Annotated in this window: 48 protein-coding genes and 4 pseudogenes (1 of these 52 only partly in view); 28 read left to right on the top strand and 24 right to left on the bottom strand. The window is 62.8% G+C overall.

Annotated elements, in window-relative coordinates; translation table 11 throughout:
- Window positions 1–636 precede the first annotated feature (636 nt).
- The 4 genes and pseudogenes from AC0L18_RS24495 to AC0L18_RS24510 form a co-directional block, all read right to left on the bottom strand.
- Window positions 637–1499 (bottom strand): annotated as a pseudogene (locus AC0L18_RS24495) (ferritin-like domain-containing protein).
- 158 nt (window positions 1500–1657) lie between these two features.
- Complete coding sequence (locus tag AC0L18_RS24500; protein ID WP_287177181.1) at window positions 1658–2380, bottom strand: RNA polymerase sigma factor; 723 nt, start codon at window positions 2378–2380, stop codon at window positions 1658–1660.
- Window positions 2381–2450: 70 nt separating this feature from the next.
- Window positions 2451–3530, bottom strand: a complete 1080-nt coding sequence (locus AC0L18_RS24505) for a mechanosensitive ion channel family protein (protein WP_473494534.1) — start codon at window positions 3528–3530, stop codon at window positions 2451–2453.
- 657 nt (window positions 3531–4187) lie between these two features.
- Window positions 4188–4736 (bottom strand): histidine phosphatase family protein, encoded by a 549-nt coding sequence (locus AC0L18_RS24510; RefSeq protein ID WP_473494535.1) that lies wholly within the window; start codon window positions 4734–4736, stop codon window positions 4188–4190.
- A gap of 167 nt (window positions 4737–4903) precedes the next feature.
- Between AC0L18_RS24510 and AC0L18_RS24515 the strand changes: the two genes are divergently transcribed.
- The 8 genes and pseudogenes from AC0L18_RS24515 to AC0L18_RS24550 all read left to right on the top strand — a co-directional run bounded on the left by AC0L18_RS24515 (window position 4904) and on the right by AC0L18_RS24550 (window position 14522).
- Window positions 4904–5851 carry an AEC family transporter gene (locus AC0L18_RS24515; RefSeq protein ID WP_473494536.1) on the top strand — a complete coding sequence of 316 codons (948 nt, stop codon included), beginning with the start codon at window positions 4904–4906 and terminating at the stop codon, window positions 5849–5851.
- Window positions 5852–6169: 318 nt separating this feature from the next.
- Entirely contained in the window at window positions 6170–7627 is a 1458-nt protein-coding gene (locus AC0L18_RS24520; RefSeq protein WP_473494537.1) for an NAD-dependent succinate-semialdehyde dehydrogenase, read from the top strand.
- A gap of 86 nt (window positions 7628–7713) precedes the next feature.
- Complete coding sequence (locus tag AC0L18_RS24525) at window positions 7714–8745, top strand: aldose epimerase family protein (RefSeq protein ID WP_473494538.1); 1032 nt, start codon at window positions 7714–7716, stop codon at window positions 8743–8745.
- Window positions 8746–8935: 190 nt separating this feature from the next.
- Window positions 8936–10036 (top strand): branched-chain amino acid ABC transporter substrate-binding protein, encoded by a 1101-nt coding sequence (locus AC0L18_RS24530; RefSeq protein WP_473494539.1) that lies wholly within the window; start codon window positions 8936–8938, stop codon window positions 10034–10036.
- A gap of 83 nt (window positions 10037–10119) precedes the next feature.
- On the top strand, window positions 10120–12588 hold the full coding sequence (locus tag AC0L18_RS24535) for an adenylate/guanylate cyclase domain-containing protein (protein WP_473494540.1): 2469 nt from the start codon (window positions 10120–10122) through the stop codon (window positions 12586–12588).
- Window positions 12589–12668: 80 nt separating this feature from the next.
- Window positions 12669–12953: pseudogene (locus AC0L18_RS24540) on the top strand (aldose epimerase family protein); the annotation flags it as partial.
- 116 nt (window positions 12954–13069) lie between these two features.
- A complete protein-coding gene (locus tag AC0L18_RS24545; RefSeq protein WP_473494541.1) occupies window positions 13070–13642 on the top strand; it encodes a histidine phosphatase family protein in 573 nt (190 codons plus the stop codon).
- A gap of 109 nt (window positions 13643–13751) precedes the next feature.
- Window positions 13752–14522 (top strand): inositol monophosphatase family protein, encoded by a 771-nt coding sequence (locus AC0L18_RS24550; RefSeq protein ID WP_473494590.1) that lies wholly within the window; start codon window positions 13752–13754, stop codon window positions 14520–14522.
- On the opposite strand, the gene AC0L18_RS24555 is transcribed toward AC0L18_RS24550, so the two are convergent.
- From AC0L18_RS24555 to AC0L18_RS24570, 4 genes are all read right to left on the bottom strand, one after another.
- The gene (locus tag AC0L18_RS24555; RefSeq protein ID WP_473494542.1) at window positions 14512–15588 is read right to left on the bottom strand and encodes an ABC transporter ATP-binding protein; all 1077 of its coding nucleotides are present in this window, start codon (window positions 15586–15588) and stop codon (window positions 14512–14514) included. The genes AC0L18_RS24550 and AC0L18_RS24555 overlap by 11 nt on opposite strands.
- On the bottom strand, window positions 15588–17870 hold the full coding sequence (locus AC0L18_RS24560; RefSeq protein WP_473494543.1) for an ABC transporter permease: 2283 nt from the start codon (window positions 17868–17870) through the stop codon (window positions 15588–15590). The genes AC0L18_RS24555 and AC0L18_RS24560 overlap by 1 nt, the downstream gene beginning before the upstream one ends.
- A gap of 2 nt (window positions 17871–17872) precedes the next feature.
- The gene (locus AC0L18_RS24565) at window positions 17873–18898 is read right to left on the bottom strand and encodes an ABC transporter substrate-binding protein (RefSeq protein WP_473494544.1); all 1026 of its coding nucleotides are present in this window, start codon (window positions 18896–18898) and stop codon (window positions 17873–17875) included.
- 228 nt (window positions 18899–19126) lie between these two features.
- On the bottom strand, window positions 19127–20839 hold the full coding sequence (locus AC0L18_RS24570) for a winged helix-turn-helix domain-containing tetratricopeptide repeat protein (RefSeq protein WP_473494545.1): 1713 nt from the start codon (window positions 20837–20839) through the stop codon (window positions 19127–19129).
- Window positions 20840–21093: 254 nt separating this feature from the next.
- Between AC0L18_RS24570 and AC0L18_RS24575 the strand changes: the two genes are divergently transcribed.
- From AC0L18_RS24575 to AC0L18_RS24625, 11 genes are all read left to right on the top strand, one after another.
- On the top strand, window positions 21094–21474 hold the full coding sequence (locus AC0L18_RS24575) for a hypothetical protein (RefSeq protein ID WP_473494546.1): 381 nt from the start codon (window positions 21094–21096) through the stop codon (window positions 21472–21474).
- A 191-nt stretch (window positions 21475–21665) separates the two neighbouring features.
- Entirely contained in the window at window positions 21666–22373 is a 708-nt protein-coding gene (gene nanR / locus AC0L18_RS24580) for a transcriptional regulator NanR (RefSeq protein WP_473494547.1), read from the top strand.
- A complete protein-coding gene (locus AC0L18_RS24585) occupies window positions 22373–22678 on the top strand; it encodes a putative quinol monooxygenase (protein ID WP_473494548.1) in 306 nt (101 codons plus the stop codon). The genes nanR and AC0L18_RS24585 overlap by 1 nt, the downstream gene beginning before the upstream one ends.
- Window positions 22679–22725: 47 nt before the next feature.
- Window positions 22726–23502: an HpcH/HpaI aldolase family protein gene (locus AC0L18_RS24590; RefSeq protein WP_473494549.1), complete on the top strand. Its 777-nt coding sequence runs from the start codon at window positions 22726–22728 to the stop codon at window positions 23500–23502.
- Window positions 23503–23515: 13 nt separating this feature from the next.
- Window positions 23516–24568, top strand: a complete 1053-nt coding sequence (locus AC0L18_RS24595) for an NAD(P)-dependent oxidoreductase (protein WP_473494550.1) — start codon at window positions 23516–23518, stop codon at window positions 24566–24568.
- Window positions 24569–24682: 114 nt separating this feature from the next.
- A complete protein-coding gene (locus tag AC0L18_RS24600) occupies window positions 24683–26338 on the top strand; it encodes an extracellular solute-binding protein (RefSeq protein WP_473494551.1) in 1656 nt (551 codons plus the stop codon).
- 112 nt (window positions 26339–26450) lie between these two features.
- Window positions 26451–27392 (top strand): carbohydrate ABC transporter permease, encoded by a 942-nt coding sequence (locus AC0L18_RS24605; protein ID WP_254026370.1) that lies wholly within the window; start codon window positions 26451–26453, stop codon window positions 27390–27392.
- Window positions 27392–28240, top strand: coding sequence for a carbohydrate ABC transporter permease (locus AC0L18_RS24610; protein WP_128246859.1), 849 nt, complete (start codon window positions 27392–27394; stop codon window positions 28238–28240). Before AC0L18_RS24605 ends, AC0L18_RS24610 begins: the two co-directional genes overlap by 1 nt.
- Before the next feature lie 11 nt (window positions 28241–28251).
- Window positions 28252–29346, top strand: coding sequence for an ABC transporter ATP-binding protein (locus tag AC0L18_RS24615; protein WP_473494552.1), 1095 nt, complete (start codon window positions 28252–28254; stop codon window positions 29344–29346).
- Window positions 29343–31337: a D-apionate lactonase family protein gene (locus tag AC0L18_RS24620; protein ID WP_473494553.1), complete on the top strand. Its 1995-nt coding sequence runs from the start codon at window positions 29343–29345 to the stop codon at window positions 31335–31337. Before AC0L18_RS24615 ends, AC0L18_RS24620 begins: the two co-directional genes overlap by 4 nt.
- Window positions 31338–31728: 391 nt before the next feature.
- Window positions 31729–32517: a DUF899 domain-containing protein gene (locus AC0L18_RS24625; protein WP_473494554.1), complete on the top strand. Its 789-nt coding sequence runs from the start codon at window positions 31729–31731 to the stop codon at window positions 32515–32517.
- Between the two features lie 172 nt (window positions 32518–32689).
- On the opposite strand, the gene AC0L18_RS24630 is transcribed toward AC0L18_RS24625, so the two are convergent.
- The 9 genes from AC0L18_RS24630 to AC0L18_RS24670 all read right to left on the bottom strand — a co-directional run bounded on the left by AC0L18_RS24630 (window position 32690) and on the right by AC0L18_RS24670 (window position 39519).
- The gene (locus AC0L18_RS24630; protein WP_473494555.1) at window positions 32690–32965 is read right to left on the bottom strand and encodes a thioredoxin domain-containing protein; all 276 of its coding nucleotides are present in this window, start codon (window positions 32963–32965) and stop codon (window positions 32690–32692) included.
- Entirely contained in the window at window positions 32962–33207 is a 246-nt protein-coding gene (locus tag AC0L18_RS24635; RefSeq protein ID WP_473494591.1) for an SCO family protein, read from the bottom strand. Before AC0L18_RS24635 ends, AC0L18_RS24630 begins: the two co-directional genes overlap by 4 nt.
- A 121-nt stretch (window positions 33208–33328) precedes the next feature.
- On the bottom strand, window positions 33329–33874 hold the full coding sequence (locus AC0L18_RS24640; protein WP_473494556.1) for a TlpA family protein disulfide reductase: 546 nt from the start codon (window positions 33872–33874) through the stop codon (window positions 33329–33331).
- Complete coding sequence (locus AC0L18_RS24645) at window positions 33871–34320, bottom strand: c-type cytochrome (RefSeq protein ID WP_023803570.1); 450 nt, start codon at window positions 34318–34320, stop codon at window positions 33871–33873. Before AC0L18_RS24645 ends, AC0L18_RS24640 begins: the two co-directional genes overlap by 4 nt.
- Complete coding sequence (locus tag AC0L18_RS24650) at window positions 34317–34454, bottom strand: hypothetical protein (RefSeq protein WP_473494557.1); 138 nt, start codon at window positions 34452–34454, stop codon at window positions 34317–34319. Before AC0L18_RS24650 ends, AC0L18_RS24645 begins: the two co-directional genes overlap by 4 nt.
- A gap of 32 nt (window positions 34455–34486) precedes the next feature.
- Window positions 34487–34927 carry a DUF411 domain-containing protein gene (locus AC0L18_RS24655; protein ID WP_473494558.1) on the bottom strand — a complete coding sequence of 147 codons (441 nt, stop codon included), beginning with the start codon at window positions 34925–34927 and terminating at the stop codon, window positions 34487–34489.
- 26 nt (window positions 34928–34953) lie between these two features.
- Complete coding sequence (locus tag AC0L18_RS24660) at window positions 34954–36438, bottom strand: multicopper oxidase family protein (RefSeq protein WP_473494559.1); 1485 nt, start codon at window positions 36436–36438, stop codon at window positions 34954–34956.
- Between the two features lie 89 nt (window positions 36439–36527).
- Entirely contained in the window at window positions 36528–36863 is a 336-nt protein-coding gene (locus AC0L18_RS24665) for a hypothetical protein (RefSeq protein ID WP_473494560.1), read from the bottom strand.
- A 682-nt stretch (window positions 36864–37545) separates the two neighbouring features.
- Window positions 37546–39519 carry a putative bifunctional diguanylate cyclase/phosphodiesterase gene (locus tag AC0L18_RS24670; RefSeq protein WP_473494592.1) on the bottom strand — a complete coding sequence of 658 codons (1974 nt, stop codon included), beginning with the start codon at window positions 39517–39519 and terminating at the stop codon, window positions 37546–37548.
- A gap of 335 nt (window positions 39520–39854) precedes the next feature.
- Here AC0L18_RS24670 and AC0L18_RS24675 point away from each other — a divergent pair, with 335 nt between their 5' ends.
- A complete protein-coding gene (locus tag AC0L18_RS24675) occupies window positions 39855–40889 on the top strand; it encodes a class I SAM-dependent methyltransferase (RefSeq protein ID WP_473494561.1) in 1035 nt (344 codons plus the stop codon).
- 54 nt (window positions 40890–40943) lie between these two features.
- Here the strand turns inward: AC0L18_RS24675 and AC0L18_RS24680 are convergent, their stop codons facing one another.
- Window positions 40944–41864 (bottom strand): sugar kinase, encoded by a 921-nt coding sequence (locus tag AC0L18_RS24680; RefSeq protein WP_473494562.1) that lies wholly within the window; start codon window positions 41862–41864, stop codon window positions 40944–40946.
- 206 nt (window positions 41865–42070) lie between these two features.
- Between AC0L18_RS24680 and AC0L18_RS24685 the strand changes: the two genes are divergently transcribed.
- A complete protein-coding gene (locus tag AC0L18_RS24685) occupies window positions 42071–42520 on the top strand; it encodes a FixH family protein (RefSeq protein WP_473494563.1) in 450 nt (149 codons plus the stop codon).
- A 13-nt stretch (window positions 42521–42533) separates the two neighbouring features.
- The gene (locus tag AC0L18_RS24690) at window positions 42534–43736 is read left to right on the top strand and encodes a cytochrome-c peroxidase (RefSeq protein ID WP_473494564.1); all 1203 of its coding nucleotides are present in this window, start codon (window positions 42534–42536) and stop codon (window positions 43734–43736) included.
- Between the two features lie 231 nt (window positions 43737–43967).
- On the opposite strand, the gene AC0L18_RS24695 is transcribed toward AC0L18_RS24690, so the two are convergent.
- Window positions 43968–44420, bottom strand: coding sequence for an Lrp/AsnC family transcriptional regulator (locus AC0L18_RS24695; RefSeq protein ID WP_023803583.1), 453 nt, complete (start codon window positions 44418–44420; stop codon window positions 43968–43970).
- 162 nt (window positions 44421–44582) lie between these two features.
- Between AC0L18_RS24695 and putA the strand changes: the two genes are divergently transcribed.
- Entirely contained in the window at window positions 44583–48194 is a 3612-nt protein-coding gene (gene putA / locus AC0L18_RS24700) for a bifunctional proline dehydrogenase/L-glutamate gamma-semialdehyde dehydrogenase PutA (RefSeq protein ID WP_473494565.1), read from the top strand.
- Between the two features lie 333 nt (window positions 48195–48527).
- Here the strand turns inward: putA and hmuQ are convergent, their stop codons facing one another.
- From hmuQ to AC0L18_RS24720, 4 genes and pseudogenes are all read right to left on the bottom strand, one after another.
- On the bottom strand, window positions 48528–48842 hold the full coding sequence (gene hmuQ, locus AC0L18_RS24705) for a heme-degrading protein HmuQ (protein ID WP_027156145.1): 315 nt from the start codon (window positions 48840–48842) through the stop codon (window positions 48528–48530).
- A gap of 68 nt (window positions 48843–48910) precedes the next feature.
- Window positions 48911–49756: an energy transducer TonB family protein gene (locus tag AC0L18_RS24710; protein ID WP_473494566.1), complete on the bottom strand. Its 846-nt coding sequence runs from the start codon at window positions 49754–49756 to the stop codon at window positions 48911–48913.
- Between the two features lie 244 nt (window positions 49757–50000).
- The gene (locus AC0L18_RS24715; protein WP_473494567.1) at window positions 50001–50444 is read right to left on the bottom strand and encodes a hypothetical protein; all 444 of its coding nucleotides are present in this window, start codon (window positions 50442–50444) and stop codon (window positions 50001–50003) included.
- Window positions 50445–50449: 5 nt separating this feature from the next.
- Window positions 50450–52704 (bottom strand): annotated as a pseudogene (locus AC0L18_RS24720) (TonB-dependent hemoglobin/transferrin/lactoferrin family receptor).
- A gap of 206 nt (window positions 52705–52910) precedes the next feature.
- On the opposite strand from AC0L18_RS24720, the gene hemP reads away from it, so the two are divergent.
- The 5 genes and pseudogenes from hemP to AC0L18_RS24745 form a co-directional block, all read left to right on the top strand.
- Entirely contained in the window at window positions 52911–53147 is a 237-nt protein-coding gene (gene hemP, locus AC0L18_RS24725; RefSeq protein WP_287139719.1) for a hemin uptake protein HemP, read from the top strand.
- A gap of 11 nt (window positions 53148–53158) precedes the next feature.
- Window positions 53159–54238, top strand: a complete 1080-nt coding sequence (locus tag AC0L18_RS24730) for a hemin-degrading factor (protein WP_473494568.1) — start codon at window positions 53159–53161, stop codon at window positions 54236–54238.
- Between the two features lie 47 nt (window positions 54239–54285).
- Window positions 54286–55152, top strand: a complete 867-nt coding sequence (locus AC0L18_RS24735; RefSeq protein WP_473494593.1) for a heme/hemin ABC transporter substrate-binding protein — start codon at window positions 54286–54288, stop codon at window positions 55150–55152.
- Window positions 55153–55163: 11 nt separating this feature from the next.
- Entirely contained in the window at window positions 55164–56264 is a 1101-nt protein-coding gene (locus tag AC0L18_RS24740) for a FecCD family ABC transporter permease (protein WP_473494569.1), read from the top strand.
- Window positions 56265–56308: 44 nt separating this feature from the next.
- A pseudogene (locus tag AC0L18_RS24745) lies at window positions 56309–56664 on the top strand (ATP-binding cassette domain-containing protein); the annotation flags it as partial.
- Between the two features lie 257 nt (window positions 56665–56921).
- On the opposite strand, the gene rirA reads toward AC0L18_RS24745, so the two are convergent.
- On the bottom strand, window positions 56922–57303 hold the 3' portion of the coding sequence (rirA, locus tag AC0L18_RS24750) for an iron-responsive transcriptional regulator RirA (protein ID WP_292549274.1). The gene runs 80 nt beyond the window's last position; 382 of the gene's 462 nt are visible here — the last part of the coding sequence; its start codon lies beyond the right edge, outside the window; the stop codon is at window positions 56922–56924.

A 57303-nucleotide genomic window follows, 5' to 3' on the forward strand; every position in this document is an offset into this window, starting at 1 on the left:
CATAGCCATCGCCCGTGGCCCGCGGGTTCCTTCCTCGGGGACTTTCGTACGCCTGCCGGCGCCCGAAACTCTTCACGAAACCTGCCCTTCCGCTTTCGGGACGAGGTTACAGACAAGCGGCCATTCCGCTGATCGACCCAATGCGGACGTTCGCTCTCCGAGAACGAATTCACGCCCATGACCCTAGGCAGACGCCTTACCGCCGGCCGGCCAACGTCCGCTCTGGACGTGGAAGCTGACGTCGCGTTGCTCCCGCCCGAGACATAAGGCGGGAGACGGCAATTTGTTGCATCAAGCCGGCAGCGGCTCGTGGAAACGGCACCAGCCATTTGGGCTGATTGCACCGGCAACGATCTCGCACCCGTTTGGCTCTCGGAAGTGAGTACACCCACCGCAGCGTCGGCCACGATTTGGGGTGTCCTGGTACAGCGCCAGCGCCTTGGTTGTCTTTCCGGCCGCCATCGGTCCAGTCATACAGGCTGAAAGGCCGCCGGCGCTGGCAATCGCCGCACCGGTCACAGAGACTTTCAGGAAATTGCTGCGAGACAGCGCTCGGCTTGAAGCTGCCGATCCGTGGTTCACATCATCATCTTTACTCATGGTCTTTCTCCAAGAGCAGCCCTCGTCGCAGTTGGCTCAGGTGCTCTTGAGCGTGCCGTTCATCCCTTCCGGATAAAAGCCGCCCTTGCTCACTCCGTCCTTGTCGCTGAGATAGACGATCCGGAGCACCTCCTGTGGCGTTCTGGTGAAGCGATCGCATCGGGCGTCGACGGAACGATGTTGGCTTTTCCGTCCACCTGGATTCCCTGGTCCTTGTCTTCCGATCCGTCGATTTTGTCGCGGGCATCGGAGACGGCGTTGGCGGCCTTCCAGGCTTCCTCTCCCTTCCGGTATAGCGTCGATCGCGCCATTCCCATGTGGTAGGCCTCGACCGCCAGGATGCCTGCGGCGGCGGCGAGGAAGTCCTTATTTTTCAGAACTGTCGCAGCACCGGCATAGGCGGTGACGCCGACATCCTCGAACAACATCCCGCCGAGAACGAAGTTCGTTTCGTTGCCGAAGGGGTCGAAGTCCGCACCGAGACCAGCTGCCTCCGCAACCGCCTTGAACCCCGCATCGAAATCGATCGCTGGCCGGTCGACGGCGTTGGCTCCAAGCGTCTTGCGGTAGAAGCGAACGTGCGCGAGTTCGTTTTCGGCGACTTCCTGCATGAATTCGCCGATGGCGGGCGTCTCGAAGGAGACTTGCTTGCCGCCAACGACGTCACCTGGTTTCGAACCGGCATCGGCTGCGTCGATGCCTTTTCCGGTGGTGCCGCGGAGGTAGTATTCAGCCTCCATATATTCGAGGTTGAGCGCAAAGCGGAAAATGTCCTCGTCCGATATGTCCTGTGCCAATACCGGAGAAGACCGTGCGATTCCGCCGAGTGCCGCTCCGGCACCGAGTACGACAAGTCCCTGAAGCGACTGACGCCGGGATAGGTGAAGTGCGCCCTGCATGGCGGTCTCCTATGTTTGTTGATTCAACGCCGCTGTCAGCACCGCGGCGCCGAGTGCATTTGCCTGATGATTAGATGGTCCGGGCCGCCAAAATATTCCCGCGTCCCGCTACAACATCCCCGCGAAAGGAGCCGGCGTAATCTCGGCATGGACGGCGTCTACGTGCGCTCAGTCGCCGTGTTCAACGGATGAGTATCCTTTCGAACCAGGCGGATTGCGAGCCGGTCTAAGACTGATTGCGCGAGGCGGTCACAACGGGCGCCAGCGAAGAGAAACGTATCCGTGAACACGGTGGCGAGCTTGTCCCGCAGCGCCTCGCGGAGCAGCCGCCGTGCGCGATAAAGACGGGTGCTCACCGTCTGAGGTCGCAATGCCAAGAGAAAAGCCGTTTCCTCAATGCTCATTTCCTCGACGTCTCGCATGACAAAGACGATGCGAAAGGGCTCTGGCAAGCCACCGACGGCTCGCTCCAGGAGGTTGCGGATTTCAGCGAGAGCGGCCGCCTCTTCGGGATCAGGCTTGTGGGCGCTGAACGGAGCGACCATGCCCTCGATGGCTTTCACGTCGACGGTGGGCCGCCTTTTCCGGCGGCGTCCCAGCGCCTCATTCAGCGCGATCCGGGTGAGCCAGGTCGACAGCTGCGCCTCCGCGCGGAATTCGGCCAGATGGGTGAAGGCGTGGATATAGGTCTCCTGAAGTACGTCCTCGGCCTCGGTGTCGTCGTTCAGGACGGCGCGGGCGACCCGGTGAAGCCGCTGATTGTGACGCTTGATGATTAACCAGAATGCGGCGGGGTCACGCTGTCGCGCGTGTTCAACCAGCCCCGCGTCGTCAAGGTCCTCGATCCTCACTGCCTCGGTGGATCCGGTCGGCTTCATCATAGGCGCTCCAGATGCATCAGCCTGCCGCGATGCGGGCGGGGTGGCTCCGCGCGGCGTGGCCTGAGGAAGTTCACCTCAAATTGCTCTTCGGAAACAGCACGCGATCGGGTTTTGCATTCATTCGCGCCAGCATTTCCTTGATCAAGCGTGTTTTGGTGCGCCCCGCTTCCTTCGGCGGCACGAGGTAACGCACGATGGCCTCGAGCCAGGTGTTTTCACTGACGCGAAAATGAACCACGGGATGCTCCTTCACTTCGAGTTCGTCCACCGGCGTTTGCGACAGGATGTGCTTATAGACCTTCACCTTCTGGCTCATGATGTCGCCGATCTGCTCGTCGACGACCTCTCTCATGGTTTTCGCTACGAATTCCAGATCGCTTTCATAAGCGAGCTGGAACTTGATTTCGTTCCAGACATAGGGAAACAGCGGCCAGGAATAGTTGAAGACCGGCGTGTCAAACACGGTGGAGTTCGGAAACTTGATGACGCGTCCGCTCGGATGATCGGTCCAAAGATGTTCGCCGCCGAATTCCCATAATGTCGTGTCGAGATAGCTGACATCAATGACATCGCCATGGGCATCGCCGATGCGAATGCGGTCGCCAACGCGATAAGGCGCCCTGGCCAAAATATAAATCCACGCGATGAAACTGGAGATCGGCATTTGCAGGGCAAAGCCGAGAATCAGTGAAATCAGGCCGAGTGAAACAACCGCAGTGTACCAGTTCACAAATAAGACTGAAATGGCCACGAAGAAGATGGCGACGACGACGACTAATCGAAAAATGCGTTGCAAGTTGAAGCGCGAAACACGATTGGGAATTCGGCCAATGAGAAAGACTTCGATAACATTCGCAACGGTCAGCATAACGAAAATGAGAAGGCCGCCCCTGACGTAGTTCAGCACGCGAACGCGCAAAGGCGCGTCAAGCCATTCTAAGCGCCAATTGATCAGGACTTGGACGCCAAAAAGCAGCAAGGCAGCGGCAGCGAAACCAACCGTCCACCAGACGTCTTCCTTGCGTAGGCTGAAGCGGAATTTTTCCTCGGGCTTTTTCGCCTTCTGTTCCATAGTTTTTGGGTCAGCAGTCTGTTGCGCGGCCCGTTCGAGTCGGGAAAGGTTCTCCTGTTTCTTGGCGCGCGGTCCCAAGGGTTCACCTCCCGATGTGGCCATCAACACCCAGCAGTGCCTTCTCGTTCCTCGACGGCGGCATTCCGGCAAACGACCCAACGTCAGTCGCTGACTGGCTCCCTGCCGGTCCCCGACAGCTGGCCTTCATTCCGGCGGGCCCGTCTTTGGTGAAATAGGGCGGCAAGCACGTCGCCACCATATTCGGCAAGTGCCTTATAGCCCCATCCGAAATTAAGTTGAGTTTGGTATCAGCAGCTCCCCGATAGCTCACCGGTAGAGATCTCGACTGTTCATCAAGCGGCCGTTGGTTCGAATCCAACTCAGCCTTCATCGGCCGGCGCGTTTCTTGCGTGAGGCGGACTTCGCTCCTGCGGCGGGATCATGCCGGCGGATAGCCGCCAATCCATTGGATTGCACGTATTGACTCGGGCCCATCACAACGACTGAGCGAAAGGCGGGATTCGGGATCGAGCTGAGCGTCGACGAACGGCCGATATCGGCGCTAAGCCGACATCTCTGATGGGTGTCGCAAACGTCCGCATTGGGTCATCTGCATAGATTCGGCCGAGGCCGAACGAACAAGCTACCGCTAGGGGGGTCGGAACCGGTATTCCGTTTAGGGACCAAGCGTTAGATTTCACCACTGGCGAACGCTTCAACTGGCTCCAGCGCAGATTAGAAAGTGACGCGGCCGAGCACGCGCAGGCCGTCGCCTTGCGGCTCGACGATCACGGCTTCGCCTTCGCGCGGCGAGATGCCGGTGAGCGCCATGATGTTCTCCAGATGGGTGACCATGACGACATTGTCGGAGCCGGAATAGGCGCTGATCTCGTTCACGATCGCCTCGAGCTGGGCGGCTTTCTCGCTGGCGTCGGTCTTCAGCAGGTCAAGCGGAGCGAAGGGTTCGGGCTCTTCTCTGAAAGCGGTGCGAGCCGTGTCGAGGGCGCGGCAATAGCGGCTGGACAGCACGCGCTCGACCGGCGCCGCGCGGGCGTCGAAAAGCGCGCCGATCTTGCGTGCCTGCTGCTTGCCGCGCACCGAGAGATTGACCTGGGTGGCGCATTTCTCGATGTCGAAATTCGCCGGATCGGTAGTGCCGGTGACCATGGCATGGCGAAGCAGCACGACATGTCCGCCGTCGCGCAACAGCGCCCAGCCGGCTTCGGTCGCGTGGGCCGCGGCGGGAATGACGAGCAGCAATAGAGCCAGCATAGATCGAAGCATCAGGCGTCCTTTTCCAGTCACCGGAGGTGGGTTCCGGTGACCGCATATAGGGACGGCAAAGCCGGCTGAAAAACAAGGCATCACCTATCCCGGCTGTTTGCGAGAACCGACCGCTTTGCCAAGCGGGGCGGTTGCGCTCAAATCCCGGCTCGCCTATCAGGGGAAAAATGTCCCCACTCATCGAAACCGTCCTTTTTGTCTTCGGCCTTGTCGCGCTCGGCTATCTGGCCGGGCTCACCGGCTATCTGAAGGCCGAGGCGGGTGGGGCCATCGCCGAATTCGCCGTCGGGGTGGCGATGCCACTGCTTCTGTTCCGCACCATGGTCAACGCCGATTTCCATGGCACCGCGCCCTGGTTGTTCTGGGGAGCCTATTTTACGGCTGCCGCAGTGACGTGGGCCGCAGGCCACCTGGTCATCACCCGGGTGTTCGGGCGCGACGCGCGTGCCGGGGTCGTCGGCGGCGTGTCGTCGGCTTTTTCCAACCTCGTCCTGCTCGGCATCCCGTTCTTCCTCGGCACATTCGGGCCAAGTGGATTCGAAGTGCTGTCGCTGCTGATTTCCGTGCATCTGCCGACGATGATCATGGCATCGATCATCCTGTTTGAGATCTTTGGCCGCGGCGACGAGCATGTGCATCCGCTGCGCATCATCCGGCGCTTCTTTCGAAAGTTGCTCTCCAATCCGCTGATCATCGGCATCCTGGCCGGATGGGTGTGGCGTATCACCGGCCTGCCATTGCCGGCGCTGGCGGTCCGGCTGGTCGACGCGCTGGCCAACATCGCCGGACCGGTCGCGCTGTTTGCCATGGGGCTGGGCCTGTGCCGTTTCGGCATCTCCGGCAATGTGCGGCCGGCGCTGGCGCTGTCGGCGCTGAAGCTGATGCTGATGCCGGCCGTCGCGCTCGCCCTGGTCTGGCTGCTTGGCCTGCCGCCGCTGTCGGCGAAAGTCGCGGTCGTGGCGGCCGCGCTGCCATCCGGGGTGAATTCCTACCTGATTGCGACGCAGTTCAACACCGGCCAGGCGCTGGCATCGAACCAGATGACCATCGCCACCGCCTGCGCGGTCGTCACCACGGCGTTTTGGCTGACGGTGGTGGTCCAGGTGTTTGGATAGGTATGATCGATATTGATGCCTGCGAAGGGCGGTTTCCTGGTGCTTCAGGTACTCATATACCCAACGTTACGCTCCGTTCCGGTTCTCGGGAGCCGCCGGTCCGGTCGTTTCCTCACGCACCCTCAAGCAACAACGGGAGCGCAAATCGGCCTCGCCTTGTGCTGGCCCAAACCCTATATGCCATCTTGCGATTGATTGCGGGGCTTGCCCTAGGTAAAGAGCAGTGGCTCCAGGCGTGTCGGCATCGATGCCAGTGCGCACGCCCGTCAAGGAAAATCCAGATAGCGGCCCGTCAGTGCGCCGAACGGAGGCTAGACCATGCTTCAGAAAACCAGCCATTTCATGCGCCAGGCCAATCTCATCAACGGCGAGTGGGTGCAGGCCGACAGCGGCCAGACGGTCGACGTCAACAATCCGGCCACCGGCCTCAAGATCGGCACCGTGCCGAAGTCGGGCAAGGTCGAGACGCGCCGCGCCATCGAAGCTGCCGACGCCGCCTTCCAGACATGGCGCAAGACGACCGCGCTCGAGCGCTCGAAGCTGTTGCGCAAGCTGCATGACGCCATGATGGACAACCAGGATGTACTGGCCGAGCTGCTGACCATCGAGCAGGGCAAGTCGCTGTTCGAATCGAAGGGTGAGATCGGTTCGGCGGCCTCGTACATATTGTGGTTCGCCGAAGAAGGCCGCCGCACCTATGGCGATGTCGTGCCGTCGCCATGGGCGGACCGCCGCATCCTGGTGACCAAGGAGCCGGTCGGCGTCATCGCCGCCATCACGCCGTGGAATTTCCCGTCCTCGATGCTGGCCCGCAAGCTCGGCCCAGCACTTGCCGCTGGCTGCACCGCGGTCGTCAAACCGGCGTCGCAGACGCCTTATTCCGGCCTCGCCTGGGGCGCGCTCGCCGAGGAGGTCGGCTTCCCCAAGGGCGTCATCAACATCCTGACCGGCGCCGCCGGCGAGATCGGCGACGAGATCTGCGCCAACCCGCTGGTCAAGAAGATCACCTTCACCGGCTCGACCGAGGTCGGCAAGATCCTGATCCAGAAGTCGTCCGTCACCGTCAAGAAGGTGTCGATGGAACTCGGCGGCAACGCGCCGTTCCTGGTCTTCGACGACGCCGATATCGAGCGCGCCGTCGCCGGCGCGATCACCGCCAAATACCGCAATTCCGGCCAGACCTGCGTCTGCACCAACCGCTTCCTGGTCCAGGCTGGTGTCTACGACAAGTTCGTCGAAAAGCTCGCCGTCGCCAGCGACGGGCTGAAGGTCGGTTCCGGTCTCGATGACGGCGTGCAGCAGGGGCCGCTGATCGACGAGAAGGCGGTCGAGAAGGTCGAGGAACTGATCGCCGACGCCACCGCCAAGGGCGGCAAGATCGTCGCCGGCGGCAAGCGCCATGCGCTCGGCGGTTCGTTCTTCCAGCCGACGGTGATCGCCAATGCCACACCGAAGATGCGCTTCATGAAGGAAGAGATCTTTGGCCCGGTAGCGCCCGTGTTCAAGTTCGAAACCGAAGAGGAGGCGATCGCGCTCGCCAACGATACCGAGTTCGGCCTCGCCTGCTATTTCTACACCGGCGATCTCGGCCGCGCCTTCCGGGTCATGGAAGGGCTGAAATACGGCATGGTCGGCGTCAATGAAGGCCTCATCACCACGCCCGAGGCGCCGTTCGGCGGCGTCAAGGAATCGGGCCTCGGCAAGGAAGGCGGACATCAGGGCATCGAGGATTATCTCGACACCAAATATGTCTGCATCGGCGGCCTCGGCCTCTGATCGGGCAGGGGTCTGTTGACTGCCAATGGACCCAAACCGGCCCGAGAGGCCAGGCGGGGATCGATCAACCAACTGACGTTTCGGGCATGGCGATGAAGGACGGCGAGGTTTTTGGCACGACGCAGGCGGGCGAGGCCATCCGCCGCTTCAGCATCCGCGGCGGCGGCCTCACCGCCAACATCATCGGGCTTGGCGCCATCATTCAGGATTTGCGGCTGGCCGGCCACGATGCGCCGCTGGTGCTCGGCTATGACAGTTTTGAGCCCTATGAAACGGATACGGCCTTCTTCGGCGCCGTCGTCGGACGCTATGCCAACCGTATCCGCGATGGCCGCTTCACCATCGCCGGCCAGCGCTACCAGACCGAGCGCAACTTCCTCGACAAGCACACGCTGCATGGCGGCTCGCAAGGTTTTTCGCACCGGCCATGGGAGGTTTCGCTGCATGGCAGGGATTTTGTCACCCTGACGCTGCATGATCCCGACGGCACGATGGGCTTTCCCGGCGCGCTCGACGTGAGCTGCACCTACAGGTTGAAGATCCCGGGCACGCTCAGCGTCGAGCTGACCGCCACCTGCGAGGAGCCGACGCTGTGCAATCTCACCCAGCATTCCTATTTCAACCTGGATGACGGCGGCGCCGGCGATGTCCTCGATCACCGGCTGATGCTGAACGCCGGCGCGTATCTTCCGGTCGATGGCGACCTGATCCCGACCGGCGTCGTGAAGCCGGTCGACGGCACGCCGTTCGATTTCCGTCAGGCGCGGCCGCTGCGCATGGAGAGCGAGGGCAGGCAGCTCCCCTACGACCAGAATTTCTGTCTTGCCTCGACGCGCGGGTCGCTCAAGCTGGCATCATGGGCGCAAGGCGCGAATTCCGGCGTCGAGATGGAGCTGTGGACCACGGAACCGGGCGTGCAGCTCTATACCGGCCAGTATCTGGCGCCAGCTTCGCCGGGGCTCGGGGGAGTTCATTACAAGGCCTATTCGGGCTTCTGCCTGGAGCCGCAGGTCTGGCCGGACGCACCGAACCGGCCGTATTTCCCACAGGCCACGCTATGGCCGGGCCAGATCTACCATCATGTGACGGAATACCGGTTCCGACTGCCTGACGCCTGACGCCCGGAGGTACCGGCCTTTGCTGCGCTAGCCTTCGGTCCGGAAAGAATCATGCGCAAAGTTCAAAGAGCGTTCTTTGCGCTTCCATTGGACGCGCGACGCTCTCGGATCGGAACCCAATCCACGCTCGCGGAAAAGGACTGTCGGCACTGACGGGATTGGCGTAAGCTACTGCCTTTGAGGTGCATCCATGCACCGTATCACCACCGTAGCTATTGTCGCGCTCGCCGCCGCCGCGCTTAGCTGTCCTGCGCGGGCGGAGGTGCTGATCGGGGTCGCAGGCCCGATGACCGGAAAGCTCGAATGGACTGGCACGCAATTGAAGCGCGGCGCAGAGGTGGCTGTGGCCGACATCAATACGGCGGGCGGCGTCCTCGGCGAGCCGGTGCGGCTCATCACGGTCGACGACTTCTGCGATCCCAAGCAAGCGGTGGCTGCTGCCCAAAAGCTGGTGGCTGACGGTGTAGTGTTCGTCGTCGGGCACTACTGCTCTGGAGCCTCGATTCCGGCATCGGAGGTGTACGAGGCGGCGGGAATTCTGCAGATTTCGCCGTCCTCGACCAATCCGATGTTGACCGAACAAGGCCGCGCCAACGTTTTCCGCGTCTGCAGTCGCGACGATGCGCAGGGCTTCGAGGCCGGCAACTACTTGGCCGATCATTGGAGCGACAAGAAGATCGCGATCCTTCACGACAATACGACCTATGGGAAGGGTCTCGCCGATGAGACAAGAAAGCAGTTGAACAAGCGGGGCGTGACCGAATCAATTTATGAAGGCTACACTCCCGGGAAAGACGACTACTCGGCCGAGATCAGCACGTTACAGGGGGCGGATATCGCCGTGCTGTACATGGGCGGGTATCATACCGAGGCTGCGCTTATGGTCCGTGCGGCGCGCGACCGGGGCTACTCGGTTCAGCTGATCTCGGGTGACGATACAGCGACCGAGGCATTTGGGCTGATTGCCGGCCCTGCCGCCGAGGGCACGCTCTTCACCTTTGTCCCCGACCCGCGTCGAAATGCCGAAGCGGCGAAAGTCGTCGAACGATTCCGAGCCGAGAACTTCGAACCCGATTCCTGGACGCTGCACAGTTACGGCGCCGCCCAGACCTGGGCGCAGGCGGTCGAGAAGGCAGGCTCACTAGAACTCAAGGCCGTGATTGCATCACTGCGCGGCAATCAATTTGACACTGTGTTGGGCCGTATGGACTTTGATAATAAGGGCGACCTCACTGTTCAGAGTTGGGTATGGTATGTCTGGAAGGGTGGCGAATACGTGCCGTTGGAGTAATGGACCACCGATCCGGCGAATCGCCTTGAGCCAATCTGTGCAGACCCTATCGGCCGCGCCAGCTGAATCAACGCGTCGCCGCGATGCTTAAGCGTCTCGGCATACGCGGCCGTTTGTTGCTCGCTTTTTTCGGTATCAGCACCTTCGCGGTGCTCGCGACAACAGCCGCTCTTTATGCCTTCCTCGAGGTGGGGGAGGTCGTCGACCACATCACCAAGGAGCGTGTGCCGTCGGCGCTCGCGTCCCTCCAGCTGTCGCGCCAGGCCGAGCGGGTCGCCGCCACTGCGCCCGCCGCACTTGCTTCGACCAGCAAGGCTCAGCATAACGAGGTCTCGACTGCGATCGCGGCAGAGATGACGCGCCTCGAGGAACTGCTTGCCGCTCTCAAAGGCGCCAAGCCTAGCACGGCGGTAGTGGCTGAGATCGAGGCTGCGGTGCTTGGTCTGCGGCGCAATCTCAACGCCCTCGACGACCTTGTCGCCGCCCGCCTCACCGTGGTGGCGCGCAAAGAGGAACTGTTACGTCGCCTGTCGGCTACGACAAATGCAAGCCAGCGCCTTGTGGCGCCCGGCATGCTCGTGATGAATTCCAAACTCCAGCAATGGCGGGCGGTCACGGCCGACACGCCGCTCGCGTCCGATCGAGGCGCGGAGGCGACGGCCGACCTGGTCCAGTCGATAGCGGCCTACATCCCGCAGCAGAAGGCGCAGCAGGAGATCTCGGCGGTCAATGACGCGCTGGTCAACACGGCGGACGCGCCGACGCCAGGCGATCTGGCGTTGATCCTGTTTCCGCTGCGCCGGTCACTCGCCGTTCTGGACACGATTTCCAACGAGATCGACGATAGGCTGCGAACCCGTTTCCAGCAGCGGGTCAACGAGTTCAAGGCACTGATCGACGGCGGAAACAGCATCCCGAAGGCGCGGCAGGACGAGTTCGCCGTCCTGGCGCAGGGCGAAGAGCTTCTGGCCGAAAACAATCAGCTGTCGCGCAGTCTTACCGCTGCCGTCGATCGCCTGGTCGCTGCGGCAGACCGCGAGATCACCGCATCTGGTCTCGAAGCCGCGGTCGTCCAGCGCTACGGGACCGGAGTTGTCCTTGGCTCCGCCTTTCTCAGCCTCTTGAGTTCCGTTCTTGTTGTTTGGCTCTATGTCGACCGCAGCCTCCTCGCCCGCCTGGGAGGGGTGAGCCAAAGCATGCTCGCAATCGCCGGCGGCAATCTTCGTGCGCCATTGCCTGCCGCGGGCCACGACGAAATCGGCCGCATGGCCGAGGCGCTCAGGCTCTTCCGGGACACTGCAGTCGAGGTCGAGGAAAAGAACCTGCGCGAGGTCGCCGAAGCGCGCCAGCGGCTCATCGATGCCATCGAGAGCATCTCCGAGGGATTCGCTCTCTACGACGGCGAGGACCGGCTCATCCTTAGCAATAGCCGCTACCGCGAACTGCTCTACAGCGACCTTGCGATCGAACTGACGCCCGGTACGACATTCGAGCACATCATCCGCCGATCCGCTGAGCGCGGCTACATCAGGGATGCCGAGGGACGATTCGAGGAATGGGTCGCCGAGCGGCTCTCCCGGCACCGCAACCCTGGCGAACCGTGGGAGCAGCGGCGAGGCGACGGAAGATGGATCATGATAAGCGAGCGGCGGATCACCGGCGGCGGCACAGTCGCGGTCTACTCGGACATCACTGAGCTGAAGCTACGGGAGGAGAACCTCGCCGAGAAATCCGCGGCTCTCGAGGCGCTTTCCAGCAAGCTGGCGAAGTACCTGGCGCCCCAGGTGTACAACTCGATATTCACCGGCCGTCAGGAGGTCAGGATCGCCAGCCAGCGGAAGAAGCTGACAATATGCTTCTCGGATATCGCCGGCTTTACCGAGACCACCGACAAGATGGAGTCGGAGGACCTCACCCAGATCCTCAATCACTATCTGACGGAAATGTCGAAAATTGCTTCGGATCATGGCGCGACGATCGACAAGTATGTCGGCGACGCGATTCTGATGTTTTTCGGCGATCCGGAAACTCGCGGCGTCAAGGAGGACGCCCTCGCCGGCGTGCAGATGGCTCTCGCCATGCAGAAGCGGATGAGCGAACTTGCCGAAGTCTGGCGCGACATTGGAATTGAAACACCACTGCGCTGCCGCATCGGTATCCACACCGACTACTGCACTGTCGGCAACTTCGGCAGCGAGGACCGGATGGACTACACGATAATCGGCGGCGCCGTGAATCTCGCCTCACGTCTTGAGCAGGAGGCGCAGCCAGGGACCGTGCTCATTTCTTATGAGACGTTTGCGCAAGTGAAGGACACGATTGACTGCGACGAGCTGGGCCGCATCCACGTCAAAGGGATCGCCTATCCGGTCGCCACTTATCGCGTCATCGATTTGAAGGCCAATCTTGTCGCTGCCCGTCGCGCCGTTCGAACCGAACTGCCGCATCTCAGACTGGAAGCTGAGCCCGAGCTGATGTCTGCTGACGAGCGTGACCAAGCCGCAACTGCGCTTCGAGACGTGCTCGATCGACTTTGTCACAAGCCCGGGTAGGAGGGATCGTCGGCATCGGCTCTGTGGACAAGTCCCCATTCTGAAACACGCAGGACGGCAAAGCCGTCGATCTCTACACGCTCATCAACGACAGAGGCGCGTCCATCAAGTTCATCGCCTATGGCGGTATAATCACGGCGATCAATGTGCCCGACCGCTGGGGCAAGCTCGACAACATCGTGCTCGGCTTCAAGGAACTCGCCGACTACGAATCCTTGCCCCCCTATTTCGGCGCCTTGATCGGGCGCTACGCCAATCGCAGACCGGTGCGCGGAATGAACTGCGACGAGTTTGGAGACAATGTAGCGGTTTTGATGGCCGGAGGTCCGCTCATGGCAGCGCGATACAGACGTTCCTGTTTCTGATATCCATTGAGGCTGTGAAAAGTGCCCGTGCAATGATGTGGTTGGTGTGTGTTGATACTTCCTGCGCTTGATCAGCTCTGTTAGGCGTCGGAAGGATTTTATCGGAGCGCAACGGCATGCCGACGGCCTTCTTTATCACTCATCCGGAAGTTTCCGTTGATCCCGCCACGCCAGTTCCAGCTTGGCGGCTTTCGGACCGCGGCGTCACCCGGATGAGGGCTTTCGCGGGCTGTGCGGTGCTGTCCGGCCTGACGTCCATCTGGTCAAGCTCCGAGGCCAAGGCTATTGAAGCGGCTGGCCTGCTGGCGGCGGGATTTGGTTTGCCCGTCCAAGTGGATGAGCACCTTGGCGAGAACGACCGCTCCGCGACCGGTTTCCTTCCACCCGTCGATTTCGAACGAGTTGCTGACGCCTTCTTCGCCAATCCACATGAGAGCGTTTGCGGATGGGAGCGCGCGCTCGATGCCCAGGATCGCGTCACGCGGGCCGTGTTTCGCATTCTTGCGACCCATCACGACGGCGACATTGCTTTCGTCTCGCATGGCGGCGTTGGCACGCTGCTGCTTTGCAAGCTGCTGAATGCGCCGGTTTCGCGCAGTCGGGATCAACCGTTCCAAGGTCATTTCTTCGCTTTCTGCTTGCCAGGTTGCAAGATCATCCACGAATGGCAGCCTATCGCCGAGCGTTAACCTCAACTTTTCCCTGCAGAATTGGGCCTTGAGTACAAAGAGCCGGGGAACGAATGGAAGCAGAAACAATGACGGAATTGACTGCGTGAATGGTGACGATAACGATCGGATGCTGTTTGCGACTGCGCTGGCGCGGCGCGGCGGCGAACTCGGCCTGCAATATTTCCGACAACTGGAGACACTCACAATCGAGAGCAAGGGTCATCAGGACCTGGTCTCCGAGGCCGACCGGAATGTCGAGACGTTCATCCGCCGGGAGCTTGCGGCGCAATATCCTGAAGACGGTGTTATCGGAGAGGAACACGCCGCACTCGCCGGCGGATCGGGTTACACATGGGTGATAGATCCAATCGACGGCACTGCCAACTTTCTGCGCGGCATCCCGGCCTGGACCGTCGTCATCGCCTGCGTCAAGGAGGGTGTGGCGGTCGTGGGCGTTATCCATGAACCCTCTACCGGCGAGACATTTTATGGACGCCGCGGCGGTGGCGCTTTCCTCAACGGCCGGCCCATCAAGACAAGCCCGACGAAGAGCCTGACGCAAGGCTCGGTCGGAACCGGCTTCTCCAATCGTCGTGAATCGCGCACCGTCGCCAAGCTGATCGATCTCCTGCTTCAGGAGGGCGGCGTGTTTTTCCGCAATGCATCCGGTGCGCTTATGCTTGCCTACGTCGCCTCGGGCAGGCTGCTCGCCTATGTCGAGGAGCATATGAATGCTTGGGACTGCCTCGCCGGCATGCTTCTGGTCGAAGAGGCCGGCGGGTCGGTCGTCACGCCCGACCCGAAAACGGTTCTCGAGGAAGGAACACTGGTCATCGCGGGCGGCAAGGGCGTGTTCGACAAGGTCCACGCGCTCTGCAAAGAGGCGTTCAGTCTGTGATCAGCACGGGTCCGCGTTCGGGAAAGCCGATGCTCACCGGCTGCCCCGCTCGAAACGCGGTATCGACATCCGGCGAGACCACGAAGACTTCGCCGAATTGCGTGGCAATTACGAACTCGAGGTGGCTGCCGACATAGGTCACTTTTTCAAGCGTCCCGGGCAAGGCGCCAGGCGCATTCGGCTCGCCAATCTCGAGGCGGCTCGGTCGCGCCGCCAGCATGGCCGGCCCCAGTTTGCGGCCGCGAGCCGGCAGCTTCAGCACGGCAGGTCCCAGATGCACGGTGGCGCTGTCGCCCTCGACCGACACGACCTCGCATTGGAACATGTTGGCTTCGCCGATGAAGTCGGCCACGAAAGCATTCGCGGGCTGCTCGTAGAGGTCGCGTGGCGTGCCGTCTTGGGCAATCACCGCATTGTTCATGACAATGATGCGATCGGAGACGGCGAGCGCTTCCTCCTGGTCGTGGGTGACATAGACGACCGTCAGGCCGAGTTTCTGCTGAATCTCGCGGATTTCCTCGCGCACGCGCCGGCGGAGCTTCGCATCCAGGTTCGACAAAGGCTCGTCGAAGAGCAGCACCTGCGGCTCCAGGACCAGCGCCCGCGCCACCGCGACACGCTGTTGCTGTCCGCCCGAAAGCTGGCTCGGCAGGCGGTCGCCGAAATTGAAGAGGCCGACCAGTTCAAGCCCGGCTCTGGCCCTCCCGGCCGTCTCCTTCCTGCCGAATCCGGAAAAGCCCAGGCCGTATTCGACGTTCTGGGTCACGGTCATGTGCGGGAAAAGCGCGTAGGATTGAAACACCATGGAGACATCACGATCGGTAGCCGGCAGCCGGGTGACGTCGGCGCCCCCGATCAGGATCTGGCCGCTCGTTACCATTTCCAGTCCGGCTATCATGCGCAAGGTGGTCGTCTTGCCGCAGCCCGACGGTCCAAGCAGGGTGACCAGCTTCCCGGCCTCGATGAACAGCGAGATGTCGTTGACGGCGGGCGCCTTGCTCTTGCCGTAGATCTTGGTGACATTCCTGAATTCGACTGAGGCGGCATTGCCGCGAATTTCGGCCATCATCCGCCTCCCGAGATCGCCGGCTGTGGACGCGCCACGACCGCCTGGCTGACATTGGTGCGCGACTGCGCCAGATCGCCGTCGAGACCGCGCCGGCCGATCATGCGGCTGCCAACGGCAAGCTGCATCAGACCGATCACCGCCAGCATGACGCCGATAAGGACGGCGGAATAAGCGATGGCGACGCCATATTCGTTATTCTCGACGCGGCCGACGATATAGCTGGTCGACATGTCATACTGGGCGCTGACCAAGAAGATGATGGCGCTGATGGCGGTCATGGCGCGAACGAAGGAATAGACCAGCGCGGCAAGGATGGCCGGCCGCAGCAGCGGCAGCACCACTTTGCGGAAGGTCTGCCAGGAGTTGGCTCCCAGAGTGAGGGACGACTCGTCGAGGCTGCGGTCGATCTGCGACATCGACGCGACACCGGCGCGGACCCCAACCGGCATGTTGCGGAAGATGAAGGAGAGCACCAGGATAATGCCCGTGCCGGTGAGCTCGATCGGCGGCACATTGAACGCAATCACGTAGGAGACGCCGATCACGGTGCCGGGAATGGCGAAGGACAGCATCGTCGCGAATTCGAAGGTGTCCTTGCCGGCAAAATTCTGGCGGACCAGCAAATAGGCGGTCAAGAGTCCGATGGCCGCGGTCAGCGGCGCGGAGATGACAGCTATTTCCATGGTCGTCCAGAAAGAACTCCAGGCCGACCCGCGCCAGTGGATGCCGAACTCGTTCCAGCCGATGGAGAACGCCGTCACGTAGTGTTCAAAAGTCAGAGAGAAATCCACCCCCCACAGCTTGACGAAGCTGCCGTAGAAGATCGTCACGTAAATCAGCAAGGTAAACAGCGTCCAGACGGCGGCGACCGCGAAGACGACGTTGCGCAATTTTGCCGGCAGATGCGAGTGAACGCCGGCGTCGCCTTTGCCGGAGACGGTCGTGTAAGACTTGTTCCCAAGCCAGAATCGCTGGGCGTAGAATGCCCCGAGCGTGAAGAACAGGAGCACGAGCGCGAGGATCGCCGCCTGCGCCTGGTCGTATTGCGCGCCGACGATGGCGAAGAAGATCTCGGTGGACAGCACATCGAAATTGCCGCCGAGCACCAGCGGATTGCCGAAATCAGCCATGCTCTCGATAAAGCCGAGCAGAAAGGCATTGGCCAGGCCCGGCCGCATCAACGGCAAGGAGACGGTGATGAATGTCTGCCAGCGATTGGCGCGCAGGGTCTGCGCGGCCTCCTCCATGGATGGGCTCACACCCTCGACCACACCGATCATCACCAGAAAAGCGATCGGCGTGAACGCGAGCACCTGGGCGATGAGCAGGCCAGGCAGGCCGTAGACCCATCGCGTCGGTTGGACGCCGATCAGCTCGGCGAAACCCAGATTGATGGCGCCCGAGAGGCCGAACAGAAGGATGATGGCGAGGCCGATGACGAAGGGTGGTGTGATGATCGGCAGCACGGTCAGCGCGCGCAACAGCGCGCCGTAGCGAAAGCCGGTACGGGTCACCACCAGGGCAAAGACAAGGCCGAGCGCGGTGGTCGTCACGCCGACGAGCACGGCGAGAAGGAGCGAATTCCAGGCGACGCCGCAGCGCGGGCCGCCGGTGAGGCAGCCGAGGCTCCAGAGCCGGTCGCTTGAGAGTTTCGCGAGAAAGACGGGAAGCGAATAGTCGCCCTCTTGCGTGAGCAGCGCGCTCCCCAGCATTTGACCGATCGGCATGAAGATGAAGACGGCGACAACAGCGACAACGAAGCCGATCGAGCCGGCGACGAATTCGTCGCCTGCCACCGCGCCGCGAGCCGCAAGCCCGAGGGTGAACAGGAACAGGAAAGCGCAGCCTACCAGCAGTGCTCCCCAGCCCATGCCAAACTGGCGGTCATCAAGCTCGCCAAACAGCGAGGTCAGCCATTGCCACTGGAAGCCACGCAGGCCAATGCCGAAGCCTTGAAGCAGGAAATAGGCGCCGCCGGTCGCGCCGACGGCGATCAGCAAAGAGCCAAAGAAGGGATCGGACTTGCGCCGCCGCCATAGCAGGAGCGGCGCGAGAAGCAGCGGGCCGATAGGGGCGAGCCAGAGTTTGTCGCCTTGCAGCACAAGGAAAAGCGCCGGCGCTACGTCATCGTCAAGCGGATAGCCGTCCAGCAGCCAGGACAGGGTGAAGAGATTGCTGTCCAACCCGTACCAAGGCAGCAGCGCATAGCCGAGCAAGCCGACCGCCGTCCACAGGACGACGGTCGGGTGAAGCGCGCTCGTGGCAGTGCGGACGCGCATGATCACTGCGGCAGGGTCGAGACCTCCGTATCCCACTTCTGCAGCAGGCGCTTGCGCTCGGCGCTCGATCCATACTTCTTGAAATCGTAGTCGATGAGCTTGATGGTCGACAGGTCGGGCGACAATTCGGACGCGGTGGCGTTCTTGTTCGACGGCAACTGGAACGACTTCACGTCCTTGGCCTTCGACTGCATCTCTGCGGTCAGCGCCCAGTCGTAGAACTGCTTCGCCGCTTCCGGGTTGCGGGCGCCCTTGATCAGCGACATCGAGCCGATCTCATAGCCGGTGCCTTCGCAAGGCGCCACCGTGACGATCGGGAAGCCGGCTGCCGTCTGCGTCACCGCATCATGCATGAAAACGATGCCGATGGTCGTTTCGCCGAGACCCGCGGCCTTAATCGGAGCGGAGCCGGACTTGGTGTACTGGTTGATGTTGGCGTGGAGCGCCTTCAGGTACTCAAAACCCTTGTCCTCGCCCATCAGCTGAACCATCGTCGCGAGCATTGTATAGGCGGTGCCCGATGAGTTCGGGTTGGCCATCTGGATATGGCCCTTGTATTCCGGCTTGGTCAGATCGGCCCAGCATTTCGGCTCCGGCAGGTTGCTCTTGGCCAACAGATCCTTGTTGTAGCCGAAGCCGAGCGCACCGGAGTAAACGCCGATCGTCTTGTTGTTGGCGGCTTCCGCCTGCTTGATCGCCCAGTCGTGCAGTTCGCCGCGCATCGAGGACATATATTCCTCGGTCAGTCCTTCCTCGGCGGCCTGGAGATGAGGATCGCCGGTGCCGCCCCACCAGACGTCGCCCTTTGGGTTTCCGGCCTCGGCGCGCACCTGGGCATATGTCTCGCCTGAGCTCTTGCGGGTCATATCGACGGTGATGCCGGTCTTTTCCTCGAAGCTAGTCTTGATTTGCTGGCACCAGGCCTCGTCGGCGGCGCAATAGAGGGTGAGGCTGTCGGCGTAAGCCGAGCTGGCGGCAGAGACGAGCATTGCTGCCGTTGCCGCCAGACGGACACAGGTCTTTTTCATGTGCGAATCTCCTCCCATTGTTTCGCCGTCTAACAAGTATCAAGCCTTGCTGCGGCGGCAACCAGATTGGGAGCTTTTGCGCCAATTTGCAAATCGAGTCGGCGGCGGCTGGAACAGCGGATCACACGTGGCGAAGAAGAAAAACCGATCAGGCAGGTTGGGGCAGTTCCGTTCCCCTCCAACACGACCAGGTCGCCCCGGTCTTTCGCAGATACGGCCAAACCGTCACTAATTCAGCGCGGCCCTCACGCGCTCCGCATCGCACTGCTTCATGCGAAACATGCCGGTATTGGTCTTGGCCTGCTCGACCGTCATGCAGACCGGCAGCCCGGCCTTGGCGGCGCTTTCGGCCAGTAGGGTTTCGTCCGAGAAGGCTGGATACGGAAACATGCTCTCCGCCGTCCAGTCGGGCTTCATTCGCAGCACCTTGGCCACGGCCTCGGCTGCTTCCTGGCTTTTTCCGAGTTGCGCGGCGCTCATGGCGACAAACGCGGCCTGGCTGGGAGACTCGCCGAACTGCTTCGCCGTCGTGTACGCTTCATCGAACTGGCGCGCCGCGAAATAGGTTTGCGTGATCGGAAAGTTCCACCAGGAGGGATAGCGCGGGTTGAGCTTCAGCGTCCGTTCCACAAGCTCCAGGGCGCGCTCCGTCTGCCAACCGGCGTAAGTCCAGGCCAGCTGCATCATTGTGTCGGCATTATTAGGACCAAACTGCAGCGCGAGCTTCTGATAGCGTTCAGCCTGTTCGCTGTCGTTCTGGTAGGCGTAGGCCACCGCCATCGTGAAATTTGCGGTGGAGTCGTTCGGGTCGAGGGCGAGCGCTCTTTCTGCATACTTCCGCTGGGCATCGACCCATGCTGGAAAGTCGATGACCGAGCCGATATCCATCTCGATCGCATAGGTGATCCCCATGTCGCGCACCAGCGGCATGAAATCGGGAGCGAGCTTCAGCCCTCTCTCGAAATACGCCCGCGCCTCGAGCTGACTCGCCACGGTCATCCTGTGCTTCGCTTCGATGCCCAGCAGCCAGTAATCATACGCATTGAGGCCAGTTGCATTCTTGCGTCGCGCCAGCGTGCGCTCGGCCTCCGTCACCTGACCTTGCCAGCCGGTAAGCGTGGTCGCAATTTTCTGCGTGATCTCGTCTTGGACTTCGAGCAGCTCCGCTGCGAGGCGATCGTAGCGTTCCGACCAGACATGCGCTCCTGTTTCGGCATCGATCAGCTGTGCCGTCACCCGCATGCGGTGCCCATCTACTTGCAGGCTGCCTTCCAGCACATATTTGACGTCAAGCGCTCTGCCGACCTCGCGCACATCGTGCGCCTTGCCGCGATAGAATTCGGCGGAGGTCCGGGCTATGACCGATATATCGCGGTAGCGGGCCAGATCGGTGATGATGTCTTCAGTCACGCCGGTGGCGAAACGGTCCCACCTCTCGTCGCCGTTGATGTTTTCGAAGGGCAGCACGGCGATAGCCGGTGCCTCGGCGCCAGATTTCGTTGTCGGAAGGAGATAGGCGGCGGCTGCACCGATCAGGATCATGAGACCGGCGGCGAGGCCCAGCCAGGATTTGCTGCGTAGCCAGAGCAACCGAGCGCCGGCAACTTTCCTGCTATCTTCGACCGCCTTTTCCGCCTCCAGCACATAGCCGCGCTTCGGCAGCGTCCGGACGATCTCGTGCCGCTCGTCGCCGAGCGCTTTCCTGATCTCGATGACGCACTGGACAAGGCTGTCATCGGTGACGGCGAGGTTTCCCCACACCGCCTGCATCAGTTCATCCTTGGTGACGATTTTTCCTGGCCGGGCGGCCAGCACCTTCAGCACCTCGGTGGCCTGCGGCCGCAGGGCTATAATATGCCCGCTCTGGTCCGTGATGGAGCCGCGCTGAAGGTCGACCGTGCGGCCGTTCAGGCGAATCGGCGTCAGCGCCGAACTGTCCATCGGAACGTTCCCCACGGGGGCGAGGCCGGTTGGGTCTCTTTGTGGTCAATCTACAGCAAAGGCCGCCGTCATTCCAGCAATCGTCGAGGATTTAGTCGGCGATCGGAAGATTTCGTCGGATTTTCGTCGGCCCATCGTGCTGCTCTCGTTACGAATGGCGCCGTCGGGCTCATCCTGCATGGAGTCGAGAAAAGAGGCGGAACGCAACGATTGTCTGTGTGCGTCCGCCTCTCCGGCGGATGGAGGAAATGACCATGACCAGACCTTTCGCAGCATTCGCATTCGCCGGCCTCGTCTGGACCGGGACCTCGGCTGCGGCCGAACTGGCGCCAGGCAACGGGCATAGCGTTCATCTCGCCGCCTTCGACGGCGTCGTCTACTATACGGTCGAGCGGGACGGCTACCGGATCGTGACAACTTTGGCATCCGGAGCAGACGCGCTGCCGCTGCGGGTGATCTCCACGCTCGCTCCCGGGCAGCGCACGACTATTTCCGTGCCCCAGTCGGCGGGCCAGCCGTCGATCGATTTCGAGATTCTGCGCGATGGTGATGCGCTCGTTGTCAGCGACGTCATTCCCGCTGCGGTGGTCGATCTCGTGGACGTGGCGCCGACCCCGCCGGCGTTGGGGAAGTGAGTGCTGCCGTAGAGTTCGAGGGGGAGCGCGCGGGTTCGTCGTGTATGCTTCAGTAGCTCTCGGACCGTCCGCTCGCGAGCGGCTTCGCTACCGCGGACCTACACCGCGGTGGGACACGACCGATTTGAGTTGTGTTTGACACGCGGGGACCAAGGCAATAGCGTGCTTGACTGGTATCAAAGGTATGCCAAGTGATTGGTGTTCAGATCAAGCAGCGGAAGCTTTCGGACGAGGTCGCAGAACACCTCGAGCGGATGATCCGCAAGGGAGAACTGGCCGAAGCCGAGCGGCTGCCGTCGGAACGGGAACTCATGCGGCAATTCGGGGTTGGGCGCCCCTCAATCCGTGAGGCGCTGCTGCATTTGAGCAAGATGGGCCTTGTCGAGGTGAGATCCGGCGAGCGTGCCCGCGTCACCCGCCCCACGCCCCAATTCGTACTCGACGCCCTCTCAGGCCCGGCGCGGCACATGATTTCGGCCCCGGGCGGGGTTCAGGACTTCCAGAGCGCACGTTTGTTTTTCGAGGTCGGGCTTGCCCGCAACGCCGCCGTGAATGCCAAGCCAGAGGACATTGAAAGCCTCAAGGCGGCGCTAGAGATGAACCGGCAGTCGATCGGCGACCTCACGCGCTTCGAACGCACTGACGTGGACTTCCATTACGTGCTGGCGGTGATCACCCGCAATCGGATCTTCACAGCTATCCATGCGGCGTTGGCCGAATGGCTGCTTGAACAGCGGCGGACGACTTTGGCCGAAGGTGAAGACCGCAAGGCCTACCAGGCTCATCGCGAAATCTTCGAGGCGATCGCCGCGCGCGATCCGGACGGGTCCGAAGCGGCAATGCGCAGGCATCTGGAATACGTGTCGAGGCGCTATCTGGAAATCGCGAGGCCCATGTGATGACCAGCTTCGTCGTCTGGGTCGATTTTCGCCTCAAGCCGGGCGCCCGAAACAGCTTCCGAAAGCTCGTCGACGCCAATGCGACCGCGTCGGTGCGCAACGAGATCGGCTGCCGCCGCTTTGACGTGACGGAGGCGCGCGGCGAACCGGACCGGGTCGTGCTCTACGAGATTTATGACAGCGAGGCTGCCTTCGACGAACACTGCCGGACGGCTCATTTCGATGACTTCAACACGCACAGCGCGCCGCTCGTCGACACCAAGTCGGTGACGATCTGCGATCTAGTTCTCGAGGCAACGCCTTGAACAAAGCATAGCCGGATTGTGCTCTTTGGGAGAAGGGGAGGAAATGCATGTCAGCGTCTAGTCTCAAGGGGTTGGCTGCGCACCGACGGGTCAAGCTCGGCACGCTCGTCGCCGAATTCGCGACGCCGGGAATCGGGCACATTCTGAAATCCGCCGGCTGCGACTTCGTCTTTTTCGATATGGAGCATTCGGGCTTCAGCCTGGAAACGGTGAAGAGCGCGATCCGCTATTTCGAGGCGGCCGACCTGCCGGTTATGGTGCGTGTGCCGTCGCAGGACTATCATTTCCTCGCCCGCGCCATGGACATGGGGGCTGAAGGTTTGATCGCGCCGATGGTGAGTACGGTCGAACAGGCGCAGCACATCATCAATTCGATGAAGTACCATCCTGCTGGCGCTCGCGGCGTAGCGCTCCAGATCGCGCATGACCGCTACCGTCCGGGCTCGGTCACAGATAAATTCGAAACGGCCAACCAGCGCTCGGTGTTCATCTGCCTGATCGAGACCGCCGACGGCGTCAAGAACATCGACGGCATCGCGGGACTGGATGGGGTCGACTGTCTGTGGGTCGGACATTTCGATCTGTCGGTCTCACTCGGCGTTCCCGGCGACTTCGCCCATCCCACCTTCACCGCGGCGATGGACAGGATCGTTGCCGCCGCCAAGAAGCACAACAAATCGCTTGGACGCCTGGTGCCCAGCGTCCAGCAGGGTCACGACTTCTACGCGCAAGGCTTCGATTTCATCTGTTATTCGGGTGACGTCTGGGTGCTGCACGATGCGATGGCTGACGCGGTCTCGAAGATCCGGGCCGGGTGCGAGTGAGGCGGAGGAGACGATGGCCAACGCAATGTTCAGGGTGGCGCTCTCCGGTGATTTCCGCAAGCCGGACGGCGCGCCGACCTATCCCGACTTCGACCTGGAGCCGCTGCGCAATGCGCCCGGCATCGAGATGGCGTTCCTGGAATCGAACAGTCCGCTGCGCGGCGATCAGCTTGAGGACTTCGATGCACTGATCCTGCTCACCCATCGCTTCGATGCGACCAGTGTCCCCAAGAGCGGCCGCCTGGCCGTCGTTGCCCGTTTCGGAGTCGGCTACGATACCGTCGACGTCGAGGCCTGCACCGCCGCCGGCATCGCCCTGGTCATCACGCCCGATGGGGTGCGGCGGCCGGTCGCCGTATCCGTCATCACCTTCATGTTGGCACTGACCGGCAAACTGCTCACCAAGGACGCGCTGACCCGCAAGGGGTCTGCCGGGTTCAATCAGCGTTCGGAACATATGGGCGTTGGACTCGTCGGGCGTACGTTGGGGTCGCTCGGCATCGGCAATATAGGCGCCGAGGTCTTTCGCCTGGCCAAGCCCTTCGACATGAAATTCGTCGCCCATGACCCATTCGCCGACAGCAAGGTCGCTGCCAACCTGGGTATCGAACTGGTCGGGCTGGAGGATTTGTTCCGCCGCGCCGATGTGCTGTCGGTGAGCTGTCCGCTAACGCCTCAGACCCTCCACATCGTCAATGCCGAGCGGCTCGCCCTGATGAAGCCGACGGCTTACCTGATCAACACCGCGCGCGGTCCGATCGTCGACCAGGAGGCGCTGACGAAAGTGCTGCAGGAGCGCCGCATCGCCGGCGCCGGGCTCGACGTGCTGGAGCAGGAGCCGCCGGATGCCGACGATCCGATCCTCAAGTCCGACAACGTTATCCTGACGCCGCACGCGCTCTGCTGGACCGACCAGTGTTTTGCCGGAAACGGTGCTGCGGACGTCAAAGCGGTCATCGAGGTGCAGCACGGCCGCGAGCCGCGCGGCGTGGTCAATCGCGAGGTGCTTTCAAGCGAGGCATGGAAGAGACGGATGGCCGGTTTCGCCGCCCGCTTCGGGACATAGGAGTACGAGCATTCGGCGCGCCGCCGCGCCTTCGCGGCGGCTTCACGAGAGGAATGCTCGACCGCCGCGCCCGCGGACGAGTGAAGGCAAACGAAAATGGGAGGACCAAGCACTATGAACGATCATGAAAAACGTGACTTTCAGGCAGGCCTCGAAGCAGAGGTCGACGCCTTTATGCGCGGCGAAACCACCCGCCGAACTTTCATAACCCGCTTCGGCCAAGTGACCGGCATGCTGGCGGCGTCTGGACCGATACTCGCCATGATGACGGATTGGGCGCTGGCGCAGCAGAAGCTCGAACTGGCAGACGCCGCTTCACCGCTCGGCCAGGCGCAGGCGGCGGCCATGAAGGCGTCGATGGAAGGCCCTGCGGATGGTTCCGCCTTCCGCGCCGTCGAGGCGGCCAAGGCGCATTCGGGCGTCACGCTGAACATGACCTACGAGGCAGGCCTGCAGGCCCTCGATCCGCGCAATTTCAGTGGACCGATGTGGGAGCAGCTTACGGGCATGAAGTCGAACGTGGTCGAACTGTCGAACCCGGACCAGTACTCCAAGGCGGTCGCCGAGCACATTGCCGGCTCCGGCGCCTATGACGTCCTCGACATCTCGCCAGCCTGGACGCCGTCGCTAGCCGATGGCGGCGTCATCGCACCCCTCGACGATTACATCGCCAAATACATGAACCCGGCCGACCTCGAGGACTATCATCCGCTCTACAAGGCGCTGCCGACCTACAAGGGCAAGATCTGGGGCTTCTTCGACGACGGCGACATGTTCGCTCTCTACTATCGCAAGGACATCTTCGAGGACCCCAAGATGGTGGAGGCCTACCAAGCCAAGTTCAACGCCAAGCTGGCGCCGCCGAAGACCTGGGAGGAATATGCTCAGATCGCCCAGTTCATCACCGACCAGATGGCGCCGAACGTTTATGGCGCAGGCCATTTCCGCAAGGCGGGCAGTCCCGGCAACCAGTTCGACTTTCTGCAGCAGTACCGCGCCAACGGTGGAAAACTGTTCGGCGACGACATGAAGGCCGGCTTGGTTTCGGATGCCGGTGTGAAGACGCTGCAGAACATGATTGCAGCCAATGCGGCGTCAATCCCCGGCAACAATGAACTCGACGCCGTCTCGCTGTGGGCGGCGTTCCTGACCGGCAAGGTAGCGATGATCTACTCCTGGCCGCCGTCTGGCCGCATGGCCGCGAACTATTCGCAATCGGCCACCGCAATCAACTTCATCCCGCAATCACAGATCGCCGGCAAGGTCGGCTATGCGGTCGTGCCCGGCAACCCTGAACATGCAACCGGCTACAACAAGGCGCTGTCGGCGGATTCGGCGAACCCCGAAGCGGCCTACCTGTTCATGCAATGGGCCTGCTCGCCGCCGGTCTCGCTGGCGCGCTGCATGCTGCCATACGCCCTACGCGATCCCTACCGCATCTCCCACTTCAAATCCGAGCTTTACGGCGCGCTGTTCCCGAGCGCCAAGGAGTATCTGAGCAATCTCAACAACTCGGCCAATGTCGGCCTCCTCGACCCGATCATGCCCGGCGCGCAGGACTATTTCCTGAGCATCGACCGCATGTGCACGGCTGTGTGGGCCGGTGCGGATCCGAAGGCGTCGCTAGAAACAGCGGCGGCCGAGTGGAATGAGACGACCGACCGGCTCGGCGTCGATTCGCAGAAGGCATTCTACACCGAGTTCCTGAAACTGCCGGGCGCTACTGCCGACAATACGGTGGAGAAGCTCGGCATGGCGGTCAGTCTCTGAGCTCGGCCTGCATCAGGGACGCCGGCCGGTATTCTTGACCGAAATCGGTGTTGCGGGCGCTTGGTCCGCAACACCTCGTCGCAACCGCCAGGCAGGTTTTGGGATGTCATCGATGCAGCATACCGCAACCATCAGTCGCTTGAAGGCCGCTGGAGCCCCGCCACGACTGTCGGGCTTCGCACAATGGGCGGACCGCCACTTCAAATGGCTGCTGGTGGCGCCCGCAGTACTGCTGATCCTGGCGCTGTCGGTCTATCCGCTGCTGTTCTCGCTGGTCGTGTCTTTCATCAATTATGATTTCCAGGTGCCGGGCCACGCCTTTGTCGGATTGAAGAATTTCGAGCGCGTCGTGTTCGATCCCGTCGCGCGCTGGTCGCTGTTGCTGACAGCGTGGCTGTCGGGGATCAGCGTCGCTATCGAATTCGTTCTCGGCCTTCTGGTGGCGCTGACCATGGTTCGCAGCTTTCCGGGCCGCGGCGTGATCATGTCGATCCTGATCGTGCCGCTGTTCATCAGCCCGGTCATCGTGGGCCAGGCCTGGACGCTGCTGCTGCAGCGGCCTTTCGGGCCGACCAACTACATTTTGACGCAACTTCTGGGACAGGAGGTGACGATCGGCTGGATGACCGAATCGCCATGGCTCTACGTTTCGCTGATTATCGCCGATGTTTGGCAGTGGACACCGTTCATGTTCGTCATCCTGCTCGCCGGGCTTACCGCCATTCCCCCGAACCTTTACGAGGCGGCGGAACTCGACGGGGTCAATGCCTGGCAAGCGTTCTGGGCGATAACCCTGCCACATCTTGCGCCAATGATGCTGCTGGCGTTGACCTTTCGGCTGCTCGATGCAATCCGCATGTTCGATACTATTTTCATCATGACCGGCGGCGGGCCAGGCACGCGGACCTACACCGCCTCCTACTATCTCTACACCGTCGGCTTCACCCAGTTCCATCTGTCGCAGGCGACTGCCGGAAGCTGGTTGTTCCTGATCTTCACCGCGCTCGTGGTAATGCTGCTGGTGCGGCGGCTTTTGAAGACGGAGCCGGTCTGATGGCGGCCGTCGCGCCTGTCCGTCGCCCGAAACGCCGGTCGATACCGGTCGGCCGCATCCTGCTGCTCGGCTTCTTCCTGGTCTTCGTGTTGTGGCCGCTCTACTGGATGTTCAACACCTCGATCAAGCCGAGCGACGACTATCTCACCGTGCCGCCGGTCTGGTTCCCAACCGCACCCACCCTTGTCCACTATGAAGCTGCGCTGTTCGCCTATCGCGGCCTCGACGGGCTGATCAACAGCCTGATCATCTCGCTGTCGGCAACGGTGCTCTCGGCCCTGTTCGGCACGCTGATGGCTTACAGCCTGGCGCGCTACAACACCGGCGGCCAGCATCTGTCGTTCTGGGTGCTGTCGCAGCGCTTCCTGCCGCCCATCGGCATCGTGCTGCCGGTGTTCCTGATCTACCGCGGCGTTGGCCTCTACGACACGCATATCGGCCTGATCATCGCCTATACAGTGTTCACGCTGCCGGTGTCGGTATGGATGATGTTCGCTTATTTCCGCGGCATGCCGAAATCGATGGAGGAGGCGGCCCTTGTCGACGGCTGCACGCGCTGGGAGGCGTTCTGGCGCGTCGCCGTGCCGCTCGCCGCGCCAGGCATCGTCGCGGCGGCGGTCTTCGCCTTCATCGCCTGCTGGACGGAGTTCTTCTTCGCGCTGATTCTGACCAGCCGCACTGCTTTCACGCTGCCAACGGTTTTTCGCGCCTTCATCGGTTTCCAGGGCGCGCAATATGGCGAGGCGGCAGCCCTGGCCATCGTCTCCCTCGTGCCGTCGATCGCGCTGGGAGTACTTGCCCAACGACATCTCGTGCGCGGGCTCACGCTCGGCGCTGTTCGCGGATAGAAAGGGTCGGTATGGCCGAAGTCAGGATCACCGGCTTGCACAAGCGCTACGGCGCCTTCCATGCCGTGCGCGGCATAGACCTGGACATGCGCGACGGCGAGTTCACCGTGCTGGTCGGCCCATCCGGCTGTGGCAAGAGTACGCTGCTGAGGACCATCGCAGGGCTGGAGGAGAGTTCGGAAGGCACGATCGAGATCGGCGGCGAAGTGGTCAACGATTTCCGACCGCGCGACCGTGACGTGGCGATGGTGTTCCAGGACTATGCGCTTTATCCCCACATGAACGTGGCGAAAAACATTGGCTTCGGCCTGAAGGCGCGAAAGATGCCGAAATCGGAGGTGGAGGCGCGCGTCGCCGAGGCGGCGCGCATGCTTGGCATCATCCCGCTGCTCGGGCGCTTTCCGCGCCAATTGTCCGGCGGGCAGCGCCAGCGTGTCGCCATCGGCCGCGCCATCGTCCGCAGCCCGCGCATTTTCCTGTTCGACGAGCCGCTGTCCAACCTCGACGCGCAGCTTCGCGACGAAATGCGCGGCGAGATCAAGCGCCTTCACCAGGACATTGCCACAACGATGATCTACGTCACCCATGACCAGATCGAAGCGATGACGCTGGCTGACCGCATCGTGCTGATGCGCGACGGGATGATCGAGCAGCAGGGCGCGCCGCTCGACCTGTTCGAGCGCCCCGCCTCGACCTTCGTCGCTGGCTTTCTCGGTTCGCCGCGCATGAGCTTCCTGCCGGGCACGCTGAAGTTGGACGGCAGCGCTGCCGCCATCCGGCTCTCCGAGGCGCTGCTTCCGGTCGCCCCCGGCAGGAGCCTGAATGGCGCCATTGACGGACAGGCGGTGCTGCTTGGACTGCGTCCAGAACATCTGACGCGCGCTCATGCTGCGACACCTGCGCAGGGCACGTTTCGCTACGACGCAACGATCGACCTGCTGCAGCCGACCGGCTCGCGCAGCTATGCCACTTTCCGCTTGGCCGGCGCGCCGGTGATGGCGGAACTGCAGGCGCACGACGTCAGTCGTCCCGGCGAGAGGCTGCCGATCGACATCAACATGAACCGGGCCTCGATTTTCGACGCCAAGACCGAGAGAGCGATTTGACCACGGCAGCATCTCGAGCAATCCGCTTATGTGGGACCGAACAGGTCGATCCGCAGTTGCGGACACTGCTCGCGGGACCCTTGTCGGTCGAGTTTGACAATGGGGCGATACGCTATGTCCGCATCGGCGGGATCGAGGTTCTGCGCGGGATCTCATTTCTCGTACGGGACGAGAACTGGGGAACCGAGACGCCCATTCTCGATGACCTCCAAATCGATGAAAAGCGGGATGCGTTCAGCGTCGCCTACCGTGGAACATGCGCCGGTGCGTGCGGTCGGCTGGTCTACCAGGCGCGGATCGCAGGCGGGAGCGACGGTGCGCTGTCGTTTGTGGTGGAGGCAGAGCCCGAAACTGACGTATTGACCAACAGAACCGGCTTTGTCGTGCTGCATCCGATCGAGGGTTTGGCCGGCAAGCCGGTAAAGGTGCTGCACGAGGACGGTCGCGAAAAACTCTCGCTTTTTCCGGATTACATCGATCCCAGATGTCCGTTCACCGACATTCGCGCGCTTTCGCACGAGATCGTGCCTGGGATCTGGGCCACATGCACCATGGAAGGTGACGCCTTTGAGATGGAGGATCAGCGCAATTGGTCCGACGCCTCCTACAAAACCTATGTCCGTCCCCTGCGTCGCCCGTGGCCCTACAGATTGCCGAAAGGCGAGAAATTCACGCAGGCCGTCCGACTTCAGCTGTTGGGAACGCTCCCTCCCGGGTCTTCCAAAAAACCCAATCCATCCATCAACCTGACGATCGGCAGAGCCATCGGTCGAGTGCCCCGCATTGGCATCGGCGTCGCTGCCGACGAGGCGAAGCACGCGCTTGAAGTCCCCGAGTTCACTCGACGATTGGCTCCGCGGTGGATGGTCTGCCAAGTCGATCTCCGGTTCGGGCACGGCCAGGATGAACTTGAAAGTTACACCGCCCTGGCACAATTGACCGGCGCTGGCGTCGTACTTGAGGTCATCACCAAGGGCACGCTCGATCCCTTCGGTGAATTGGCGCCTCTCGCGGATGCTGTCCAAAGCCTTCGCCTCAATCCAGAAGCTGTCTCCGTCTTTCCGGCGCAGGACATGAAGTCGGTGCAGCCGGGAGCACCGTGGCCGGCGATGCCCACCTTCGAGCAAAACTACGCCGCCGCCCGCCGGGCTTTCCCGGGGGTCCCGCTGGGCGGCGGCATGGCGGCATACTTCACCGAGCTAAACCGCAAGCGTCCGCCAAACGGAGCGCTCGACTACGCAACCTTCACTACCTGTCCAAACGTGCACGCAGCAGATGATGTCTCCGTGATGGAGACACTTCAGGCTATCCCCCATCTGATCCGCTCTACCCGTGCTTTCATGGGCGACCGCTTGCCTCTGCGTATAGGTCCCAGTCAGCTAGGCTGCCGCGAGAACCCCTACGGCAAGTCCACTGCGCCGAATGAAGCGAACGGTCGCGTCTGTCTGAGCCGCATCGATCCTCGGCAGCGCGGCCTGTTCAATGCGGCCTGGACAGTCGGCTATTTCGCGGCCTGCGCGCGCGAGGGAATCGAGGCCGTCGCATTCGGCGACGTCACCGGCCCGTTCGGATACGTCTACAGAAAGGCCGATTTCGTGCAGCCGTGGTTTGACCAACAGGATGGCCGAATGGTGTATCCCGCTTTCCATGTCATGGCAGGCCTATCAAAACTCAGCGGGGCCACCCTGCTATCCGTGGGAACTTCCGGAGCTGACAGCATCGCGGCTATCGCGGCCGAAAAAGCCGGGCGCACGACGCTGTGGCTCTCGAATCTGACTGCCAGAAAGCAATCAGTGCAGCTTTCGGATACGCCGATCAGCGCCCGCATTGCTCTTCTTGCTGCCGAACAGTTCGAGCGGGCGGCAGCCGATCCGAACTTCATGGAAAGTCCCGGAAGACGGTTGGATGACCGATTCATCTCTCTTGACGCCTACGCCGTGGCGCGAGTCGATCTCCACCGTTCGTCTTCGACAGAGCCCGGTGGACGGTAGATTGTGGGGGAATGTAGCCGAGAACAGAGTCAACGTCCGCTCTGGCGTTCAGTGTCGGATGTCCGTTATGGCGCTCTTTGCTAGTTCCCGCCGACCAGTTCAAGCAGCAAGGTTCTCGCCTATTGGCGGCAGCCAGGCTGATTGAGTTTGAGCCCAATCTTCGAAACGCTGCCCTCAACATTTTGAATGGCTCAGCGCCCCGGGCATGCGGCGGGAGCACCGTCGCGCCACGCCACGCGGTTCAACGCGCCGAGGGGATAATAGCGTCACACTTGTTACTCCCACTGGTCGTTTTCCGGTGCCAAACTATTTTAGGCCCAACAACCAGCGATGAGCAGCGAATGAGCCGTGCTTCAGCGACGCGGGAATTCGCCCAGATCAGGAGGAAGCCATGACTTCAGCAGCCAAGAGCGAACGGAAAAGCGGACAGACTGCCATGCGCACACCACCGGTGGTGTCGCCGCAGGAGTGGGAAGCGGCCCACGCGCAGCTGCTCGTGAAGGAAAAGGCCCAGACCCGCGCCCGTGACGCGCTGGCCGCCGAGCGGCGACGGATGCCGTGGATGGCGGTGGAGAAAAATTATGCGTTCGAGGGGCCCGACGGGAAGGTGACCCTGCTCGACCTGTTCGACGGTCGGCGTCAGCTGATCGTCTACCGCGCCTTCTTCGAGCCGGGAGTGTTCGGCTGGCCCGACCATGCCTGCCGCGGCTGCTCCATGGTGGCCGACCAGGTCGCCCACCTCGCCCATCTGAACGCCCGTGACACCACTCTCGTCTTTGTCTCGCGTGCGCCGCAGGCGGATATTGCGCGGTTGAAGGCGCGGATGGGCTGGGAGATACCATGGTTCACCCTCACCGACAGCTTCGACGCCGATTTCGGCGTCGACGAGTGGCACGGCCACAACGTGTTCATCCGCGACGGCGACCGCGTGTTCCGCACCTACTTCATCAACAACCGCGGCGACGAGCAGATGGGCGGCACCTGGAACTATCTCGACATCACGCCGCTGGGCCGGCAGGAGGTCTGGGAGGACTCGCCCGAAGGCTATCCTCAGACCCCAGCCTACAAATGGTGGAACTGGCACGACAGCTACGCCGCGGATCCGGCAGCCGACAAGAAGTGGGCCGAGGTGTCGGAGGCCGGAGAGGCGGCGTTCCGGGAGGCGAGCACGAAGCAATGAGCCAGACCTGATCCGCTGAGATCGACGGCGGCGGCGTCGAAACGCAGGAATCCTGCTCCCAGCGGCGCTGGCGCGGCGGCTCATGAGCGACCCCTGCGCTGTTGCCGCGTTGTTCCCCCAACCGGACAACCTCGGAGAGCGTCCGGCGGTAGTGCTGGATCAAGTCCATTGATCACGGCCGATTCACGCTGTTCGTCAGCCCATTGACGTACATGACCAGGTTCAGCGGATCGAACCTGAGGCCGTGGAACTTGGCCGCGAAGCGCCCGCCGCGGTCGATCACGTGCGTCACCAAGCCATGCATCTGCTGGCCGCCTTCGAGCGGATCGAAACGGACGTTGTATTGCTCGGACAGCTTGCCCGTCGCATCCTCCGCCTGCCCTTCGCGGGTGGTCAGGAAGGTCCAGTTGCGCGGGTCGAGCCCGTGCGCTTCGCCGCATCCCTTCATGACCTCGGGCGTGCTGACTTCGGGTCTGTCGTCACCGTCAGGAACTGCACCACGTCCTTCATGGGCGTTTCGTTGACCATCGCCTGGACGCGGGCGATCAGGTCGGAGTGCAGCGGACAGACGTCGGTGCAACTCGCGAACACGAAATTGAGTACAACGACCTTGTCGGCGAAGTCCGAGAGGCGGACCGGATTGCCCTCGTCGTCGGCCAGATCGAATCCCGGCGCTGCGGGAGCGTCGATCGCCTGGAAATACTTCTCTCGCTGCCCATAAGCCTGTCGAGATCGGCGCCCGGATGATGGGCAAACGCGGGAAGCGCGAGGACAGACGTGACGGCCATCGCGGCGAGAAGTGTTTTTCTGTTCATCTCCGTTCTCCGGTTTGGTCGAGTTCTCGTACGATGATCTCTTCGAAGAAGGAAACCATCTCGGGGGTGTCCCATTCGGCGGGTCCGGCGAGCCGCGCGAGCTCGTTTCCGTCGGGGCCGATCAGAAGCGTGACTGGCAGGCCGAACAGTCCCAACGCGCGGATCGCAGTCCCGTCCTGGTCGATGAAGACGGGGAGCTTGACCCCGATCTCGTCGAAGAACTTCCGGACTGCGCCGGCTCCCGCTCGGTCCACCGAAAGGGCGACGACATCGAATCCCTCGCCGCCGAGCCGCCCCTGAAGGCGGTTGAGCGTGGGCATTTCGGCCCGGCAGGGCGCACACCAGGTCGCCCAGACGTTGAGCAGCACCATCTTGCCGCGCCAATCTTCGAGAGATTGCGGCTCTCCCGCCTCGTCGGCGAGGATGAGCTCGGGCAAGGGCTGCGGCTCCTCGCGCAGCGGCATCACTGTCGGTTCCTGCGCGTGCGCGTTGCCCACGGCCACAACGACGGTAAGTATCAGCGCCGACAGGATCGTCTTCACTGCGTCTTTTCCTGCTCGCGGCGGCTCATCTCCGACTGGTAGGCGCGCTCCCGCTCCGGCCATGTGCTCTTGATGAAGGCGAGAACGGCGCGGATCTCCTCGTCGCTCAAAATGTCCTCGAATCCCGGCATGTCGCTAGCGTACCCGTTGCCCACCACGGCGGCTGGACCCTCTTTGGTGATCCGGAACAGCACCCCGTCCGGGTGGTGCCAGGTGTGCCCGGACGCATCGTGCGGCGGGGCGGGCATGCGTCCCGAGGGAAGCTGCCTCTTCCAGTCAGGTTGGCCTTCGAGGCTGGCCCCGTGGCAGGAAGCGCAGTTCGCGGAATAGAGCTGCCGTCCCCGCGCAATTGCCGCGGCCTCGCTTGCTCCGAACGACCAGATCAAGGCGAGGGCGGCAACTCCCAAGAGCGCCGCGAAGCCAAGGATAACAGCCTGCCTGCTCATTTGCGGCCGCTGAAGAACAGGTACTTCACCAGGGCCGCGCCCGGCAGGACGAGCACCGCCACGAGCAGGAGCCAGCCCAGCCCCATGCCCAGCATCATGCCGCCCATGCCTTCCATCATTCCGCCGTCCATCATTGTCGGCTCCTTTTCCGCGTCTCGTTGCAGGCCTATTCCCGCGCGTATACGCCGCCCACGCTGCCAGACTTGGTGATCTCCAGCATCTCGAACGGCGCTTCCTTGGTGCCGCTCATTCCCGGCGAGCCCATTGGCATGCCGGGCAGCGTCACGCCCTTGATGTCGGGCCGCTCCGTGAGCAGCTTCTTGACCGTGCCGACGGGGACGTGGCCGCTGACGACGTAGCCGTCCACGAATGACAGGTGGCAGCCCTGGAATTCGTCCGCGATGCCTGCCTCGCGGCTCATCTCGGCGAGGTCGTGGGTGGCCTTGCTGGTGGCGGTGAAGCCGTTCTCCCGCAGGTACTCGGCATAGCCTTCGCAGCAGCCGCACTGCGGGTTCTTGTAGAGGGTGACGTCCTTCTCGCCCGCGAGCGCCGGGACGGCAGCCCAGACGAAGGAAGCGAGGGCGACGGCATTCAGGATAGTACGCATTTTCGGTTCTCCTTTTGAGGGATTGGTCAGGCGACGCGGAAGACGCCCATCATCCCGGCGGCCTGGTGTTCGAGTATGTGGCAATGGAGCATCCAGTCGCCCGGATTGTCGGCAACGAGGGCGATCTCCACCCGCTCGCGCGGAGACATGAGCACCGTGTCCTGCCACTCGCGGTGCTTGCTCGGCTTGCCGTTCCGGGAGATCACCCGGAAGGAATGGCCGTGCAGGTGGATCGGATGATGCCAGGCCGTCGCGTTGGTCATCGCGATGGCATGGCTCTTGTCCCGCGCAAGCGTCAGCATCGGGTCCATGACGTGCCCTTCCGCCGCGATGCCGTTGATGAACCAGATGCCGCCGGAGTGCATCATATTCATCATGCCGCCCATGCTGCCCATCATGCCGCCAACGGCGCCGGGGGAATGCTTGCGCGTGTCGCCCATGCTGCCGCCCATCTCCTGCATGACCATGGCTCCCATCATGCCGCCGTTGAAGGTGACCTCGTGCCGGACGGCCGATGCAAGGTCCGGCTCCGGCAGCGGGTTGGGCGGGAGGGCGACAGGCCAGCCGGGAGCCGCCTGCCTGAGCGGATTACCGGCATAGGCTAGGTCGACCAGGCGGTATTCGAGGCCCTCGTAGAAGCGGTCGATCACGGAAACCCGGCTTCCGGCGTCAGCCGTCATGTCGAGGATGAGGTCGGCGCGCATCGCGGGCCCCAGCACGACCAGTCCGCCTTCTGGCGCATGCGGCTCCACTGGCTGCCCGTCCAGCGCAATGACGGCAGGCTGATGGTTCCCGAAGTCGAGGCCGAAAATGCGGGCGTTGGCGGCGTTGATCAGCCGCAGCCGGATGCGTTCTCCCTTTCGCACCTGAAAGACATCCGGCACGCGGCCATTGATCGTGACCGTGTTTCCGACCCGGCCGTTGTGCATCATGTCATGGCGGTTGCCGAAGTCTTCCCGCATCTCGGCGGTTTTAGTCAGCCGCCAGTCGGACAGCACCCATGTGACTTCGCGGTCGACCCGGATGGGATCGGCTTCCTCCACGATCAGCGGGCCGTAGAGGCCTCTGCCGACCTGCTCGAAACTGCGATGGTGCGGATGGTACCAGAAGGTGCCTGCGTCGACGGCATCGAACTCGTAGGCATAGGTCTCGCCGGGCGCGATCGGCGCCTGCGTGAGGTGCGGCACGCCGTCCATCGGGTTCGGGACTCGCAAACCGTGCCAGTGCACCGTCGTCTCTTCGTTGAGTTTGTTCTCGACCGCGACCCGCAGGCGTTCTCCCTGGCGGATGCGAATTTCCGGACCGGGCAGGCTGCCGTCATAGCACCAGATGGGGGTATCGCCATGCGGCTCTGGCGCGATCTGGGCGCGTCCCGGTCCGGCGCGGATCCGGAATTCGCGAAGGCCTGGGGCGGCGTCGGATTGCGGCGGAAGCACCACGCCCGCCGAAACGGCGGCGGCCGATGCGAGGAAGGTTCGACGCGTCAGCGCCGGCACACGTGGATAGAGCATTTGATCAACCATCCCGGAATAGGCTCTTGTGACGCGCGGACGTAGCCGGCGCGTCGACGGGTCGGTCGCGAGCGGATGCCGCGGCCGTGTCAGCTCAGGAAGGTGGTTCGGGGAGGATAGGGCTCAGGCGGACCGGTGCGGCCGTCGGACGGTTCTCCGGGAGGCAAGGATACGATGCCGGCGAAATGTCGCAGCTCGGCCGTGGCAGGCGTGCAGATCGCGACAAGCGAGGTAACGCAGAACTGGCCGCATGCCGACGTCTGGCCGTCATCGCCGGGACAGTCCTGGCAGTCGGGCATGTCGCCGTCCATCTCAGCCATCGACATCGTCAGGGACATGTCGGTCAAAGCCGCGGCATGCGCCGCCGTGCTGAGGGCGAAGGCCGCGAGGAAGACGACTGCGAGGATGCGGACGAACCTGCTCATTGGGTAGACAGTAGTCCTGGCTCTGCGCCGTGTCCAGATTCGGTCGCAGGTGAACCATGACCGCCGCAAACGGATGCCGACGGGAGGCGATTTGTTGCAGGCTCCATTGGATGTCGGACTAGGTTCCGGAAATGGTCTACCGTGAGATCATAACCGCCTTTGGTGCGTTGCGCTGGCTTCTGGACCGCGGCGGCCGCCTATCTGTTGTGGTGGGGGAACGTCCAGCGACGGGCGGCCTTCCATCCCGGCCATTGTCGATCACCGGCTGATTGAGTTTTGACCCTAGTCCCGCCAACAGCTGCTTGATCTCTTTCCGGATTTCCTTGGATCGCCGCGCGAAACGATGGCGATGATCGCCAGTAGTTCGGCCAGTTCGCGGCGGCGGCGCAACCGGCGAACAGCTGATCTCCCCGCGTCCAGCCTGCTCCCAGCATGCAGTCGACGATCGCCTGAAAGCTTGGCTCCATCGTCTCCTGGCAGTCGATCTCACGGTCGGATTAGTCGCCCTGTCCTTCTCGCTCGGTTCCGCCTCGCCGATGTCGAGCTGCGGTATTTGGGCGACAGCTATCGGGAGCGGCTTCGATAGGAGAGACCCCAGCAATTGGATGCACGCATTCGGCTGGGACAAAGCCGCTGGAAGCGGCGACGATCGCTTGCAGGGCTCAGATCGCTCCGCCGCCATTCATGCCGACTTGACGATCGACAATGTGCGTTTGTAGGTGGCCGGTTTCGTGCGGAAATTCGCGGCGGGAGCAGGTCGGCCGACGTGAAAGCCCTGGATCTTATCGATGTCGAAGTCGCGGATAAGGGCCAGCTGCTCGTCGGTTTCCACCCCCTCGACCAGGATTTTATGGCCGCGATTTCGCACCAGGGCAATAATGTCCTGCAGCATCGCCTTGCCCCTTGGGGTGCCGCAGTCATGCAGGAACGAGCGGTCGATCTTCACCGTATCGAAATCGATGAGACGAAGCCATGAGAGACCCGCGAAGCCCGTCCCGAAGTCGTCAAGCCATACCCTGACCCCCAACAGCTTCAGGTCGCTGATGCAGCGCAGAATGTCGGAGTGCATCTCCATCTCCAGCCCTTCGGTGATTTCGAGGGCCAGCCTGCTGCCGGCGATGCCGGTCTCGCTCAAAATCGTCGCAACCGAAGCTGCGAAGCCGGGCGTCTTGAGCTGAATTGGAGAGACGTTGACGCTGACGACACGGACGTGATCGTCCGCCAGGAGTTCAGTGCACACTGTCCTTATGGCCCAGCGCCCGAGTTCCAGCACCGCGCCGGTTCGTTCCGCAACAGGAATGAACAGGCTCGGCGGAACCGATGTGCCGTCCAGCATTTTGAGGCGCATCAGAGCCTCGACGGCTTCAACCCGGCCAGACGCCACATTCTGGATCGGCTGATAGACGAGTGAAACGAGATCCTGGCCGATCGCGATCTTCAGCAAGGCCGCAATATTCTCGCTCTCGTCGCTGCTCTGGGGATCGTTTGGATCGAACAGCCAGGTACAATTGCGACCGCCTGCTTTTGCCAGATAGAGCGCACGATCGGCCTCGTGGATGATCTTTTCCAGCTTGGCGCCGGTCTGCGGCCTGGTGAAGGCAGCGCCAACGCTCACTGTCACCACCGAGGTGCCGTCCCTGCGCTGCTGGTGGGGAAGCGCGAGGTTCTCCACCGTGCTTCGAATGGCTTCCGCAAGACCTGCAACCTGTTCCCTTTTCTCCATGCGAGCCAGGACGATGAATTCTTCCCCGCCGTAGCGGCCGATTGAGCCATTGTGCTGCTTGATCATCTCGGCAAGGGCATTGGCGACGAGTATCAGGCAGCGGTCGCCTTCCTGATGTCCGTAGTAGTCGTTGAACCTTTTGAAGAAGTCCACGTCGATGAGGATCGCCACAAAAACGCTGCCATGCCTTTGCCAGTCGCTCCAGTAGTCGCGCAGCTTCTCGTCAATCGCCCGCCGGTTCTCCAGACCCGTAAGCGGATCGGTTCTCGACAGACTCAACAGCGCCTGGCCGCGCTCGGTGGCTTCCTTGTGCTGGATTTTGGCTTCGAGGGCGTTGAGGAAGACGTTGTAACGTTCCTCGTTCAGCTTCCAGTTTACGTAGGATGTGAATGTGAAGCATGAGATGTAGAAAGTTCCAAAGACCATTTTGTATGTCAATGTGGAAGGCACAAAGTAGTTTACAATATACAGTATCACCAGTATTATACTTGAAGTCACTATAGACATGCTGAATTTAAACGTGAAAAATAGATTGGCGCTCATCATAAAGATGGTGCCGAAGACCATATAATAAGAGACGCTTTCCTTGTCCGTGCCAAACACCGCTGGGGACAACCAACCGATATAGCCAAAGATGATGGCCGCAGCGCAAGTCACGTCAATCCATTCCGTGGCGACCCCGCGGCGAAGTTGTGCTTCCAGGGTCAACAGCGCCGTCGCTCCGACCGCGAAGCGTGCCATGATCGTATAGAGCGCGACATCCGGTATCAGCAGCAGATCCGTTGCCGAAAACAGCAGATAGATGGCAACGGCGATCCAAAGCCCAGGCCTGGCGTCCATTCTTCGCTTCGCCTGGCCTTCCTCCCGGTAGAGTTTGCGGAGCTCGTCGGAGCGCGGCTCGTAGCGCCGCTCAAGCGGTTCCGCATGGGCCATATCGGCCAATGCGGATGACGCGTATTCGTTCGTCACCCTAGGCCCCATTTGAACGGGGCTTTGTATGCCGAACTCATTTCTAGCTTCTGCCCCCACGCCGGCCGACTCCTCGGGCGCGACAGCGAATTGCGGCGCCTCGCAAGCAATATGCAGTCGCGCAGATAGGTTTGCGTTAACTCGTATCGGGAATCCGGCCCGCAAGGCGTCCAAAAAACCAAGCATGGTTCGCGGGAATTTAACGACACTGCTAAAATGCCTGACATGTGTCTTGGCAAAGATAAAATTTTAGGCAATATCTAACTATATCTAGTTAAATCTGATTATGGAGTTCTGCGGTGGCAACAATCCTCGATGGCAAAAGTCTGATTACTGCCGAGATGATCGCCGCCAGTCTCCCTCGAAGAAAGCTCGAGCCTCATAGCGAAGCGTTCGAAACCGCCCGCGTCGAGCTTGCACTCATTCTCCACATCACGCACCAGCAGATCGAGCAGCAGAAGGACCCCGCGGAGGTCATTCGCCGTCTGATGTCGCATCTCGAAGCAATGCGTATCAAGGTTCATCCGGACGTTTGGCAAGCATTGATACCGGTGGTGCGCAACCACCCGGTCCTGGAGTACTTTCTTGAGGATCCGCTCACGCGGTGGTCCCACGACAAGCCCAGAGGTTATTCCGGCGACGCACAGTTGCTCGACTACATCTATTGTGATCCGCACGTGGCGGAGAGCGTGGCAAACGCCTCGGAGGTCGGCAAGGCGCTCTACAGGCATACCAAGGATGTGCCGTCGTGCGTCGCGGCACGCGAACGACGCGATCTTTTGACCCGATATGTCGATGAGATTGCGACCAGGAATGGACCTCAAACCGAGGTCCTGGCGATTGCGGCCGGCCATTTAAGGGAGGCCAATCGCTCGGCCGCCTTACAGGAGGGCCGTCTCAAGCGCTGGGTTGCGCTCGATCAGGATCCTCAGAGCGTTGGATTGATCACGCGCGACTTTCAGGGCACTGCGGTAGAGGCCATCGACGGCTCGGTGCGAACCATGCTCACGAGAGGCCACAAGCTTGGCAAGTTCGACTTCATCTATGCCTCCGGCCTTTACGACTACCTTGCGCACAACGTCGCCGTGAAGCTCACGAAAACCTGCCTGCAGATGTTGAAGCCGAACGGGACATTCCTCTTCGCGAACTACGCCGAGGGCAACCCTGACGCCGGCTACCGGGAGACGTTCATGAACTGGGTGTTGCTGCTGCGGTCGGAGGCCGATATGTGGAACATCATCAATGCCAGCGTCGACCGAAACACCGTCGAGGCGCAGGTGTTCTTTGGCGAGAACCGCAACGTCCTCTACGGCGTCATCGAAAAGCGCGGATAACGACCGCCCGGGCTGCAAGCTTGTGGCGGTTGGCGGCAGCCAGTCCGATTGCGTTTAATCTTCGAACGCTGCGCTTAACGTCTCGAATGGCGCCAGCGCGCCGCGCACTTGGACGACGGCCGCGGCGACGCGATGCGCGCGCAGCACCGCCTCGGTCGGGGCATGGCCGGCAAGCCGGGCGGCGAGATAGGCGCCATTGAAAGAATCGCCGGCGCCGGTGGTGTCGACCGGGGCGGCGACATGCACGGCCGGAACGGGTTGCAGGGTCCCGCTTGTGGCGATCAGCGCCGGTTCCTCACCGTTCTTGACGACGACTTCGCCGACCAGCTTTTGCAGCCGTTCCGCGGTTTTCTGCGGCGCTGCGTCGCCGAACAGCATCTGCTCGTCGGGAAAGGTCGGCAGCGCGATGTCAGTGACTGCCAGCGCATCGAGGATCGCGCTCTGTGCATCCTCGCGCCGGCGCCACAGCCGCGGCCGATAATTGGGATCGAAGGCGACAAGCGAGCCGGCGGCGCGCGCCTTGGCCACCGCCGCCAAAAGTGTCTTGCGCGCGGCGTCGTCCAGAATTGCCAAAGTGATTCCGGAAAAGTAAACAAGCGCCTGATTTTCAAGGCTTTTCGCCAAAGCGGCCGCGTCGGAGGCAAGCTGCCTCGCGGCGGCGTCGCCGCGCCAGTAGGTGAAGGAGCGTTCGGCGCCGGTCAGCGTGATTGCATAAAGGCCAGGCCGGGCGCCTGGTATAATCGGGCTGGCGCCGATGCCGATGCCGTTTTGCGCGAAGAAATCGATCTGGTCGCGCGAGAACGGGTCGTCGCCGAAGGCCGACACATAGGTCGCCGGCCGGTCACCGCTCAGCGCATGCAGCGCCCACAGCGTGTTGAATGTGTCGCCGGCAAAGCCCATGCGCCAGTTCGGCCCGGCCTGGCCTGAAAGCTCGAGCATGCATTCACCGATCGATGCGACGCCGTTTCCTGCCATGTATCTCTCCTGTTGCATGTCGCCCACAGCTTGCGCGGCGGTTTTGGGATAACGACATGCACAAAACCAAAGACCGGTGCTGTAGCTTTTTGCGGGCGCCAGCGCCATGCTTGGCGGCAGCGGATTTTGCGCCGGCGGCGTTTTCTCAGCGGCGCGGCGGGACGCGATCCGCTCAGTGAGACGTTATTTCTGGAAGAGGAACCGGTTTGGCATCGTTATGGCGCTACGTTCTGGCAGGTGTTGGTCTGGCTGCCTTGCTGGCCGGCATTCTCGCCGCCGTCTATCTGACCGCGCCGCAAGCGCCTCGGCTCGCCGGCTCCGAGATTGCCCGTTCGAAAGAGACGGCGAACGGCCTGTTTATAGCCAGTTTCGAGCCGGAGCGGGGCGTTGTCCGTCAAGGCGAGCTGCAATCCTGGCTGCTGACCCTGAAGACAAATGCGGGCACCCCGGTGGAGGGCGCTGCGATCTCGATATCCGGCGGCATGCCGCAGCACAGGCACGGTCTGCCAACCAGCCCGCATGCGACCGATTATCTGGGCGACGGCCGCTATCGCATCGGCGGGGTGAAATTCACAATGAGCGGATTGTGGCAACTGCATTTCGCCATTTCCGCGGCGGCCGGATCCGACACGGTGGTCTTCAATGTGTTGCTCTGAGCGCTGGAGCAAGATGAACCGCTTTCCGCGACTTTTCGCGCTGCTGGCGATGGCTGTGCTTGCCGGCTGCGGCAAGCCTGAGTTTTCCGATGCCGAAAAGAAGACCATCGCCTCGCTGGCGCTGTCAGCCCTGCCGCCGCTGAAAGCCGACACCACCAACCGCTTCGCCGACGTGCCGGCCGCCGCCGCGCTCGGCGCGACGCTGTTTTTCGACGCCGGGATGAGCGGCGACGGCAAGGTTTCCTGCTCGACCTGCCACAAGATCGACCGGCAGTTCCAGGACGATCTGCCGCGAGCGGTCGGTGTCGGCCGCACCAACCGACGCACCATGCCGCTGGCCGGCGTTGCGCATGACGCATGGTTCTTCTGGGACGGGCGGCGCGACAGTCTTTGGGCGCAGGCGCTGGCGCCGCTGGAAAATCCCCTGGAGCAGGCTGGCAACCGCGCCGCCTACGCGCATTATATCAAGGCGCGATTCGGCGAGCGCTACGAGCGCATCTTCGGGCCGCTGCCCGACCTTTCAAATGTGCCGGCCAATGCCAGTCCGCTCGGCGGCGATGCCGAGAAGGCTGCCTGGAATGCAATGTCCGGTGCGCAAGCCGAGGACGTCAACCGCGTCTTCGCCAATATTGGCAAGGCGATCGCCGCCTTCGAGCGATCGGTCGCGCCGCCGCAGACGCGCTTCGACCGGTTCGCCGCCGCTTTGGATACCGGTATACAGGCACTGCCAGGCGACGACGCCTTGTCGCCCGAAGAAATCCTCGGGCTAAAACTGTTCATCGGCAAGGCCAATTGCGTGACCTGCCATAACGGGCCGCGTTTTACGGACGGCGGTTTTCACAACACCGGCGTGCCGTCGGTGGCGAACCTGCCGCCGGATCGCGGCCGCATAGACGCGGTACGCCAAGTCGAGGCCGATCCGTTCAACTGTTTCGGCGCGTTTCGCGATGGCGACGCCGGCGCCTGCGGCGAGCTGCGCTTCATGGTCAAGGCCGGGCCGGAACTCGTGCGCGCCTACAAGACGCCGTCGCTGCGCGGCGCCGCCACCCGTCCGCCCTATATGCATGCCGGGCAGTTTTCCTCGATCGAGGAGGTTGTGGCGCATTATTCGAAGGCGCCTGCCAGCGTCGAGGGTGTATCCGAGATCCACCCGCTGCAGCTTTCTGACCGCGAGCGCGCGGCGCTGGTGGCGTTCTTGAAGACGCTGGCGGAGTGAAGGGACCCAGCTGCTCGGTAGCGATCCTTCGCGCCCCCCTCTGTCCTGCCGGACATCTCCCCCACGAGTGGGGAGATTGGCTGTCCCCTCGGCTTTCGCCAATTTTCAACATTCAAGGAAAGGGGCACTGTCGCCGAAGCCGCCGATCTCCCCCCAAGTGGGGGAGATGTCCGGCAGGACAGAGGGGGCGCTGTCCCGCCGGCATCGAAGGTTCTTACCGCACCAGCGCGCCTACCGATCCTTCACCGTCTCCATCGCCACGAAGGTCGAGGTCTGGGCGACGTGGGGCAGGGCGGAGATGCGCTCGCCGAGCACGCGGCGGTAGGCGGCGATGTCCGTGGTGCGGACTTTCAGCAGATAATCGAAGCTCGACGCCATCATGTGGCATTGCTCGATCTCCGGCACCGCCTGCACTGCGCGGTTGAAGGCGTCGAGCGCGGCCGAGCGGGTGTCCGACAGTTTCACCTGGACGAAGGCGACATGGCCTTCGCCCATGCGCTCACGGTCGACGATCGCCTGGTAGCCTCGGATGATGCCGTCCTTTTCCAGCCGCTTGACCCTCGCCTGCACCGGCGTCTTCGACAGGCCGACCTTTGCCGCGAGTTCCGACATCGAAAGCCGGCCGTCGCTGCCCAGCGCCGAAAGGATGTTCCTGTCGATGCGGTCCAATTGGTCTTCTGTCATCAAATATATGGTCAAATTGGAGGAAATTTGGCCGAATGATAGATCAATCGACCTCTCCTGTCGATTTCTTTGGACCGATCGAAACTACGCTTTGTGCTAGCTTGCGTCATTCGGTCCGGTGATCGCCGGACCGCTCACTGATGCTCGCTCAACAGGACAGTCATGCCAGCGCTCGAAGCCATCCGCCAGCAGATCCGTGCCAATTACTTGCCTGAGGAAGACGAGGCCGTGAAGCGGCTGGCCGAGGCGGCAGGGCTTTCGACGAAAGAGCGCAAGGCAATCTCGGCCCGCGCCGCCGATCTGGTGCGGGCGGTGCGCGGCTCGTCCGATCCGCGGCTGATGGAAGTCTTTCTGTCCGCCTACGGCCTGTCCACCAAGGAGGGCGTCGCGCTGATGTGCCTGGCCGAAGCGCTGCTGCGGGTGCCGGACACCGAGACGATGGACGACCTCATCGCCGACAAGATCGCGCCGCACGACTGGTCGGCGCATTCTGGCGGCTCGAGCTCGATCTTCGTCAATGCGTCGACCTGGGCGCTGATGCTGACCGGCCGGGTGCTCGACGAAGGCGAGGACGGCATCGAAGGCACGCTGCGCGCCATGGTGCGCCGGCTGGGCGAGCCGGTCATCCGCAGGGCGGTCGCCGCCGCCATGCGCGAAATGGGCGAGCAGTTCGTGCTCGGCCGCACCATTGCCGAGGCCGTCAAGCGCGGCCGGCCGATGACCCAGAAAGGCTATCTCTATTCCTTCGACATGCTGGGCGAGGCGGCCCGCACCGAGGCCGACGCACTGCGCTATCTCAAGGCCTATGCCGACGCCATCTCGTCGCTCGATGCCGGCGCCAACGGCCCCGACATCCGCCAGAATCACGGCATCTCGGTCAAGCTGTCGGCGCTGCATCCGCGCTACGAGGCGACGCAGAAGGAAAAAATGCTGCCTGTGATGGCCGAGCGGCTTTTGTCGCTGGCGCTGGCGGCGCGCCATTCGCGCATGGGCCTCAACATCGACGCCGAGGAGGCCGACCGCCTCGACCTGTCGCTCGAAATCATCGAGCGGGTGCTGGCCGAGCCGGAGCTTGCCGGCTGGAACGGCTTTGGCGTCGTCGTCCAGGCCTACGGTCCGCGCGCCGCCTTCGTCATCGACTGGCTCTATGCACTGGCGAAGAAGCACGACCGCACCATCATGGTGCGGCTGGTCAAGGGCGCCTATTGGGACACCGAGATCAAGCGGGTGCAGGCGCTCGGGCTCGACGGCTATCCGGTCTTCACCCGCAAGGCCAACACCGATGTGTCCTACCTGGCCTGCGCGAAAAAGCTGCTGTCGATGACCGACCGCATCTATCCGCAATTCGCCACCCACAACGCCCACACCGTCGCCGCCGTCCTTTCGATGGCCGGCGATCGCGACTCCTTCGAGTTCCAGCGCCTGCACGGCATGGGCGAGGCACTGCACGAGACGGTGCGGCGGGCCGAGGGCACGCGCTGCCGCATCTATGCCCCGGTCGGCGCGCATTCCGACCTGCTTGCCTATCTGGTCCGCCGGCTGCTCGAAAACGGCGCCAACTCCTCCTTCGTCCACCAACTCACCGACGAGGAGGTCGAGCCGGAGGATATTGCTCGCGACCCGCTCGAAACCGTCGAGAAACAGGGGCCGGCCGCCAATCCGGCGATTCCCAGCCCGTCGGCGATCTTCGGTGCTGCCCGCCGCAATTCGAAGGGGTTCGACATCACCGATCCGGTGACGCTGGCGGCGATCGACAAGGCCAGGGCTGCATTCGTCGGGCCGGACCGCTGGCGCGCCAGGCCGATCACCCGTGCCGCCGGCTACGGCAATCAGCGTCCGGTGGTCAATCCGGCAAAACCCGACGAGGTGGTCGGCACGGTCAGCGAGGCAACCGCCAAGCAGGTTGCGACCGCCGTGCGCATCGGTGTGGAGGCGCAACCGGCCTGGGCGAAGCGCGCCGTCGCCGAGCGCGCCGCCATCCTCAACCGCGCAGCCGACCTCTATGAGGCCAACGCCATCGAATTCTTCGCGCTCGCCACACGCGAGGCCGGCAAATCACTGGCTGACGGCATCGCCGAAGTGCGCGAGGCGGTCGATTTCCTGCGCTATTACGCGACCGAGGCGGCCAATACCGAAACGGGAACCGAGGCGCGCGGCGTGATCGCGTGCATCTCGCCATGGAATTTTCCGCTCGCCATCTTCACCGGCCAGATTGCGGCAGCACTCGTCACCGGCAATTCGGTCATCGCCAAGCCGGCCGAGCAAACACCGCTGATTGCCTTCCGCGCGGTCGAATTGCTGCGCGAAGCCGCCGTGCCGGAAGACGTCATCCAGCTTCTGCCCGGCGACGGCCCCTCGGTCGGCGGCCCGCTGACCGCCGACCCGCGCATTGCCGGCGTCTGCTTCACCGGCTCGACCGAGGTCGCCAAGCTGATCGAAAAGCAGCTGGCCGAGACTGCCGCGCCCGACGCCATGCTGATCGCCGAGACCGGCGGGTTGAATGCGATGATCGTCGATTCCACCGCGCTGCCCGAGCAAGCGGTGCGCGACATCCTGGCCTCGGCCTTCCAGAGCGCCGGCCAGCGCTGCTCGGCGCTGCGCGTGCTCTATGTGCAGAAGGACGTCGAGAAGAAGATGCTGGAGATGCTGAAGGGCGCCATGGAAGCGCTCAGCCTCGGCGATCCCTGGCGGATCTCGACCGATGTCGGGCCAGTCATCGACGAGGAGGCACAAAAATCGATCCGCGACTATTGCACTGAGATGGGCCTGCAAGGCCGGCTGATCGCCAAGCTCGAAGCGCCGAAGGATGGCCGCTTCGTGGCGCCGCATGTGTTTCGGGTCAAGGGCATCGAGGACATCGAGCGCGAGGTGTTCGGGCCGGTGCTGCATGTCACCAGCTTCGACGCCGACGATATCGACGGGGTCATCGCCGCGATCAACCGCAAGGGTTATGGCCTGACCTTCGGCCTGCACACCCGCATCGAAGGCCGCGCCCAGCATTTCGTCGACGGCATCCATGCCGGCAACATCTATGTCAACCGCAACCAGATCGGCGCCGTGGTCGGCTCGCAGCCGTTCGGCGGCGAAGGACTTTCCGGCACCGGGCCGAAGGCCGGCGGGCCGCACTATCTCAGGCGGTTCCGCAAGGGGCCGCAGGCGGGCACGCCTGTTCTTGACGGCCGCAAGGTGACGGCGACCGAACTCGCCGACAATCTGCCAGACCCGGCGCTCGGCGGCTGGTCGACGCGGGCTGACCGGGTGGCGGTGCTGAGGAAGCATTTGCGCGGCAAGGGTGCCGCGGCCATCGGTGCTGCCGCAAGCATCGATTTCGGCCAGGTCGATTTGCCCGGGCCGACCGGCGAGGCCAACACGCTGTCGCTGTCGCCGCGCGGCCGCGCGCTGTGCCTCGGACCGGACGCCGACACGCTGCTTGCCCAGACTATCCAGGCGCTCGCCGCCGGCAATGCGGTGCTGGCCGTCGCGCCGGGTGCGCCGGCAGCACTGTCATCACTGACCGGCAAGGGCCTGCCGCTGGCGGCAATTGACGGCCGGCCCGACCCGGTCGAGGCACGCGCGCTGCGTGTCGACGTCGTTGCCTTTTCCGGCACGCCCGAGGCCGCTCGCATCGTGCGCAAGGTCATCGCCGACCGCGCCGGCCCGATCGTGCCGCTGGTCAGCGAAGTGCTCAACCCGGCCGCCTATGCGCATGAGCGCGCCGTCTGCGTCGACACCACGGCCGCCGGCGGCAATGCCAGCCTGCTGGCCGCGGCGTAGGGTCGGCCGGGTGCGCTCATCTCGGGCAGGGCAATCACTTCAGGTTTGCGCTGCCGGCGAAGCTGCCGATCTCCCCCCTTGCGGGGGAGATGTCCGGTAGGACAGAGGGGGGTGTGAAGGATCGCCAACTTTCGACTTTAGCCACTCCCAACCGGAAATTCGCCTGAGGGCGTGGCTGTGACAGTTTGATAGGTCGGCGGGACAGCACCCCCCTCTGCCCTGCCGGGCATCTCCCCCACAAGGGGGGAGATTGGCAGCTTCGCCGACGGCGCCCTATTTCGTCAGGCGCCGATCGGCAAAAGCCCAAGGGAGCCATGGGTCGCCTGAGACTACTCACGCGCCCTCGACGACCGAAAAGCCCTCGAACTGCGGATGGCCGAGATAGTGCACCTTGGTGGAGCCGGCGTTGCGGTGCGCGGCGCGGAAATTCTCGGATTTGGTCCAGGCGACGAAATCCTCATGGCTCGCCCACACGGTGTGCGAGGCGAACAGCGTGTAGCCTTCGGCCTCGTTGACCGGACCGCGCAGCAGATGAAATTCTTTAAAGCCTTTCATCTCCGAAAGACTTGAATCACGGTTCTTCCAGACGTCCTCGAAAGCGGCTTCCGAGCCATTCTGGACCTTGAAGCGGTTCATGGCGATGTACATTGGCTGTCCTTTTCGGGATTGGTGAATTGTGACGGTTGATGGTGGCCGAAACGATGAGGCGCAGGCTGTTAAAATGGACCGATCCGCGCTTTAAACACCCAACTTGACTTGCCGGTTTCGCTTGGAATGGGAGGGAACGGCGCCTGCTTGCGCACCAGTGTTAAAGCGAATTGGTCAAGCTCCGCAGAACCTGAGCTTTCGGCAAGCTGTATATCGCTGATGCTGCCGTCGGCCATGATAACGAAAACGACCCTGGCATTGTTGCGAGCGCTGGCCTGTATCGCTTTCGAAACACGACGGTTGGCGCGGGCAAGCTTCTTCTGAACTTCACCGCTGTAGCCGGATTCTATCGCATTGCCTGCCGCTGCCTGCTCCTTGCCCTTGCTGGAAGTCACCGCGTTGCTTTCCTCGCCATCCGCCGCGCCGCGGGGATCGATCGTCTCGCTGGCTCCGCCAAGACCTGGTGTCGCGCTCGGCCTTGGCGTCGGGATCGGCGGCTGCCCGATATCGGCAGGAGGGGCCTCGGTGTTTTCGGCCGGAGCAGCCGGCTCTGCCGGTGTTTCGATCTTCGGAGCCACGCTCTGCTCGTCCAGGCGTGGAGTGTCGGCCATCAACATGTCTGGCGCGGCAGTGGATTGCTCGACAATCTGCGGCAAGGGCGGGGGTGGTTGCGCGGCCATTTCCCTAATCGGCCGGTCCCCGGTGGGCCGGTCGGCAGGCGGCTCTGGCTTGATCTGGGGCTTGACCTCAGGCTTGGCTGGCCGCGGGTCGGGCACCAGGGTGACGTTCAACGCACCCTGACTATCCAAGGCGCTGCCGACCACGTTGGGGCCGGTTTGATCGGCGCCTTCCACTTCGATTGCGTCCCCGGCATCAAACGTGCCGGCAGGTGCGACGAGAAAAGCGGCCGCCACCGCCGCATGAAACAGGCAGGAGGTGACGATCGCCGCCGTCCAATTGCGGCTCATGGCTGACGGTCGGGCCGGCGCAAGCGGTCCGGTCGGCGCAAGCGCCAGTTCGCCATCGGCGTCGGGGAGGGGACTGATGTTCTGCATGGCTCGCGGCGAGACCTGCCGCAACCGGCGCGGACTTGTCAAATCAACATCATTTGCCCTGGCGGCAACAGGCCGGCCTCGTACCCGCTTCCAGTCTGCCTTCTCAGACCCCGAAGGCGATGCCGGTCTTGGTCTCGGTCTTCAGTCCGCGCATGCAAGCGTCCGGCTTGATGCCGGTGCCGGCGCATTCGGTCGAGCTGTTGATCAGCACGCGGCTGACCTTGGCGCAGTCGGCGCCGGCAAGATCGAAACGCGTCACCTTGGTCTTGCCCGCCGGCAGGTCCTTGAAGTCGAGCACCGTCAGCCGGTCGACGACGCCGGCCTCGTTGAACAGCGCGATCTCGAACGCTGCCTTCGAGAGGTCGGCGCCGAGCGTGTTGTTGACCACGAACGTCAGACGGCAGCCTTTTTCGGAGGCCTGCGCGCCATTAAGCTCAAGCGTGAGAGCAGGGGCCGGCGCAGCCTGTTGCGCCCACGCCGGACCCATCGCAAGCGGCATGGCAAGCACCGAGGTCAGCAGGCGAAGCGATGCCGTCAAGCTTTTCATTGTCGTCAGCCTCCAAATCGCATTGTCGCCGCCAGCTTCAGCGTGACGCCGGGCTCGTAGGCCGCGAAGACAGGCTCCGGAGGCTGGCCAGACGTGGTGATATTGAGCGGGTTGGCATATTTGACATCGAACAGGTTGTCGGCACGGAAATCAATCTTGAAATTGTCGCTCGCCTGGTAACTGACAAAGACATTGACCAGCGTATAATCGTCGGCGATCGGATTGCCTTTCGGTTTGCCATTGTACTGCACTTCGCCACCAACGGTGAGCTTGTCCTCCAGGAATCGCAACCCAAGCTGTGCTGTGACCTGTGAGGACGGGATGGTAAGCAGCTCAGCCCGCTCGCCATCGTAGGAAATCGTGTGACCATCGATGATCGACGCGGAAAGCCCGACGAAACCCCAGCCGGCGTCATAGACGCCTTCCATTTCAAAGCCGCGGATCCTGGCTTCTGCAAAGTTCTGGTACTGGAAGCAGATCGGGATGCCGGGGCCGAACGGGCAGCCGCTGGTCGGGTCGAATGCCGATAGCGTTACATCTGCTATGTAGTCTTCGACGTCGTTGTTGAAGTAGGCGGCCTTGAAGCGAAACACGTCGCCGGCTTCGAGGATGTCGTCGCGCTTGTAGTTGACACCGAATTCGACGGTCTTGCCGGTTTCAGGCTTCAGATCGGGATTGGGAAGGAACGGAAAGCTGACGCCTGCCGGATGGTTGCCGCTGATGAGGGTTTCCGACAGTGACGGAGAGCGATATCCCTCGGCATAGGTGCCGTAGAATTTCAGTCCCGAAAGGCCGGCGGTTTCGAACGGCGAAACGCCGACGGTGATGCGCGGCGACAGCCGGTCGCCGGCGGTTTCGCCGACATCGCTTTCCAGCTTGTAGCTGTCGTAACGCAGCCCGGCGATGATTTCGAGCCAGTCCCAGGTGAGTTTGTCCTGGATGTAGGCGCCGGAAACGTTTCGCTTGCCCGAAGGGGTATAGAAACTGGCGCCGCCTGCGGCGCCACCCGTCTCGACATCGTCGCCAACCCAGTCGCCGCCATAGGTCAGTTCGTGCGCAATGCCGGCGGTCTCGAACCGCGAGGTGTCCAGATGTCGATGCCCGAAGTGCCGACATCGAAAGTCGACATCGAGCCCGCCGGCAGGACGATGGGAAGACCGGTGACCGGATCAAAGCGGTTTTGCGCAACCAGGCTCGTCATCTCCATGTTGGTCTTGTTGTAGGAGGCGTTGACGTGGAGATCGAGCCAGCTCTTGTCCTCATCGGTGATGTTGTAGCGCGCCGTGAAGGTATTCGCCTCGAGGTCGACGTCATTCACCGGCGTGCCGCCGCTGACCTCGTTCCAGCCGTCGCTCGTGCCATTCCAGCCCAGCTTCAGTTCGCTGTTTTCGCTGGGGCGGATGGTTGTTTTCAAAAGGCCGCTCAAGACGTCGAAGCCGGTGCCGTCGACCGTATCGCCGCCGCCATCCTTGTAGTCGTCATAGTCGCGATAGACGATGTTGCCGAGGACATCCCAGTTTTCGTTGAAACGGTAGGCGCCGGCAGCGCTGGTCGTCCAGCCTTCGCCGTTGCTCTCATAGCGCCCGGTCGCGGACGCCGCCCATGTCTCGCCGTCGCGAAGATAGTCGTCCGCGTCCTTGGTCTCGAACAGGACGACGCCGCCAATGGCGCCCGAGCCATAGGTGTTGGCGACCGGGCCGCGAATGACGTCGACGGATTTGATGAGTTCCGGGTCGATATAGAAGGTCGATTGCGGGCCGTGGTCGGAGCGCTGGAAATTCTGCCGCGCACCGTCGACGATCACCGCGACGCGGCCGAAATCCTGCAAGCCACGGATGTTGATGCTGGAGGAGACGCGCCTCGCGTCGGCCTGGACCGCTACACCCGGCACACCCAACAGCATCTCGTTGGGCGTCGTCGCCATGCGGCGTTGCAATTGCTCCTGATCGACATGGCTGACCGAAGCCAGGGAATCGATCGCCGTCTCGCCGGTGCGGCTGACGACCAGGATCTGGTCGAGCAGCGTTGCGCCTGCCGCGGCCGGCTGTTCAGGCGCCTGCGCCTGTTCGGCCTGCTGCCGATCTGTTGCAGTTTGGGCGGCCTGTTGAGCATTGGCCGACGGGGTAAGCAGCGCGATCGCCGCAGCGCCCGCCAGCAATGCCGCCATGCCCTTTGCCATCGATCGATGCGCCGGACCTCTATGCCCCGGATCTGGGCTGCTATTCGCCAGACCCAGCCGTCCCCAATTCCCCAACCCCATGCCCCAACTCCAAAAATCCTGGTTCGATGCTGGCAGGCTTAATGCGCCGGCATTTTTCGTCGTGTCCGGCTTCTTAAATCTTGACTCATCTAGTCCGGTATTGCACTGACTAGTAAACATGAGTATTCAAGTCAAGAAATGAATCGGCATTTCACGCACCGCCGCGCCAGCCGACCAGGCCCGGCCCAGGAAAGGGATCGAACCAGATGAACACGCACAATCCCAAGGACTTTCGGCCCAGTGACTTTCGCCCCAATGACTTTCGCGATCGCGTTCGCCGTTCCGACGACAATTCGGCTCGTTTCGATCGGGTCCCGTTGACGGTGAGGACCCTGTCCAGCAACGCGCTGTTCCAGGGCGAGCACGAGATCGGCATCGAGCATCACGGAGCGCTCTACCGGCTAAAAATCACCCGCCAGGGCAAGCTCATCCTCAACAAGTAGGTAATAAAAATATGAACCAGCGCGTAAGGCCCGCGCCGCACGAGATCCGGCGGGCGCGGGCAGACAATCCGAAGACGCGCGAGCGCGATCTCGCCGCCCAGCTTAGCATTTCGGAGGCCGAGCTGGTCGCCGCGCATTGCGGCGACGGCGTCCTCCGCGTCGAGCCGCGCGTCAATGATCTTTTGACCGGCCTCGAGGCCGTCGGCGAGGTCATGGCGCTGACGCGCAATGAAAGCGCCGTGCACGAGAAGATCGGCGTCTACGACAAGGTCGTGACCGGCAACCACAATGCCATGGTGCTCGGCGAGAACATCGACCTGCGCATCTTCCCGAAAGCCTGGGCGCACGGCTTTGCCGTCGAAAAGCGCGACGGCGGCGATATCAGGCGCAGCCTGCAGTTCTTCGATGCGGCAGGCGAGGCGGTGCACAAGGTGCATCTGCGGCCGGCGTCGAACCTCTATGCCTATCAGAAGCTGGTGGCCGAGCTGGAATCGCCGAACCAGGAGTCGAGCGTCGCGATTTCAGAGGAAGGGTCGGTCTCAGAAGCCGGGCCTGAAAGCGAGGCCGAGGCTTCCGCCGCTTCCGCTGACGTCGACGATCTGCGCGACCGCTGGAGCCGTCTGACCGACGTGCATCAGTTCTTCGGCATGCTGAAGACGCTGAAGCTCGACCGCCGCCAGGCGCTGCGCATGGTTGGCCAGGATTACGCCTGGCTGCTCGACCACGATGCCGTCAGCGCCATGTTCCATCATGCCGCCGAGGGCGAGATGCCGATCATGTGCTTTGTCGGCAATCGCGGCTGCATCCAGATCCATTCGGGCCCCATAAAGTCGATCAAGCCGATGGGGCCGTGGATCAACGTGCTGGACGAGACCTTCCACCTGCATCTGCGGGCCGACCACATCCAAGAGGTCTGGGCCGTGCGCAAGCCGACCAAGGATGGCCATGTCACGTCTCTCGAAGCCTATGGCGCCGACGGCAAGATGATCATCCAGTTCTTCGGCAAGCGCCACGAAGGCGAAAGCGAGCGCGAGGACTGGCGGTTTCTGGCAGAGAACCTGCCGCGCATTCCAAGCCCGACCGCAGCCTGAGGACAACGACAATGGCTGCTTTGCTTGAACGGGCGCGTGTTTTTGGAATGGCGCTTGGGGCCACGGTGTGCCTTTGCGTGGCCTTCGCGCTGCCGGCCCGCGCTGCCGAAGGCACGGAGGTCTTTGCGGACCCGTCGAAGATAGCGGCCATCGGCGGTTCGATCACCGAGATCGTCTTTGCCCTCGGCGAGCAGGATCGGCTGGTCGCGCGCGATTCGACCAGCCGTTATCCCGAGGCGGCGCTCAAGCTGCCTGACGTCGGCTATATGCGCCAGCTGTCGCCGGAAGGCGTGCTGTCGGTCAATCCGTCGGGCATCCTGGCGCTGCACGGCAGCGGGCCGAAGCAAGCCGTCGACGTGCTGAAGAAGACGAGCATCACGTTCATCGAGGTGCCCGAGCGCTACGACCATGAAGGCATTCTCGAAAAGATCCGCATCGTCGGCAAGGCGCTTGGCGCCGACGCCAAGGCCGATGCGCTGGCAGCCGAGATCGATGCCAAGCTGAAGGCCGCCGAAAAGCAGACCGCTTCGATCAAGGACCGCAAACGCGTCCTGTTCGTGCTGTCGATGCAGGGCGGCAAGATCCTCGCTTCCGGCAGCGACAGCGCGGCCGACGGCATCATCAAGCTTTCGGGCGGGGTCAACGCGGTTGACGGCTTCACCGGCTACAAGCAGTTGTCCGACGAGGCTGTCATCACCGCCTGGCCCGAAGTGATCCTGATGATGAACAATGCCGGTCCCGGCGTATCGGACGACGAATTGTTCGCGAACCCGTCCATTTTGTCGACACCGGCGGGTGCGGCGCGCAAGCTGGTCCGCATGGATGGCGGTTATCTGCTCGGCTTCGGGCCGCGCACCGCCGACGTCATCCGCGACCTTGCCGCCTCGCTCTACGGCGGGCAGGCCGCGGACTGAGCGGGCGCCCGATGGTGGATCAATCGATCGCTGGTGCGGGCACTATGGCGACAGCATCCGACGGCGACCGTTCGGGGCGCGCGCGCATCGTCATCCTGGCTTTGTGCCTCGGACTTGCCGTTGCCGTCCTGTTTTCGCTGACATCAGGCGCATCGGATGCCTCGGCCGTCAGCGTCGTCGGCGACTGGCTGTTGGGTGCAGCACCCGGCAATGAGGCGCTGAGCGCGCGCGACCGCCTGATCGTCTACGACATCCGCCTGCCGCGCGTCACGCTCGGTGTGCTGATCGGCGCAGCACTGGCCGTCTCCGGCGCGGTGATGCAGGGGCTGTTCCGCAACCCGTTGGCAGACCCCGGTCTCATCGGCGTTTCGGCCGGAGCGAGCCTCGGCGCGGTGTCCGTCATCGTGCTTGGCGCCACAGTGCTGGCGCCGATAACTTCGATGCTGGGCACACTCGCTCTGCCGCTGGCGGCGTTCTCCGGCGGGCTGGCGACGACATTGGTGCTTTATCAGGTGGCCACCCGGCGCGGCCAAACCTCGGTCGCCACCATGCTTCTCGCCGGCATCGCGCTGGCGGCCTTTGCCATGGCGCTGACCGGTATCCTGATCTTCATGGCCGACGACCGGCAGTTGCGCGACCTGACTTTTTGGCAGCTCGGCTCGCTCGCCGGCGCGACCTGGCAGAAAATCGGCTCCGTTGGGCCGGTGATCGTGCTGGCGTTGGCGGCGATGCCGTTCCTGGCGCGCGGCCTCAACGCGCTGGCGCTGGGCGAAGCCACCGCCGGCCATCTCGGCATTCCGGTTCAGCGGCTGAAATACACGGCCATCATCGGCGTCTCGGCGGCGGTCGGGGCGTCTGTCGCCGTCAGCGGCGGCATCGGCTTTGTCGGCATCGTCGTGCCGCATCTGCTGCGTTTGGCTATCGGCCCGGACAATCGTTATTTGCTGCCGGCCTCGGCCCTGCTTGGCGCTTGCCTGCTGCTGCTGGCCGACGCCGTCGCCCGCACCATCGTGGCGCCGGCCGAGCTGCCGATCGGCATCGTCACCGCGATCGCCGGCGCCCCGTTCTTCCTCTGGATCCTGCTGCGCAAGCGTGGCGTCATCGACCTATGAGAGGCGACCTGTGAGAGGGTTTTCATGATCGAAGCGCGGGATGTCTCGCCCGTGTGCTCTGCCAGGTCTGGGCGCCGGTCGTCGGCGGCAAACCGCGCTATCTCTTCCTCGACGAGCCGGTTTCCAGCCTTGACATCAAGCACCAATTGATCATCATGAACATCGCCCGCGATTTCGCCAGGCGGGGCGGCGGCGTTGTCGCGATCCTGCATGACCTCAATTTGACGGCGATGTATGCCGACCGGATCTTCGTCATGCACGCGGCAGGCTTGCCGCCACCGGCTCACCGCAGGACGTGCTGAGCGACGATCTGATCGAAAAAGTATTCGATTGCCGGCTGCGGGTCGGCGTGCTGCCGGCCGGAGACATGCCGTTCGTGCTGCCGCAGTCAGCGGCTTAGGTCGGTCTGATAGTCAGCCGGGCTGCAACCAACGCGTTCCAACTTGCAAGGGTCGGCGCTGCCCCTCATCGCCCTGCCGGGCACTTCTCCCCGTATAGGGACGGGAGAAGGGGCTGGCCGCAGCCCCGGCGGCCTTCTTGCAACGATGGAGAATGGCGAAATCGGCGATGAAGCGGCCCTCTCCCCGTCACTATACGGGGAGAGGTTGCCGGCAGGCAGGTGAGGGGCAGCGCAAACCCTCGGGGTAAAGCGCAAATTCAGGCGGCCGGCGCCCTTTGCACCAGCATGTCGATGCCGAGCAGGTGGCGCACGTTCGGGCGCGCTGCCACCATGTCGGCGATCGTATAGCGCTCGAGCACGGCGAAGAAGGCGTTGAGCGCCTCGCGCAGCGACGAATTCAGTGCGCAACTGTCGACCAGCGGACATTCGGCGGCGTCGTTCTCGAAGCATTCGGCCATGGCGAAGCTCTCTTCGGTCACGCGCACGACGTCGAATAGGGTGATCGATTCGGCCGGGCGGCCGAGCCTGACGCCGCCGTTCCTGCCGCGCACCGTCTCGACCAGACCATGCTCGACCAAAGGCTGCAGGATCTTGAAAAGAAAGAGCTCGGACACCGAATAGGCGGCAGCGATCTCCGGG

The organism is Mesorhizobium sp. WSM4819, assembly GCF_055811215.1.

Excerpts from the sequence above, each read along its gene's own strand:
- AC0L18_RS24735 (WP_473494593.1), top strand. The coding sequence starts at position 54,286 with ATGGCGCTTGGGGCCACGGTGTGCCTTTGCGTGGCCTTCGCGCTGCCG.
- AC0L18_RS24525 (WP_473494538.1), top strand. The coding sequence starts at position 7,714 with ATGGCGATGAAGGACGGCGAGGTTTTTGGCACGACGCAGGCGGGCGAG.
- AC0L18_RS24715 (WP_473494567.1), bottom strand. The coding sequence starts at position 50,444 with ATGAAAAGCTTGACGGCATCGCTTCGCCTGCTGACCTCGGTGCTTGCC.
- AC0L18_RS24625 (WP_473494554.1), top strand. The coding sequence starts at position 31,729 with ATGACTTCAGCAGCCAAGAGCGAACGGAAAAGCGGACAGACTGCCATG.
- putA (WP_473494565.1), top strand. The coding sequence starts at position 44,583 with ATGCCAGCGCTCGAAGCCATCCGCCAGCAGATCCGTGCCAATTACTTG.
- AC0L18_RS24730 (WP_473494568.1), top strand. The coding sequence starts at position 53,159 with ATGAACCAGCGCGTAAGGCCCGCGCCGCACGAGATCCGGCGGGCGCGG.
- AC0L18_RS24670 (WP_473494592.1), bottom strand. The coding sequence starts at position 39,519 with ATGGCCCATGCGGAACCGCTTGAGCGGCGCTACGAGCCGCGCTCCGAC.
- AC0L18_RS24555 (WP_473494542.1), bottom strand. The coding sequence starts at position 15,588 with ATGGCCGAAATTCGCGGCAATGCCGCCTCAGTCGAATTCAGGAATGTC.
- AC0L18_RS24530 (WP_473494539.1), top strand. The coding sequence starts at position 8,936 with ATGCACCGTATCACCACCGTAGCTATTGTCGCGCTCGCCGCCGCCGCG.
- AC0L18_RS24680 (WP_473494562.1), bottom strand. The coding sequence starts at position 41,864 with ATGGCAGGAAACGGCGTCGCATCGATCGGTGAATGCATGCTCGAGCTT.
- hemP (WP_287139719.1), top strand. The coding sequence starts at position 52,911 with ATGAACACGCACAATCCCAAGGACTTTCGGCCCAGTGACTTTCGCCCC.
- AC0L18_RS24570 (WP_473494545.1), bottom strand. The coding sequence starts at position 20,839 with ATGGACAGTTCGGCGCTGACGCCGATTCGCCTGAACGGCCGCACGGTC.
- AC0L18_RS24520 (WP_473494537.1), top strand. The coding sequence starts at position 6,170 with ATGCTTCAGAAAACCAGCCATTTCATGCGCCAGGCCAATCTCATCAAC.
- AC0L18_RS24575 (WP_473494546.1), top strand. The coding sequence starts at position 21,094 with ATGACCAGACCTTTCGCAGCATTCGCATTCGCCGGCCTCGTCTGGACC.
- AC0L18_RS24610 (WP_128246859.1), top strand. The coding sequence starts at position 27,392 with ATGGCGGCCGTCGCGCCTGTCCGTCGCCCGAAACGCCGGTCGATACCG.
- AC0L18_RS24510 (WP_473494535.1), bottom strand. The coding sequence starts at position 4,736 with ATGCTTCGATCTATGCTGGCTCTATTGCTGCTCGTCATTCCCGCCGCG.
- AC0L18_RS24595 (WP_473494550.1), top strand. The coding sequence starts at position 23,516 with ATGGCCAACGCAATGTTCAGGGTGGCGCTCTCCGGTGATTTCCGCAAG.
- AC0L18_RS24740 (WP_473494569.1), top strand. The coding sequence starts at position 55,164 with ATGGTGGATCAATCGATCGCTGGTGCGGGCACTATGGCGACAGCATCC.
- AC0L18_RS24690 (WP_473494564.1), top strand. The coding sequence starts at position 42,534 with ATGAACCGCTTTCCGCGACTTTTCGCGCTGCTGGCGATGGCTGTGCTT.
- AC0L18_RS24650 (WP_473494557.1), bottom strand. The coding sequence starts at position 34,454 with ATGATGGACGGCGGAATGATGGAAGGCATGGGCGGCATGATGCTGGGC.
- AC0L18_RS24605 (WP_254026370.1), top strand. The coding sequence starts at position 26,451 with ATGCAGCATACCGCAACCATCAGTCGCTTGAAGGCCGCTGGAGCCCCG.
- AC0L18_RS24660 (WP_473494559.1), bottom strand. The coding sequence starts at position 36,438 with ATGCTCTATCCACGTGTGCCGGCGCTGACGCGTCGAACCTTCCTCGCA.
- AC0L18_RS24695 (WP_023803583.1), bottom strand. The coding sequence starts at position 44,420 with ATGACAGAAGACCAATTGGACCGCATCGACAGGAACATCCTTTCGGCG.
- AC0L18_RS24665 (WP_473494560.1), bottom strand. The coding sequence starts at position 36,863 with ATGAGCAGGTTCGTCCGCATCCTCGCAGTCGTCTTCCTCGCGGCCTTC.
- AC0L18_RS24545 (WP_473494541.1), top strand. The coding sequence starts at position 13,070 with ATGCCGACGGCCTTCTTTATCACTCATCCGGAAGTTTCCGTTGATCCC.
- AC0L18_RS24565 (WP_473494544.1), bottom strand. The coding sequence starts at position 18,898 with ATGAAAAAGACCTGTGTCCGTCTGGCGGCAACGGCAGCAATGCTCGTC.
- AC0L18_RS24645 (WP_023803570.1), bottom strand. The coding sequence starts at position 34,320 with ATGAGCAGGCAGGCTGTTATCCTTGGCTTCGCGGCGCTCTTGGGAGTT.
- AC0L18_RS24535 (WP_473494540.1), top strand. The coding sequence starts at position 10,120 with ATGCTTAAGCGTCTCGGCATACGCGGCCGTTTGTTGCTCGCTTTTTTC.
- AC0L18_RS24515 (WP_473494536.1), top strand. The coding sequence starts at position 4,904 with ATGTCCCCACTCATCGAAACCGTCCTTTTTGTCTTCGGCCTTGTCGCG.
- AC0L18_RS24500 (WP_287177181.1), bottom strand. The coding sequence starts at position 2,380 with ATGATGAAGCCGACCGGATCCACCGAGGCAGTGAGGATCGAGGACCTT.
- AC0L18_RS24615 (WP_473494552.1), top strand. The coding sequence starts at position 28,252 with ATGGCCGAAGTCAGGATCACCGGCTTGCACAAGCGCTACGGCGCCTTC.
- AC0L18_RS24655 (WP_473494558.1), bottom strand. The coding sequence starts at position 34,927 with ATGCGTACTATCCTGAATGCCGTCGCCCTCGCTTCCTTCGTCTGGGCT.
- AC0L18_RS24630 (WP_473494555.1), bottom strand. The coding sequence starts at position 32,965 with ATGAAGGGATGCGGCGAAGCGCACGGGCTCGACCCGCGCAACTGGACC.
- AC0L18_RS24550 (WP_473494590.1), top strand. The coding sequence starts at position 13,752 with ATGCTGTTTGCGACTGCGCTGGCGCGGCGCGGCGGCGAACTCGGCCTG.
- AC0L18_RS24560 (WP_473494543.1), bottom strand. The coding sequence starts at position 17,870 with ATGCGCGTCCGCACTGCCACGAGCGCGCTTCACCCGACCGTCGTCCTG.
- AC0L18_RS24590 (WP_473494549.1), top strand. The coding sequence starts at position 22,726 with ATGTCAGCGTCTAGTCTCAAGGGGTTGGCTGCGCACCGACGGGTCAAG.
- AC0L18_RS24585 (WP_473494548.1), top strand. The coding sequence starts at position 22,373 with ATGACCAGCTTCGTCGTCTGGGTCGATTTTCGCCTCAAGCCGGGCGCC.
- hmuQ (WP_027156145.1), bottom strand. The coding sequence starts at position 48,842 with ATGTACATCGCCATGAACCGCTTCAAGGTCCAGAATGGCTCGGAAGCC.
- AC0L18_RS24600 (WP_473494551.1), top strand. The coding sequence starts at position 24,683 with ATGAACGATCATGAAAAACGTGACTTTCAGGCAGGCCTCGAAGCAGAG.